The organism is Streptomyces alkaliterrae (assembly GCF_007097205.2).
GTDB classification, from domain to species: Bacteria; Actinomycetota; Actinomycetes; order Streptomycetales; family Streptomycetaceae; genus Streptomyces; species Streptomyces alkaliterrae.
The window spans coordinates 1-57,671 of record NZ_VJYK02000001.1; the positions used below are offsets into that span (position 1 = coordinate 1).

Consider the following 57,671-nt stretch of genomic DNA (forward strand, 5'->3'; position numbering starts at 1 on the left):
GTCCCCGACGTCCACCGAGCCCGCAGCGGCCACCAGAGGTCGCACGTCCCCGACAGCCGCGACGGACGCCCCGCCGCCGACCACCGGCCCCGAGCCCCCCGTGCCTTCCCTCACGCTCGGCGTCGGCCGTCGCGGGCCGGGCGGGCGGCTGCTCGGCGCCCTGGTCGCACGCGGCGGCCCCCGCCCGGCGGCCGACCTGTCGGCGTCCGTGTCGGTCTTCCTGATCGCCCTGCCGCTCTCCCTGGGCATCGCCCTGGCCACCGGCGCGCCGCTCCAGGCCGGCCTGGTCGCGGCGGCGGTGGGCGGCATCGTCGTCGGCCTGCTGGGCGGCGCGCCCCTCCAGGTGAGCGGCCCCGCCGCCGGTCTGACGGTGGTCACCGCCGAGCTGATCCAGATCTACGGGTGGCGCACGACATGCGCCATCACCGTGCTCGCCGGTCTCACCCAGCTGCTGCTGTCGCGGATCCGGGTGGCCCGTTCCGCGCTCGCCGTCAGCCCGGCGATCGTGCACGGCATGCTCGCCGGCATCGGTGTCACGATCGCCCTCGCTCAGCTGCACATCGTGCTCGGCGGGGACCCGGAGAGTTCGGCCATCGCCAACGTCGCGGCGCTGCCCGGCCAGTTGGCGAACCCGCATCCGGCCGCGCTCGCGGTCAGTGTGCTGACGGTCGCCGTACTGCTCGTGTGGCCGCGACTGCGCGGCCGCCTCGGAAGCGTCGTGCGGGCCATGCCCGGCCCGCTCGCCGCCGTGCTGCTGGCGACGGCGTTCGCGATCGTCGGCGGGCTCAGCCTGCCGCGGGTGGAGCTGCCGTCCTGGCGCAGCCACGCACTTCCCGAGATGCCGCACGGGCCGGTCCTGGGGATGATCGCCGCCGTGCTGACGATCACACTGGTGGCGAGCGTCGAGTCGCTGCTCTCCGCCGTCGCCGTGGACAAGCTGACCGCCGCCCGGGCGAAGAACCACGGCGGCCCCCGGATCCCCCGCGCCGACCTGGACAAGGAGCTGCGCGGGCAGGGCGCGGCCAACATCATCTCCGGCTCGCTCGGCGGTCTGCCGATCACCGGTGTCGCGGTCCGCAGCGCGGCCAACGTGCAGGCCGGCGCGGTGAGCGGCAACTCGGCGGTGCTGCACGGCTTCTGGATCGTGCTTGCCGCCGCGCTGCTGGTGCCCGCGTTGGAGCTCATCCCGCTGGCCACGCTCGCCGCCCTGGTGATGGTGGTGGGCATCCAGATGGTGAACATCACTCACATCCGCAGCGTCAGCCGGCACCGCGAGGCGCTGGTCTACCTGGCCACGACGCTGGGCGTGGTGCTGCTCGGCGTGCTCGAAGGGGTGGCCATCGGCATCGCCGTGGCGATCGCGGTGGCACTGCACCGCCTGGCCCGGACGCGGATCGTGCACCAGCCGGAAGACCCGGCGGCACCACCCGAGAACACGGAAGGGCGGGAGCCGGACGGCAACGGTGACGCCGCCCCGCCGTCGTCTCATCGGGTGGTGGTACGCGGACAGTTGACGTTCCTGGCGGTGCCGAGGCTGAGTCGGGCGCTCAACCAGGTGCCCGAGGGCTGCCCGGTCGTCGTGGAGCTGGACGGTTCCTTCATGGACCACGCCGCCTACGAGACGCTGCAGGACTGGCGGCACTCCCACGAGCTGCACGGCGGCCGAGTGGAGATCACCGGGCGGGCCGGAGGCCGCATCGCCGAGCCGGCGACCGCGCACCACTGCACGCCGTGGACGCCCTGGCGCAACCACCACTGCACACGCCCGGCACCGAGCGCCCCGTCCGCTCCCCGCCCGGAGCGGCGCGGACAACTGCTCGGCGGCGTACGGAACTTCCAGCGCAGGACGGCGCCACTGGTGCGCGAGGAACTGGCCCGGCTGGCACGCGACGGCCAGCGCCCCTCGCACCTCTTCCTCACCTGCGCCGACTCCCGGCTGGTCACGAGCATGATCACCTCCAGCGGCCCTGGCGACCTGTTCACCGTGCGGAACATCGGCAACCTCGTGCCACCGCCCGGCCGGGAGACGGGCGACCACTCGGTGGCGGCCGCCATCGAGTACGCGGTCGACGTACTCGGCGTGGGCGCCATCACCGTCTGCGGCCACAGCGGATGCGGGGCGATGCACGCCCTGCACGCCGGTCGCGAGGCGGGCCTCGACGGTGCCGGCTCGCTCGCCCGCTGGCTCGGTCACGGCCGTCCCAGTCTGGAGCGCGCGGCCGGTCTCGCGGGGCCGGTGCCCCGGTTGGCCGACCGCCCGACGGCGGACGAGGTGGAGACACTGTGCCTGGCGAACGTGGTGCAGCAGCTGGAGCACCTGCTGGCCCACCCACGGGTCGCCGCGCGGGTGGCCGACGGTTCGCTGGAGCTGCACGGCATGTACTTCCACGTCGGCGAGGCCCAGACGTACGTGCTTGATCTCCCGTCGGGCGCGCCGGCGCGGTCGGGCGGTTCGGAGCGGGGCGCGAAGGGGGTCCGTCCGGGGGATGGCGCCTCAACCGATCGGGTGGCGTCGTGCGCCACGGAAGAGGGCGTGCCGGAAGCCGGCGACGCACCCGTGTTCAGTCCGGTCCAGCCGGACGACGTACCCGTGTTCGGTCCGCTGCGGGCGGCCGACGGCGGCCCGCGCGGCGACGGCCGCACGGTCGGTGGGCCCGGCGAAACCGCCGGTGGGCCGTCCGCCGACCGTCGGGCCCGCCAGGAGTACCGCCCGTCGAGAAAGGTCTAAACCACTTGGCCGGGAACCCTTGTCAGAGCCCTGTGCGAGCTGCTGAGGTATGACCTGGGACACAGCGCACACCCTGGGAAAGGGAGATGTCGTGAGCAATGAGAGCCTGGCCAACCTGCTCCGTGAAGAGCGGAGGTTCGAGCCGCCGGCCCAGCTCGCCGCCGACGCCAATGTGACAGCCGAGGCGTACGAGCGGGCGAAGGCCGACCGGCTGGGCTTCTGGGCGGAGCAGGCCCGCCGACTCAGCTGGTCGACGGAACCGACCGAAACACTCGACTGGTCGAATCCGCCCTTCGCCAAGTGGTTCAAGGACGGCCGACTGAACGTCGCCTACAACTGCGTCGACCGGCACGTCGAGGCCGGCCACGGCGACCGCGTCGCGATCCACTTCGAGGGCGAGCCCGGCGACAGCCGCTCGATCACCTACGCCGAGCTGCGGCGGGAGGTGGCCAAGGCCGCCAACGCGCTGCTGGAGCTGGGCGTCCGCGCGGGCGACCGGGTCGCGGTCTACATGCCGATGATCCCCGAGACCGTCGTCGCCATGCTGGCGTGCGCCCGCATCGGCGCACCGCACTCCGTCGTCTTCGGCGGCTTCTCCGCCGACGCGCTCGCCACCCGGGTGCGGGACGCCGACGCGCGGGTGGTCATCACCTCCGACGGCGGCTACCGCAAGGGCGGCGCGAGCGCGCTCAAGCCCGCCGTCGACGAGGCCCTTTCACGCCCCGGCACCGAGAACGTCCGCAACGTGGTCGTCGTCCGCCGCACCGGGCAGGACGTCGACTGGACCGAGGGACGCGACCTGTGGTGGCACGACCTCGTCGAGCGGCAGTCCGAGGAGCACACCCCGGAGGCGTTCGAGGCCGAGCACCCGCTGTTCATCCTCTACACCTCGGGGACGACCGGTAAGCCGAAGGGCATCCTGCACACCTCGGGCGGCTACCTCACCCAGGTGTCGTACACCCACCACGCGGTGTTCGACCTCAAGCCCGACACCGACGTGTTCTGGTGCACGGCCGACGTCGGCTGGGTGACCGGGCACTCGTACATCGTCTACGGCCCACTCTCCAACGGCGCCACCCAGGTGCTCTACGAGGGCACGCCCGACTCGCCGCACAAGGGCCGCTGGTGGGAGGTGGTGGAGAAGTACAAGGTCACCATCTTCTACACCGCACCGACCGCGATCCGCGCCGCGATGAAGTGGGGCGACGACATCCCCGCGAAGTTCGACCTGTCCTCGCTGCGGCTGCTCGGATCGGTGGGTGAGCCGATCAACCCGGAGGCGTGGATCTGGTACCGGCAGCACATCGGCGCCGGCCGGACGCCGGTCGTCGACACGTGGTGGCAGACGGAGACCGGCGGCATCATGATCAGCCCGCTGCCGGGCGTCACCGCGACCAAGCCGGGCTCCGCGCAGGTGCCGCTGCCCGGCATCAGCGCCACCGTCGTCGACGACGAGGCGCGGGAAGTGCCCGACGGCGCCGGCGGGTATCTGGTGCTGACCGAGCCGTGGCCGTCCATGCTGCGCACCATCTGGGGCGACGACCAGCGCTATCTGGACACCTACTGGTCCCGGTTCGAGAACCGCTACTTCGCGGGCGACGGCGCCAAGAAGGACGACGACGGCGACATCTGGCTGCTCGGTCGCGTCGACGACGTGATGCTCGTCTCCGGCCACAACATCTCCACCACCGAGGTGGAGTCCGCGCTTGTGGCGCACCCGGCGGTCGCCGAGGCCGCCGTCGTCGGCGCGGCGGACCCGCAGACGACGCAGGCGATCTGCGCGTTCGTGATCCTGCGGGGCGCCGCCGCCGAGGAGTTGGAGGAGGGCGGACTGGTCGACGAGCTGCGGGCGCACGTCGCCAAGCAGCTCGGGCCGATCGCCAAGCCGAAGCGGATCCTGCCGGTCGCCGAGCTGCCGAAGACGCGCTCCGGCAAGATCATGCGCCGCCTGCTGCGGGACGTCGCCGAGAACCGGGAGCTGGGCGACGTGACCACGCTCACCGACTCCTCCGTCATGTCGCTGATCCAGCAGAAGCTGCCGAGCGCCGGCAGCGAGGACTGACACGGGGAACCTTCGGCGAAGGCGCCCGGGGCGGTCGGCGGACGCAGCCGACCGCCCCGGGCGTTCCGTTGGAAAGCCACGGCGCGGCGTGCCGAACCGACCACCAGCGACGCGTACCGCCGGGCGGTCCGGCATGATGTGACGGCTGGGTAGAACCATTGGCGTGCCTGAGACAGGAGTGAGCGATGAGCACAGCCGACCAGGACCGGGCGAGCCTTGGTGAGCTGGTGTCCAGGGCGACGGGCGACCTCTCGACGCTGTTCCGCGCGGAGTTCGCGTTGGCCAAGGCGGAGGTCAAGCAGTCCGCCGTGCGCGGGCTGGCCGGTGTCACCGCGCTTGTGGTCGGCGGGGTGCTGGCGCTGTTCTCGCTGCCGGTGTTCAGCTTCGCCGTGGCCTACTGGCTGCACGCCTGGTGGAAGGTGCCGTTGGCGATCGCCTTCCTGATCACCGGTGGCCTGATGCTGCTCTTCGCCGTGGTGTGCGCGTGGCTCGCCAAGCGGCTGATCCAGAAGATGCAGGCGCCGGAGCGGACGATCGCCTCCGCGAAGGAGTCCGCCGCCGTGCTGTCGAACATCAAGCCGCACCCCCGCGCGGCGTCCGACGGTGAGCCGGTCGACGGACGGTCGGCGACCGCCCGTGTCGAACAGTGACAGACTGCCCCGTATGACAGCCGTGCCCTCCGCCACCGCCCTCGACGGACCCTGGAGCCACCGAGACGTGGCGGCCAACGGGGCCCGTTTCCACATCGCCGAGATGGGTGAGGGCCCGCTGGTGATGCTCGTGCACGGCTTCCCGCAGTTCTGGTGGACGTGGCGGCACCAGCTGCCCGCACTCGCCGAGGCCGGCTACCGCGCCGTCGCCATGGACCTCCGCGGGGTCGGCGGCAGCGACCGGACCCCCCGCGGCTACGACCCGGCGAACCTGGCCCTCGACGTGACCGGCGTGATCCGCTCGCTCGGCGAACCGGACGCCGCGCTCGTCGGACACGGGCTCGGCGGCTACCTCGCCTGGACCGCCGCCGTCATGCGCCCCAAGCTCATCCGCCGCCTCGTGGTGTCCGCGATGCCGCACCCGAGGCGGTGGCGTTCGGCGATGCTGCGCGACCCGAAGCAGACTGCGGCCAGTGCCCACATCTGGGGCTTTCAGCGGCCGTGGCTGCCCGAGCGGCAGCTGACCGCCGACGAGGGCGCCCTCGTCGGCGAGCTGATCACCGACTGGTCCGGGCCGAGCCCCGACGCGTACGGCGAGCACGAGCTGGAGGTGTACCGGCGGGCCATGTGCGTGCCGTCCACCGCGCACTGCTCGGTGGAGCCGTACCGCTGGCTGGTCCGCTCGCTCGCCCGACCGGACGGCATGCAGTTCTACCGCCGGATGAAGCGCCCGGTTCGGGTGCCGACGCTGCATCTGCACGGCTCGCTCGATCCCGTGATCCGCGTCCGCAGCGCGGCGGGCTCGGCGGAGTACGTGGAAGCGCCCTACCGCTGGCGGCTCTTCGACGGATTGGGGCACTTCCCGCACGAGGAGGACCCGGACGGGTTCAACACCGAACTGATCGACTGGCTCGGGGACACCGAACCGGACCGCTGAGACACTTCGCGACCCCCACGCGCGCTTTGGGTTAATTCGCCTGTTTCCGTTACCTTTTGACCGGCCGCCAGGTAGGAACAATTGCCCGACGCATAGGCCGACAGGGTGAGCGGAACGCGATTACCGACCCGCTCCCCCGGGCAGAGTCCGAGGTATGGGCTGGACTCACGACTTCCGTGACACCTCTCGTGGCTCCCGGGACCGCACCGTCCGGGACAGCAACAGCACCGCCGACGCCGGCCAGTCCGGCAGAGGCGGCGCGCGGCCGAGGCCCGTCGCGACGCACACCGCTCACGCCACCCGCGACCCGAGGCTGGGCATCCCCCGCATCCTCCGCCGCCGGGCCCGCTGGGTGAGCGCCCGCCTACGACACACCCGGGGCTGACCCGCCGGGCCGGCTCGTCCGCCGGCGGTCGGACCGGGCCTGAGATCCAGGGCCTGTCCGGCCTAGAGGGCGCAGCCCTGGCTGTTGACGGGCTTCAGCGAGGAGCGGCCACGGGTCACGGTCTCCCGCACCTCGTCGTACGTCAGCGCGTAGCCGGTCTGCGGGTCCTCCAGCGACTTGGCGAACACGACGCCGTACACCTTGCCGTCGGGAGTCAGCAGCGGGCCACCCGAGTTGCCCTGCCGGACGGTCGTGAAGAGCGAGTAGACGTCGCGGCGCACCGAACCCCGGTGGTAGATGTCGGGCCCGTTCGCCTGCACTCGGCCGCGGACCCGGGCCGACCTGGCGTCGAAGCCGCCGTTCTCCGGGAATCCGGCGATGACGGCGTCGTCGCCGGTGGTCGCGGCCCCCTCCTCGAACTCGAGGGCCGGGGCGTCCAGACCCGGCACGTCGAGTACCGCGACGTCGCGCTCCCAGTCGTAGAGCACGACGTCCGCGTCGTACAGCCGCCCGACCCCACCCACCTGCACGGTCGGCTCGCGGACACCGCCCACGACGTGCGCGTTGGTCATGACGCGGCCCTCGGCGAAGACAAAACCCGTTCCTTCGAGTGACTTGCCGCAACTCACCGCCGTACCCGTGACCTTCACGATCGAACGCCGCGCCACGGCGACCATCTCACTCCCCGCCAGCCTCGGGTCCGGCTCCGGCACGGCGGTGATCGGCTCGTTGGCGAAGGGCGAGAAGACCTGCGGGAAGCCGTTCTGCGCGAGGACGGAGGAGAAGCCCGTGAACCAGGTGTCGGCGTTCGCCGGCAGCGCCCGCGAAACCCCCTGCAGGACCGAGGAGTTGCGCACCTCGCGGCCGACCGTCGGCAGGGAGGTGGTGGCCAGCGCCGAACCGATCAGCCAGGCCACCAGCAGCATCGCCAGCACGTTGGCCAGGGCGCCGCCCGTCGCGTCGACCGCGCGGGCCGGGGACCAGGTGACGTACACCCGCAGTCGGTTGCCCACCTGCGTGGTCAGTGCCTGCCCCACGGACGCGCAGACGATCACCAGCACCACGGCCGCCACCGCGCCCAGCGTGCCCGGGGACACGTCGCCGCCGAGCTCACGCCACAGCGGCGGCAGCAGCAGCACCGCCACCAGGCCGCCGCCGAGGAAGCCCACCACCGACAACACCCCGACGATGAACCCCTGCCGGTATCCGATCACCGCAAACCACACGGCCGCCAGCACCAGCAGGACGTCCAGCACGTTCACCGCGTCAGCCTCGCCTCTTCGCTCTCGCCCGATGGGGGCGCTCCTCGCCAGGGGAGGAGGTCGCTCACTCGGCGCGCGCCTCGCACGGTGCGCGCCGCCTGCCGGCAGTCGGTCAGGTGTGCCGCTCCAGCGGCATCGTGCGCTCCCGGTCCCACGGCCGCTCCCAGCCCACGTGGTGCAGGATGCGGTCGATCACACCGGCAGTGAAACCCCACACCAACGCGCCGTCGACGAGGAAGCACGGACCGCGGTAGCCGCTCGGGTGGACAGCCGTGCCGCGGTTCGCCGGGTCGGCCAGCTCCGCCACGGGGACGGTGAAGACGCGGGCCGTCTCTCCACTGTCCACGGCCGCCACCGGGGTGGGCTCGTGCCACCAGCCGAGCACCGGCGTGACCACAAAGCCGCTCACCGGGATGTAGAGCTTCGGCAGCACTCCGAAGACCCGCACTCCGGACGGGTCGAGGCCCGTCTCCTCCTCCGCCTCACGCAGGGCGGCGCGCAGCGGACCGTCGCCCTCCGGATCGCCGTCCTCCGGGTCGAGCGCACCGCCGGGGAAGGACGGCTGACCCGCGTGCGACCGCAGCGTCGAGGAGCGCTCCATGAGCAGCAGATACGGATCCGACCGCGTCTCGCCGACGGGAGCGCGCCCGGCCGGCTGGGCCGCCGCGTCCCCGAACAGCACCAGCACCGCAGACTGCCGCCCGCCCTGCGACGGCGGCAGGAAGCGCGTCAGCTGCTCCGGCCGAAGCCGACCGGCGGCCTCCGCGACCGGCGCCAACCAGTCCGGCAGCCCCTCGTCACTCACCGGCACGGCCCGCCGCTGCGCCGAACCGGCCGGACCGCCGCGCCCGCCGCTCACCGGCCGGCCAGGGGCGGAGCCGCCCGCCCCGGGTAGTCCGGCGGCGGCTTGAGCCGCTGGCCCGGCTGACCGCCCATCTCGTACTTGAGCAGCTTCCGCGCCTTCTCCTCGTCCGTCTCGCCGACGCCGTACGACGGGCACAGCGGCGCGATCGGGCAGGCCCCGCAGGCCGGCTTGCGGGAATGGCACACACGGCGGCCGTGGAAGATCGTCCGGTGCGAGAACATCGTCCACTCCCGCTTCGGGATGATCTCGGCGATCTCCGCCTCCACCCGCTCCGGGTCCTCCTGCTCGGTCAGCCCCCAGCGCCGGACCAGCCGACCGAAGTGGGTGTCGACCGTCAGCCCCGGCACGCCGAAGGGGGTCGACACATTAGCACCATGGTTCGGATCACCCGCCCGGCTTGCCTCACAGGCGCACGCGTTGCCAGACACTACGAACGCAGTCTTCCGGCCGACACCAGGGAGTTTCACCAGTTCAGCAAGGGTGCGTGGCACCATGCCGTCATGATCGGCGACGATGACTGCCGCGAGCCGGGTGATACTCCGAGTCTTGTTCCGGAAGAACCCCGTAGGCCGAATCAGTCCCTCAACGTCTGCCGGGTCGGCCCCTGCCAGATCAGCCGGGCGCGGGTACTTGGCGAACAGGGCAGGCGTCACCTGGTTCACACGTAGGTCTGTCGTCTGCGCACTGAGCACGGTAGCCAACAACAGTTGCCACGCGTTCACGTGGTCCAGCTCGCAGTGTGCGTATGGGTATGCCTCGGCAAGAGCACGGTTGATGCGTCGTGCTCGCCGGACGAGAGCTAGCCGGGTCTCTTCCGCCATACGGGCCAGCGTACGGGGCACAGAACGTCTCTGTACTGCCGTCTAAGCAGACAGGAGAGCCCCGCCCATGCGCCACGGGGGCAACGCACGGACGGGGCCGTCTCGGGGGCTCACACGCTGCGCATCGTGCTTTGCTCCCTCATCCTCCCGAGTGACGCGTACGGTCGCTGGGGAGGGCACTGCGCCCCGTTTCAGCCGCTCGACCTGTCCAGGGTTGCTACGGCTGAAACGGGAGTCTGCGCCCGTCGTGCGGGGCTAGGCTCAGGTGCATGGCTGAGCCCTTCGTCAACGCTGATGACCTTGACCATCCGGCTTGCGGTATCTGTCCGTCGAAACGGCTGCCCCGGTCCGGCTTTGTGGTCTATGACCGGCCGACCCGGGAGTGCCCGTTCAATCCGGCTGACGGATTCCGCTATGCCACGGATGGAATGCCCGCGTGCGTGCACCCTCACAAGTTGGGGCTTGAGCCTGATCGGATCGCGCCGCCCCCGATTCCTGTCGATACGGGGGCGGCGGACCCTGCACCGCCTAAGCGGCCGTGGTGGCGTCGCCTAGCGGGATCGAAACCTTCTTCCCGCGCTCAGTGACGCCGATTCCGGCATAGACCTTGTCCAGCACCTTGCGGCGGCGCTCCGTCTCGGCTGAGCCAATCCAGTAGCGCGGGTCGACGCTGCCGAACGCCTTTTCGTAGCACTGGTGCGTGTAGTCGCCGTGGTCCCACGTTCCGCCCCCTGCCCCTTCCTCCATGTCCGTCATGTGGACGAACCGGATCTTGAGGCGGTCTTGCATCCTGCACAGCAGGGTGAATTGAGCGGTGAGCGCGTGGCTCATCACGTCGACCGGCACGGGGAGCGGGAGTTCCGCCGCCTTCTCGTCGCCGTCCGTGAGTTCGTACACGGCGGATTTCAGCGCCATGGCTCGTGTGGTTGCCGCGAAGAGCGCGGGCGCGTCGGCAATGGCGTCGTAGTCGCTGATGATCGGGTACCCGGTGTAGTCCGTCCAGTCGGACGAATACTTCGCGCACGTTTCCCAGAGTCGGGAAAACTCCGGGTCGGCTTCCATGGCAGCGAAGATCTCGCGTGCCCGCACCGCCACCTTGTCCGGTGCGGGACGTGTGGTTGTTGTGGTCACTACCTCTCCTTTGCGGTTCGGTTGCGCCTTGCGCCCCTCGGTAGAGGGAGCGAGCCCGGGTGGAGTCGAACCACCAGCCGTCACCTTCGTGCGGCGCCGCATGCGGGCCCCGTTCGTCTTCTTACTCGGTGTGCTCACGTGGGGACGCGCATAGTGCGGCGCGGAGCTTCTTGACCGCCTGGTCTACGTCGTCGACGCGCATGTTTCCCAGCCGGATCATGGTGTCGTCACGGATGCATTCGCTACAGGGGTCGATAATGTCTAGGTCGTCAAGTTCGATACCGATCCTTTTCAGTTCGATGTAAAGGGTGTTCGCCACCCTTTCGGCGCGCTTCCTTTCGTCAGTCTGGAAACTCAGTCCGGTCATTGTGCGTCTCCTCATGCTGCCGCGTAACGGAGCGGCGTTATTTTCCAGTCGGTCACGAAGTTGATGGTGATAGGCCGCGCGGAGAGCGAGTAGGAAACGTCAACGTCGCAGAACCCGAAAATCCGGTCGGGGCCGCCTACCGTGACGCTGAGGGGGCGCCCTTCCGTCAGAGCGTCCAACTGTGCCGCCTGGCGCCGAACGTCGCCCGCCCACACACGTAGGTCTCTTCCAGGGTTCGGGTGGTCGTCGGCGCTTTCGCGGAGGCAGTGTGGCGGAATCGGCCCGGCACCGGGGATTGGGTCCAGCGCGTTGGCCAGGCGCCCGGCTTGCCCACTCAGCCACCGAACCGCGAGACGTGGCGTGGTGGCCCGGTAGCTGCTCAACCACCACTCAGCGGACGCGGAGGCACGCGCCACGACTTCGCACCAGTACCCGTCAACCAACTGTGTCACTGTCGTGCCCCTTTCGGGTTGTGGGCGGGCGGCAGTAGTCGCAGTCTTTATGGAAGGGCGACGGGGGGTGGTACGGGCCCGGCAGGAAGACGACACCGGATCGGAGGTCTTTCGCTCCCCCGTATTCCGTCCACCACCCTTCGGGGCTTCCCTCCCACGCGGTTCCCTTGTGGGGGTCCGGTCTGGCGCCGGTCACAGTAGCCGCCCCAGGGTGCCGAACCGTCGACGTGCGGCAATGTCACGTGCGATACGGGCGCGAAGGTCCGCCAGTGCGGAATCGGATCGGTCGCGCTGGACGTTCGGCGGCTGCTTGAGACTGCATGCGGGGTCGGGGCACTCACACGGGCCGAAGTCGGCGGAGGGCAACGCGTCGAACGCGACGCGTTCCGGGTCTACGTGGTGCCTTACGGGCTCAACGTCCGGCATGCTCTCACCTCCTGGCCGGAGGGCGGTTGCAGCCTCACCCAGTGCGTCTACGTGAGGCGCTAAGGGGGTATCAGCCATGGGTATGCCCTGCCGTCGTACGCGGTTGCTTACACAACAGAAAGCTTGGCTTCTGGGCACGGTCGGCAATACCGTCTGATGTCCCCAACGCCAGTAGGGGACATTGCATATTGAGGAGTCATATGCCGCAACCACCAAGGGAGTTGACCCCGGAGCGCTCGGCGCGGCACCTCTTCGGGGCGAAGCTCCGTGCCTACCGGGAGGGCGCGAAGATGAGCCTTGAAGCGCTCAAACAGGTGGTCAACCTGAGTACCAGTCATCTGTCACGCATCGAGAACGCAACGGCCATGCCCCCGCCGGATCTGCCGCGCGCGCTGGACGCGTGCTTCGGTACTGACGGGATCTTCGTAGAGCTCTACCGCCTGTGCGCCCGGGAAAGCCACCCTGACCAGTTCCAGCGGCGCATGGAGCTTGAGGCACGCGCGCGGCTAGTGCAGGAATACAGCGGCCAACTCGTTCCGGGCCTGCTCCAGACAGAGGCGTACGCGCGCGCTCAGTTCCGGGAGCATGACCCTAAGGCCGCACCCGACGAGGTAGACGAGCTGGTGACCGCACGCATGGCGCGGCAGTCCCTTGTGAATCGGGCCGATCCTGCGGACTACACCTTCGTTCTTGATGAAGCCGTCATCCGGCGACGGTTCGGCACCGCCGAGGAGTGGCGCCACCAGCTTGCCCGCCTAGAGGCTGCTGCCGACACCCCGAACGGCACCTTGCAAGTCCATCCCTTCGCCCGGGGCGGCCATGGCCTGATGGGCGGCTACCTGAGCTTGCTACACCTGCCCGATGGCACCGCCGTGGCCTACGAAGAAGCCATCACGACAGGGTGGTTGCTCGAAGAAACGCATGAGGTGATACGGCGCCAACGGGCATACGATCGCCTCACAGCCTATGCGCTGACGCCGTCTGAGTCGGCGGCGCTCATCCGGTCCGTGATTGAGGAGATAGAGCCATGACCCCAAGCCGCCCCTTGGTATGGGTGAAGTCGAGCTACAGCGGCAACGGTGGCGCCGCATGTGTCGAGTGCACCCCCGGCACCGCCCCCACCGGTGCAATCCACGTCCGTGACAGCAAGCAGGAGAACGGCCCGACGCTTCGTCTGTCGGTCGCTGCCTTCGCTTCCTTGGTGGAGTTCATCAAGCACGACGGCTGACCCGCGCCACGAACTGAGCCCCGTCACCCTGAACTCAGGAGTGACGGGGCTCTTGGCGTTCTCGGGTCAGTTGCTCCGGGCCAGGTTTCCGGCTGTCGGGCGGGCGGTGTCCGGCCAGGCAATCCACGGGTCAGAGTCGGGCGTATAGGTGTGCGTGGCGTGGGACACGTGCCATCCGTAGACGCCTACCGTGCCCAGGGAGGGCAGCAGGTGAGCCGTGATGCGGAACTGAGCAATCCGTTTGGGGTTGAGTAGGTGGGTGGCCAGGTGGCCGTATGTCCGCATGACGCGGGTCAGCTCCCGACAGCTGTAGACACACTCACGTCCGGCAGGATTCAGGCGCTCAAGGGGCCGCCAGACCCCCCGGCCGTCCTGCTGGACGTAGGCGCTCAGCCGTAGCTCGATAGTCGGTCCGCCAGTCGTAGTGACCACGGGATCTCCCCCCCTTACCGCGTACACTCGTGCGCGGTGTCCAGTAATTTGGACAGTGAGTGTCGCACACGTTGTTGAAGGTTGTCCATGAATTTGGACACCATGTGGAGGTGTGGTGGTGGAGACGTGAGTGATCGTTGTCACATAACGAGCCTGCGGCAAGAAGGAAGGAGCGGGCGCCATGGCCGATCAACCGCACTTGTTTGAGCTTGTACATCGGCGGCGCGTTGAGCTTGGCCTCAGTCTGCGCCAGGTAGAAGACCGAACCATTAACGCAGGCAGCGGCGAACCGATCGTGAGGAAAAGTTGGCTTGATCGACTAGAGAAGCGGGCCGGTGTCAAGGCCCCAAGTCCCTTGATGCTTAGGGCACTTTCGCGCGCCCTAGAGCTTCCACTAGTGAAGGTTCAAGAGGCGGCGGGTTTGGAGTTCTTCGAGCTTGAGCCCCGCCGCAGCACCGACGGGGAAGTCCGTGCACTGGTAGCGCACTGGGAGGAGATGAGCACGTCCGAACGGGCAGAGCTGACCCGTGTGCTCGATCAGTTTGCGCAGCGCCGCCGTGACCGGAAGAAGTAGGGGCCGCTCAGGAGACATGCACGCGTCTTCCCGCTGGTTTACCCTGACTGTCCAGTAAGACGTGTTTGTGGGGGTGCCTGCCCGTGGTTGCGAGTTTTGATCACCGCGTAGAGATCGTGGATGACTTGCCGGTTTTGATACAGCCGTTTGAGTCCTACGGGGAACTTGTGTGGCTTGTGCGGCGCGACGAGATGACCGATCGGCTTTGTGAGCAAGTCAACCACTACCTAACGTTCTGGGCGCACTCCGGTCTGTCCGCACAGGGTTGGTACGACACGGGATCAGTGACTCAGCTCACAGATGCGGCGGGGTCTGCTATCGAGTGGATTCGCATTGAATTCGTGGGCGCGGACAAGCTACCGGCAGGGACTCTCGCTGAGCCCCGCAGAGAAGGCGACGGCTTTGTCTGGCGCATTCTCCGGGGCGAGATGACCGAAGACCTTCGGAAGATAGTAGAAACTCTTCTCGCCCGGTATCTCCAAACCGGTGCACTGCATCAGGAATGGGGAGAGCCCGACGCTCCGTAGATCCGGGAAACACGAAAGGGCCGTCTAGATACCTAGACGGCCCTCTTGTGTGCTGCGAGTCACTATTCTACGGATGCCCACAGTTCCGCGAAACGGTCCTTTGCCTTGCTGCGCACGACGCGCACCTGATTGAGCGGTATTCCGTAGTCGCGCGACAGTTCTTCGTCTCTCTCGGTGCCGTAGTAGTCAACCGGGATGATTCCGGTCAGCGCCATGAGCACTACGCGTTGCTGCTCCCCCATGCGCTTGAGGGTGCGACGAACCTTGACCCCCGTCTCCTTACGTCGTGCTTTCTCGTAGTCACTAGGCTCCAACAGTTCGACCGGTACGCCACTGTCGGCGGCAAGCGTGTCTACGAGCGTGACCGTCTCGCCGCTCTCGCTCTCCCCCAGGGGTGCGTCAAGATACTCAAGACCCTGGTAGCTCAGTCGGGCCGCATAGGCGGTTTCGGCACTGAGTCGCCGGTCCCCCATGGCTTCCGTCGTGGTGGCCAACCATTCAGCTTCGTATACGTCGCCATTGGCCAGGGAGAGCGCCCGCTCAAATGCGGCGGCGACGGAACGTGAGACCCCCCGCCGGGTCTCACGCTTACGCGCGTCGCTCATTGCCCCTTTGAGCGTCCGGTCCATGAAGGTGAAGAATTCAGCCACGCTGACGCCGTTGAAGCGGCGCAACCCTTCCCAGACGGCTATCCGGCCTATCTGCGCCAGGTCGTCGGTCAGCGCGTGGTCGGTGCGTCCCGCGCCGGTCGCGTACCGCCATGCCAGTTGGTTGACGCGCTCTTCGGTGGCTTCCACCACGGCTGCTACGGCGGAAAGGTCGTTTGCCTGAGCTGCGACTATCTGCTCTTCGGTGAGATCTATCAAGGGGTGCTCCGCGTATTCCTGGGCTGTTCGCACTCCCGGGGGGAGCGCGGGTGTTGCCCGGAACGGGGCGGAGCGCGCTAGACCGTTTGGTGACCTGATTCACCGATGCGTCTGGACATGCAGGGGCACGACAAAGCCCCGTCCGGGACGCTCCGAACGGGGCTTGCGCATTGCCTTCGTCGTTGCGTGGCGCTGAACCTAGGTAGGCAGACAGGCGCCAGCAACGGCCTTGATGACAGGTGTGACCGCTTGTCTTTTGATTGGGTTGTAGAGAGCCGCGAAGGCGAGACGATCACTCACACTCGGGAAGGAGCGACGCGGCCTCCTCTCCCCCTTAGGGAGTACGCGGGTCACACGTAGGTAACGGGGCACCGACTCACGTGAGTCGGTGCCTCCTAGTAGGTGGCGCCGTAGAGGGACCCCCATGACCGCTTTCCGATTTCGGCTTCCGCGACGATGGGAACGCCGAACAGGTCGAACGTCATCGCGCGCTCGAACTCCCGCGCGTAGTCCTTCGCTTCACGTTCCGGAACTGACGCGAGGATTTCGTCATGAATCGGCAGGCGCATGGCATCGAGCAGACCGGCGCTCTCGGCGTTGATAAGGGCTTGCCCAAGCAAGTCCCTTGCCGCTGACTGGCATTGGTAGTTCACAACGGCATAAGCCCGGTCACGGTCCAGTGGCATTCGCCTGCCGGTGGCCGACACGGTGACCATGCCGGTTGCCCGTGCTTCGCGTTGCCAACGTGCGGATGCTCGCCGGATCTCTGGGAACGCGTGGTCGTAGGCGGTTACCGCCCGGCGGATCTCGTCTTCACTCGCACCGGTCTGCCGGGCCAGCGTGGAAATGCCCCCCCCGTACACTTTGCCGAAACCGGCTCCCTTGTAGAGTTTGCGGTCTTTCTCGGTGGCCTCTTCACCCTTGATGAGTTGAGCCGTGAACATGTGAATGTCGAAATCTCGCCCGCCCGACTGAAAGCCTTCTTTCATCCGGCGCACGTCGGCCAGCGCTGCCAGCACCCGCATTTCTACGGCCTGAAAATCAGTGCTCACCATGACGTGACCTTCGTCAGCAAGAAGGCACCGACGGATCATCTGATCCGATGACGGCAGCGTTTGAAGTGCCGGACGCGTAACACTCATCCGACCCGTGCGCGCGGCCATGGAGTTGATGAACGGATGGACCCTGCCGGATGAGTCCACGGTCTCTAGGAACGTCTCCGCATACGTTGAGCGCCATTTACCCGCACGCTTGCTTTTCAGGATTGCCTCAGCCAGCGGATTAGGAGTGCGAACCCCAAGGCGTTTCCATTGCAGGTCCATGTCTGCAAGCGCAAGTAGCACGGCCTTGTCTATCTTGACGGCCCCGCCTGCCGTCCGCTCCGTCAGCGTCTCCCCCATGCCGGTGAGCGCTTCCGTTATCTGCTTGTTGGAGTTGACCGACTCGACCCCGTACCGCGCGGCGATACCCGCATACTCCTGCGCATCCTCCCTGAGTGCGGCGTTAAGTTCATGGGTGAACGGCACATCAAGGATGAGCCCCCGCCGCTGCATATGGGCACAGATACGGGATATCTCATGCTCGTAGTCCACCAGCCTTTCCCGAACGCCGAGTCGGTCGAGGGCAGCGGAGAGAATCGGAGCAAGTCGCGCCGTGAAGATTACGTCTAGCCCCGCGTAGAGATTCAACAGGGGGTGATCTAGCGGGATGCGGGCAAAGCCGTTCGCCTTCGTGAGTCCCAGGGACCGGAAGACGCTTGTGAGGTCCCCTTGAGCGTCTGGGGCCGTGCGGTCCACGTAGTACGCAGACAGGGGCTTGAGCGCTGTCCCAATGCCCCCTTCCTGGGGTTGGCGTGGGTCCACAAGAGCGGCCATTACGCGCGTGTCCCGCGTTCGTGGCGCTAGGTCTTCCAACGCAATGCCCGCGTGCCGGTCCAACACCAGCCAGTCAAAGGCAGCGTTGTGGATCAGGAACCGGCGAGCCTTGCGGAGAACCTGAGCGGCAGCACGCCGGAAATGCCCCCCGCGCTCCCAATGGATTACCCACGCTTCGGAGGCGTCGCCAAACTGAATGGTGCGCAGACAGAACCCATCACTGAATACGTCAAGTCCACTCGTTTCAGTGTCGAGCGCGATTGCACCCCGCACGGTTGCCCGCTGAGCCCATGCCGTGAACTGGTCTAGTTCCTCCGTGGTTTGAGGTACGCGGATGGCCACCGAGTCACCGGCGACCCTGTGTCGATAGACGCGCATTCACTACCCTCCCGAGACAGGACAGGCACCGACTCACGTGAGTCGGTGCCTGTTTTGGATGTGGGTTACTTGCCGAAGACTCCGGGCCCGCCGGGGGTTGGCTCCGCCGGTCGTATGCCGTTCAGGGAGACGCCCGTCCGCTTGACCGTGCGAATCACCCCCCGCTCTTCGAGGGCCGAATAGAAGGTGCGGCGCGTCCACCGCTCACGCTGCGGCAGGTTCTCCGATTCACACCAGTCGAGATAGGTAATGAATGCCTCATTGCCGTGCATGATGCCGCTTTCGTCGAACTCAAGGACGCCGGGCAGGAATCCCGCCAGTGCGTCACTGGTTCTCCGGTATTCGGCGCTCGCTTCCGTAATCCCCTCAGGGTCACGAAGACCACCCCGGTACCATTCGACTGCCCCGCGCACTGCCCACGCTGCAATGCCTTCGGCTTCTCGTAGCAGCTTCATGTCTAGCCCGTGGTCTCTTTCATGCGGCGCGAACCACCGCGTAAAAGGCAGCAACTTGACGCGCCGCCAGAGACCTTCATCTTGGCCCCGAAACTTTGGTCGGTGGTTAGTGGCGAGAAGTAGCAGGAACGTAGGCTTGAAGGTGAAGAATTCTTGCCTCAGAAATCGCGCGGCGATTTCGTCCTTTCCGGTCACTCTCTTTAGCACGCTTTCAGACATTGGCTTGCCCGATTCACCTTCGGACGCCATGACCAGCCGTGCCCCGCGAAGTGCCGCGAGGTCGTTGGGGATACCCCCGGATGGCTTCTCTTCGAATGTGGCGAAGGGAGTTGTGCGGCTGACCGCACGAAAGACCGAAGTAAGGGTTTCCGTTGCTACGCTCTTTCCGTTGGCGCCCTTTCCCCAGAAGACACAGAAACACTGTTCGCTGGTGGCGCCAGTGATGCCGTATCCGATGAGACGCTGAAAATACGCGGGCAACTCCGGGTCACTGGGGAAGATTTCCTGAACGAACTGTTCCCAGCGTGGACATTCGGCGTCCGCGCGATAGTCGAGGTCTAGCTGATAGGTGAGCATGTCACGCGGGTCGTGCGGCTGGAGTTCGCCGGTCCTGAGATTCACTGTGCCGTTCTTGAAGCTCAGCAGATCCGGGCGGCTATCAAACTCGGATGCGTCCACGTGGACCAGGGGGACGCTCCGCAGTTCCCGTAGCAGGGCCTCAATGCGGGAAGTCATGGTGAAGCCCCGCGCGGCTTGTGTTTCGCCGACCAGGACGAGAGCCGCCCCCATGCGGTGAATCTCCTGCCGGACGCGGACTTCTGACCGCTCCCATCTCTGGCCGGTCCACACGTAGAAGCCCAAACCGGGCGCATAGCGAATACCACCGTTCGACCACGCTACGAGCGCGTGTGCGTTCATGGCGTCGGATTCGCCGTACCTGGCGATGACCCCCGCAAGGATGCGCGCGGCTTCCGTGCCCTCAGAGCGGGTGACCACGTCCGTACCGGTGCGGTCGGTCACCTCTACCGCCACTGCTTGCGCCTTCGCTTCCTCTGCACCGATAACCGCTTGCGCCGACTTGACGGCATGGTGAAGGGCTGGTGGAAAGGCTTTATGGTCCCGCCCCCGCCAATCGGTCATGTCGTCGCCCTCATGCGGAATAGGTAGCCCGTAGACCTCAATCCCGTACGGCTTGAGACCTTCGGCAAGGGAAAGGTTGAAGGTCCGTCCTGCTTGGTCGTTGTCCCCAGCGGCGATTACCTGAGTGCCCCGGAGTCCTTCAGCCAGCTCCGCCAGTAGCTCAGGGCTTCCGGCGAGAGCAGCACCCCGGATGACCACCGCGTCATATCCCACCGCAACGGCTGTAAGGCCGTCTCCGGGCCCCTCAGAGACGATGGTGACCCCATAGCCGCCCTGCCCCCTCAGAACGCCGTACGGGGCCCACCGCGCCCCTTCGGGATTACTCAGGGATACCCACCGCCCAGGGCACTTCCCGCTGAGGTCCCGCCCCTGGAGACCACGGGCTACGCCGTTGAAGTCACAGAGCGGCACGGTGAGCCGGGGGAATCGAGTGAACGCCCGTGCCCGGTAGGGGAAGTTCAGCATCGGAGCGCCGTTGTCCGCACCGAGCCGAAGGTCTGCGGCCGTGTCGGCATCAATACCGAACCGCTCGTGCACGTACGCCATGGCGCGCGTGCCGACTGGTGAACCGTCGTGGAACAGGTCCCCGGTGCGGGCAACGTATGTGGCGAGTGCGGCTGTCGGTCCGGGGCCTACGAGAGTCGGGCGCTTACTGGGGATCGTCGCACCGGGGCCCGTGGCGTCGAACAGGTCTTTCCACGCCAGGCGAACGGCGTTGATGACATCCACGGTTGGGCACCCTGCCCGACACGTAAGGCGAACCTTGCCATCGTCGCCGCGCCAGATACGCAATGACGGGCGAGAGTCCTTGTGTGCGGGGCAGAGTGCGAGATATCCCCCGTCTCCATATTCGGTCACATCAGCGAACCGGGCGAGAATGTGAGTGAACTCCATGGCGTAATGCCTCCTTCGGTTACTCGCCCTTGAGCGCGACGGTTGCCTAGACACGACCGTCACCCTGTGTCGATTCCGCGGGGCCCGGCATGTCCGTTTTCACCAGACCTGATCCCATGCCGGCGGCCCCGCGGTTCTTACGGAGCGTGACGACGGTCGCGCACGTCCTTGAGTAGACGCGCGAAGGCTTCTAGATCCGTCGTCATGTACCAACGCCCGGTGTCGAGCCCCCGAAGCGACGGCAAGAACAGGTACCGATCCGCAAACTCCCGCGTCCCCATCTCCAGCGAACGCCGCACCCGGGTCCACGTCCGCACTCCGAAATGCACACTGCCCCGCCGAACGTTCTTCCGGGGAATCTTGACTACAGCGACACCGAAGGGGAAACCCGCGTGAACGGCCTCAATCTCCCCCTGTCGCACGAAAGTTGGGACACTGGGGCGCTTGACGTTCTTGCACTCCAGAACGAAGGGCACCGCATGCACGTCACCAACGTCGGCGGCGCCTTCTTGCGCGGGTCTCCGGACGTTGTGAGCGTCGAACGGGTCGCGGAGCTTCCCGCTTTCGTCTACCTGCCCTAGAGCGCTATTCAGGTAGTCGCGCACGTCGCTCTCCCAGGCAGTTCCTTTGACTTTGTTCGGATTAGCCATGGCGGCACCACCGAGCATCGGCCCCCCGGGCAATGGCGCCCGCTATGGCGTCTACGTATCGACCCCAGTCGGAGCGCTCTTGCACTCCGGGGCTCATCCACACCGTGTCCCCCTCCCCCATGCGCCGCACGTCCCCCAGCGCCGGGGCCACATGCGTCGTGATGCTGCGTTCCATTCCTCCCCCTCCCACCGACTCACGTGAGTCGGTGCCCGGTACGCGAAAGGGCCGGACAGTGCCCGCGTGGGGTGCTGTCCGGCCCTTGTTGGTTGTCAGTCGTGTCCGCCGTTCGCCATGATCAGACGCGCGTGTTCGGCGCTTATCCATTCGCTCCGCATGGTGCGTCTCTTCGCGAAACCGCTTTCCGTGCCGGTCGGCTGCACCTTGAGCATCGGGCGCAGCCTGCCGTCTACGAGAACCGCTGTGACGCGCTGAATGATCGCATCCGACACCCGTACCCGGTTTCCCTGACGTGTCGCGTAGTTGATGAGGTCACCGGGGTACAGTTCTTCCCCCGCGTAGTCGGTTACCACGCCTCGCTTACCCAAATTCGGGCCCTTCGTCATCGTCCACGCCGAAGCGTCGACGCCGCTCATGTATCAGTGCTTTGCGCGCCTCGGGAGGGAACTCCCACATAGGGGACCGCACAGTTTCGTCAGCAGCACCCTTGAATGCTGCTGCCCAGTCGTACGCGGGCGCTTCATCGAGTTTTGGCATGGCCTACCGCTCGTCTGCACTGGGGACGTTGTAGCTCTTTAGCACCCTGAGTACCGGCTTGTAGTAGCTCACGTTCCGGCCCTTGTTCTTGCCCTTCTTGACCGTGTACTCCACTAGTTCAAGGGCCAGGTCGGCCAGCGCGGGGCCATCGATCTCGGCTAGGTCGTTCTCGTATTCATGTAGAACGCTGGCCATTACCCAACTGCCGGACTGAAACCGGAACTTCCCAAGGTCGGGGTCATCCGCGAGCCTGAAAGTGAGGCTGATCGATGGTGTGGGCCCCATGAAGTCCCGCGCCGCCGCCTTGCGCTCAGCGAACAGCTCGGGACAATGGCACGGCTTTCCCTTACGGTCGTCCGGAGACAGGTAAACGGAACCGTCGCAATGATGGACCAGCTTGCTCCGATTCCAGAGCTTCATATCGGCGTAGATCGCCTCTGGTCCCTCCAGGATGATCGGCACCGATTCACGGTCGGTAAGTACATCGATGCAGTGTTCGCCCGTCGCATCCGTCTCGACTGGCTCGCCCCCGAAGAGTCGCGCGACAGCCGCAGCTACCTCGGGGTCGCCCGTCGAGATGCGCCATTCGGAGAGCGCTTCGGGAGCGCCGCCCACCTGGCGCCCGGAGTGGAAACGCCCAACCGTGTCATCGGTGAATACCTGGCGCGGCTTCGGCTTGGCGTCCGGATCGGTTTCGAAGATCGTAAGTAGTGACATGCATGCCCTTCGTCGCCATGGATTGGAAAGGGGCGAACACAAGGGACTGGCACCGACTCACGTGAGTCGGTGGTCTACCTTGCATCCGCCCCTAAGTGCCCTAGAGCGCGCGGGTTGCCGCTACTTGCTTCGGCGCTGAGTGCCGGTCACAAGATCACCTGTCCTTGCGGCGATCGGTGCACCGACGACCTTCTTTGACAGCTCTCGATCCCAGTCGAAAACGCGCCTCAGCGCGAGGAACACCGAGAACACTTCCGCACCAATGCACACTGGCTTGAACGCCCATCGGTCCGGGGTGATGTGCAGCACGGCCGCGCCGTCAAAGGTCGGCATGGGCTCACTCGTACCGTCCGGCGCAATGATCCTGTCGGCGTTGGCGTAGGCGCTCATCTGTAGTGCCACGTCCGCATAGGTGTCTTTGCTCGTCTTCCAGTCGACCATCAGCAGATGCGGAGTGCCGGACCGGTCCGGTGTCGGCTTTCCCTCATCGTCCAGCCACACACGCACTACCGCGTCGAAAGACCCGGCATAGTTGTGCTCGTCGCTCCATGCCACATCTTCGGCCCGCACTAGCTGAGGGTTCACCGCATCGAGAAACGCCGCGAAGTGCACCCGATACGGCTCAAGGTCCGGGTGCACCTTTCCAACGTAGGCGCCACGAATCATCCGCTCGAAAAGGTCGTGCGCGTCGGAGCCCACATCGGCCCGGAGCTTGGTGTACCTGCGGGCCGCACCCTTGAGATAGTCGATTGCCCCCTGTCGGTCACGTTCGGCCATTTGCGCGACGAACGGCAGCGAGTCAACCGCGAGTTCAGCGGTCATGCGCGCGTACCAGAAGTTCAGGAACGGCTTAGGGAGCATAGACACCACGGACGTGACGCCAGGGGCCTTGATCTCTGGCCGCTCCGGGTGAATGTAGAAGCGGCTGCCGCCGCGCTGAATTGTGCGTACGCGTCCCACGCGTGCCCCCTTCGGGTAGGTGTGCTGTCACCTACCGGGGAGCGTGAGTGTTGCCGTGTCCCCGAGAGCCGCTGTATGGCTGCCTGCGGGCATGAGAGAGCCCCGTCCGACCACTAGGGCCAGACGGGGCTAGAAGGCTCCCTGGGGGCGCTCAGGGTTCCATAGGTCCTCTTGTGCGCGCATCCCGCGCAGCTTGTGCCGCCTTCTCCGCCTTCTCCGCTTCCTCAAGAAGGGCTGCCGCCACCTCCCGTGCCCCCTTACTGGTCAACTCAATAACGATCTTCCGGTCGTAGTCTTCACGATCGTTGATGTAGGCAGTGAGGGTGACAGTGTCGAGAAAACCATGAACTTCACTCCGCTGCGCACGAACCGTAGCCATGCGAGCCCTACGCGCCTTCTTCTTTCTCACCGGGCGCCCCCCAAAGCAGTCTTCACTCGAACTCCTCTCCTAGGCACCGACTCACGTGAGTCGGTGGTCCGCAAACGGGAAACCCTGCGACTCAGGTTGGAGAGTGCGGCGCACGTGGCGCGCAATGGCGCTCATACATGCCCCTTCTTGTGTCGTTCGGCAGCGAGAGTGGTCACGGCGCCGATATGGGCACCTTCCGGGCTACCGCTGTAAAGTGCCTCATTGCGCTGCATCACGCATGTGTCGCACACCGGTTGAGGCGCGGAGCGCTTGACGGCTTCCGGGTCGGGGTTCGGGTTATGCCTTGCCTTGCCATCGACAAGCACCGCGTCGGGCGGGTACCCGGTTTCAGGGTCGATCCGAATCGTATTCACGCACTCAGGGCATGCAGTGAACCCCCGCTTACAGTTGACGCACGCCATAAGCGCAAGATAGTCGCCGGTCATCGTTCGCCCTCTTCTTCGTCGTCGCGCTCTTCGAAGGTCACATGCGTTTCCATGTCATCGCTGAACACATGGACAGTGCCCACACCAGTAACGCCGTGCAGCGTGATGCCCTGAGACTCCGCGCGTTCCTCAAGAGGCTGCCCCAGGTCCCACGCGGCCCGTAGCCTGTCGATGTGCTCTTGCGTCCAGCGTGCGCACAGTTCAGCCGCGAAACGCGTACCGGAGTGCTTCGCCTTTGCTGCGAACCGTTCGTCAGCTTCCTTACTCAGCGTCAGCGTCGCGAGAAGTCCGTTCAGTTGCTCGTACGAGATATCCAGCGTGATGCGCCTCATGTGCCGCTGGTCGCTGTTGTCTGCGACTCCCACAACTCCACCTCCTCACCAGTGACTCACGTGAGTCACTGCCACCCTTATGGGGAAGCCTCCGGGCCTTTGCTGTGAAGAGCCGGAGGCTTCCCGTGTGATCAGCCGTTCCTTACGCCTTGAGTTCCTTGCGGAGCGTGGACAGCAGTGCCGTCAGTTCGTCCAATGCTTCTTCTTGTTCTTCGGCGTTCTCGATGGCCTTAATCTCCTTAACGTGCTTCTTCCATGAGTTCTTCATCCTCTGGAGGTATGCCGCACGCTTCTCCTTGGGGCTCTTCTCTTCCGTGGTGCCGCCGCCCAGCGTTTCGGCAGCTTCTTCCTCGGAGAGTTCGCCCGCCTTTACGGCGTCCTCAACCTTCTTGCGCTCAAGTGCCTTCTTCTCGCGGGTGGCCTTCGCGATCTCGGCGCGAGTCTGCTTCGGCAGGGCCTTGCCTGCCTCTTCGTAGTGCTTGAAAACTGCCTCGGACGGCTTGAGGTCCGGGTAAGCGTCAAGGGCCTTCGCGAACCGCTTACGCTCCTCAAGCGTTTCGGGGGTTTCCTGGTCAAGTGCTCGAACGTAGCCGACCACCACGTCCGTCATCGCGTTACGGACATCCTTCTTGATATCCCCGATCGCCTCACGGATGATGTCAGCCGTTTCGTCCGTACCCTCTTCCGGAAGCCCCTTGAGAACCGCGTCATAGACCGCCGAAGCGGCCTTCTTGGCTTGGTCGCTGCGGGCGGTAAGGTCCGGGTCGTCATCCTTGTCAAGAATGTGAGTCCGAATGTCGAAGATCGCTTCGGCCACCTCCTTACCACGCGCGAACTTCTGCGCAGCAACTTCCTTTACCTTCTCGGCAGCCGCAACGATCCGATCGGGCACACCCTCAGCCTTCATGAAGTCCTGAGTACCCTTGACAACGATCTCCGGGTCCTTCTTGGAGCCCTTTGCATCAGTCGGCTTCTTCGCGTCCGCCTTCGCCTTCTTGGCGTCCTTCTCCGCCTTCTCCGCCTCAGCGCGAAGCTTCGCCTTGATGGCGGCAGCACCGGTTCCGGTGATCTTGGGGATTGCGGCGTTAATACCCTCCGCCAGTTCCTTGGCGGAATCGTCCTTACCCTCAGCGATGAGCGACCGCAGACGCTCAATGTCTGCCCGGATTTCCTCGGCGGCCTTCTCTTGTTCAGCCTTCTTCATCGGTGCGTTCTTCGCGGCCATGGCGTCCGTCTCCGTCTTCTCTTCGGCGGTGCCGGTAACAGGCTTTGCTACTCGGCGAGTCACGGTGCGGTTCAACCCCGGAATCGAGACCTGTTCCTCGGCGATCTCAACCGGGCCGGTAGGGACCAGCTTGCTGCACTTGATGCAGAGTTCAAGGTGGGGCTTCTGCTCATGCGCCTGCCCCCACGAGCGAAGGGGAGTCTTCGTGCGCGTCGGACAGTAGGGGACGTTGCGACCATCGGCGTCAACGTCCTTGATGGCGTGGATAGCCCCGGTGCCGGTACCCGCACTGCCGACGCGGACGTCTCCGCGAACCTCACTCAGCTTGAGCTTTCCAGCCATCGTCATACTCCCCGCATCCTTCTCGACTCCGCTCCGTGCGGCGCCGTGCGGGGCCAACCATGGCACACGCGCGCGCGTGCGCGCAAGGCACCGACTCACGTGAGTCGGTGCCCCGAAACCAAGAAGGCCCCCTACCTGCACGGATGCAGATAGGGGGCTCTTGTGTTCGAGTGCCATCGAGTCAAATCAGTTGGTCTGCAAGGGAGTTGAGGTCTGCGACGGTTCCCATGTTGGCAATCGTCACGTCGACCGGGTATCCGTCTAGCTCCGTCTCGCTCACGTGGCCGGGGCCCCTATCCCGCACTCCGGGACGGGTGACTCTGACCATGCGGAACCCAGCGGCGCGCAGCGCACGCGCTTCGTTCTCATAGCGGCAATCGGTGACTACGACAGGGAGACTCCACATGTCCGCTACGGCGATCTTGTCGAGTGCGATGCTGAGCCAGTATCCGGGCTCTTGATCCCGTACGGCATGGCCGACCCGCTGTAGCGTTCGGCGGACCTCGGGGAAACGATTCTTTGCTTCTTCCCAACCGTGCCGCTTGATGATCGCGCCGAGACGGACGGGAAGGGGGCCGTATCCGGTCGGTTCGTAGGTCACGATGGGGTCAGCACGCAAGACCAGCTCCTTGAGTGGGTCTGCGAGAGCCACGCGCGTGTAAGCGTGTCGGCCGACCAGTCGAGCGGCAATCGTGTCCTTTCCGGCCCGTGCGCGTCCGATAAGGGCAATGTGCGGATATCCCATGGCGTTAGCTCCCGTGGCGTGCGACTACTCCTGTCGTAGGCCACGGGAGCGCCCGCGTTGCCTACTGTCGGTACCGGGAAGCGAGACCGGCAGTCTCAAGCGCGTCCACGGTCTTGCCGTTCTCTACTCGCTGCACCGCCTCACCAGTACCGAGAACCGCCGCAGCGACACCCAGAATGAGCGCGGACGGCAGTGACGGCACGTAGTGCGCAACCAGCGCGAGAACGGCCACTAGAACGGCGTACAGCCGCGTTGCGTGCTCCTTGGCAAAAGTCATGCGCCAACTCCTTTTCATGTATACACAGGGTGAGATTCGCCCGGTGGCCGGCATCCGGCTAACCGGGTCAGAAACGGACATAGGTGGTTCCGCGGTACTGACGCAGCGTGATTACACATGAGGCACCTTGAGCGCGTCCCACTGCCTCTTTCCGGGCCATCCGTCGCAGTAGGCGGGCGCGTCTCCTAGTTTGCGCTGCCACTTCCGGAAGCTCTCCCGATCGGCGTTAGTCCACTGAGGTCCGGGGCCGGACCGGTAGGCGGAACACCCCTCCGCTACGAGACGCTTACCCATTGCCGTAACAACAGGACTCTTAGGGTTCCTCTTAAACCAGGCAGCACCCGGGAACGGCTGATATACGGGGGTTCGCTTCGGCTGAGGTCCGGGAATTTTGAGACGCTGACCGGGACGGATGAGATACGGGGCCCGAATACCGTTGAGGCTCGCAAGGTCCTGCCAGCGCACGCCAAGCTTGGCCCCGATCCGGGTAAGAGTGTCGCCAGACCGGACGGTATAGGCGCCTGCCGAATCTCCCTTCTCGTCGGTCGCACCGGGCTCCAACGTGCCCGACCGAACGAGCGTGTAGAGCGCCGCACCGGGGCACTCGGTTGCGTAACCGTCCCGGTGGCCCCGAATTTCACTACCGGCCCCGCCGTGCCTTCGTAGGTAGGCAATCGCGTCGCGAATACCGTCTACCTGCGCCTTCGTAGGCACTGTGTGCCCCGCACTGCCGACGAGCGCCAGGACCGCGTAATGATCCCTGTTCAGACCCGCGTTTCCGTTCGCTGCACACTGCACCCCGGCTCCGCGCCCCTCGAAGACGTAGCCATGTTCACAGACGGCAACCGAATAGGCGATATCCGCCCAGCCCTGCCCATCCATGTGACTGTTCTGAATGCGGCGCACATAGGCGGCGCAAGTCGAGTGCTCACCGACTTCGTACCGGGTGCCGAGATAGTGAACCTTGACGCCCCGGGTCTTCGTTATCGGCGGATGAATGTTGGTGGGCTTACGCGCTCCCCATGCGGCGCGACTGACGAATTCCACGCGTGTACCTCCGTGAGAAATAGGAAGCCCCGCCGGGCGTATCCCGACGGGGCGGACCACCGACTCACGTGAGTCGGTGCTTGGTGGTCTAGGTGGCTCTACTGGCGTATTAGCGGCTCAGCAGCTCCGCAATCTGTGCGCGTAGTTCTGCGTTCTCTCGCCGCAGTGCGCGAACCTCAGCGTGAAGGTCGGCAAGCTCCTGTGACTGCCGCTCGACCTTGCTCCTGTACGCTTCCGCCTCTTCCTTCCATGACGCTTCCATTCCGGCGCGAAAGCGCCGCAGTGAGATTGCCAGGAATACAGCGAGCGGGATCACAACTTCGGCCACTCGATACAGGCGGTCTATGTCCATGCCTCACCCCTCAACCGGGGTCAGCGCCCCATCGATGCGCGGGTTGCCGTCGTCTGATTCCTCTCGGTAGGTTCCCAGTGGAATACCTACCGAGATCGTGGGGAGGCCCATTCCGACCGTCAGGGATTGGCCGTTGAATGTCGCGCGTTTGTTGACTCGATAGAAAATCGCGATGTGCTTGTATACGGCCTCATCGTCGAATCCGACAGGCTGAGGGTGAATCCATGAATACGCAACGTTGCGAGTCCATCCGTTTCCGGCGGAAGTGCGATCTAGAGTGATCTCCTTTGTTCGACCACCGGTAATGCCGCACTCCAACCAAAGCGTCACCGACACATCAAGCGGGCCGCTCGTCCCCCAAGGGATGTGAAAAGGGATCGCGCAAATGACCACCGGCATATTGAGTCCGGTGGTATTGATGACTCCTAGCGCGTGGGTGGTCGATCCGGCTGGACCTTCAAGGGAGGGGCTTTGCATCATTCCACTTGGCAGCCTTTCATTCACGCTCCCAAGTTGCGGCTTCCGCTCAAGCGCGTTCAGGCGTCTTTTCAGATCGTTGATTTCAGCGACCAGCGAAGGCGGCAAAGTGTTAGCTTGGATTGGCAATGAAGGCCTCCCGACTGGCCAGACTGAGCGACACGGTTTCCCCGCCTGTGGTATCGACGTCCACGCGCCGTTCCGTGATGACGAACTCATCGAGCAGCGCGACATAGCCCCCGGAGTCGACTACTACCGTCCCTACGGCGCCAGGAATGAACTGACTGGGAGAGAAGCCGGGGTAGAGGGTCAGTGTCGGCACACCGATTGGCTTCCTGCCCAATGTGGCGATTGCCGCCGCCTTCGGAATCAGCGAAGCTGTCGTCTTCGTGTCTGAGTACGTCGCTACCGACACCATGCGCGGGGTGTCGAGCGCGGGATTACTTGAGGAAGCGTAGGGCTTGGCGCCGCTTCCTAGGTCTGCTCCGAACGCGTAAGCGTGGGTGGTCAGTTGGGTACCGTCGTAGCTCACATTCGTGGCGTTGCAGTTCGCGCGGTGCTCAAGCTGAGGAAACGACAGGGAACCTCGCTGCGAGATGCGGAAGTGATGCCCGACGCGGCTCCCCTGTGTGTGCCAGAAGGACTCGTACCGGAAATCGAATCCGGTAATGTCGTCTGCCATTTCGTCAATTGCTTCGGCTATGCACTTGAATTCATAGAACGACCACGACCGTGTGCGGACGCGCCCGGTGTTCGTGATAGTGGAAGTGTCCGTCCCGATGCCGCCGTTGGCGTTGGCGTAACCAATCCATTCCCTGAGCAAAACGGCTTGATCCGTGCTCTTCCGCTTGTATCCCGCCTTCGCATCTAGGTACCGGCGCCCGTAGTAGGAGTGGTAGCCGGACGCGTTGAGCGTCAACACACCTTCTCCAAGGTCCGCCGACGCGCCCCAGAGAACGCCACCCCACACCGGTTCTCCGTCACGTAGGACGACCAGGCCACTTCCACCAGGGGTGAGCGACCCCGCGTCCGCCTCGGGAGCGAACAACGGCATACCTACCGTGGCGTCACCCGCAGCGTTAAGAGTTTCAACGTACGAGAGTCCCGTCACGGGCAGCGTGGTGACCACGGCGCCTGTCCGTAGGTTCGTCTGCACGACTGCATACTCGGCGTTCGGCACTACACCCACCTGTTCCGCCACGTGAACGTAGCCACGGTGGCTCGGCTTGTCGCTTCGCTATACAGCGCTAGCCTGTGCTCTCCGAAACGGTATTCAGGCCACGTGGAACCCGGAGTGATGCGGTGCTCAAAGGAGTTACCCGCGTCGCTCCGGACCGTGCGTGCCGCCGAGTCAATAGTGATGTTCCCGCCGTACGTGAGCCCAAAGAACTCCCCCGTTATCTCGTTGGTCAGTCTGCAATTCGACGCATTGTCGAGACGAATGACAGGCAGGGCAGGAATCGAACCCAACTGCGTGAAACTGAGCTTCGGATCATTCCCTCCCCACGGACTAGAGAGCGTGCGTGTTTCCAGCGCATCGCCATAGATGTGCGGGTCGGTGGCGAAGAACTCCACCACGACATTGCATACCCGGTGAGCGAAGTTCAGATCGAGCGGCGCGCTTCGCTTGCGCACCCGCGCGTTGACGAACGCCGTCCGGTCCGCCCCAATACCGGGAAACCGGAAACGCAATGGTCGCTCAGGCTGAGCGGGGCGGAACGCCGCATACACGGCACTCAGCGCGTTGGTGAATTCGGCGCGGGTTGCCCCATAGACCTCCAATGTCAGCGTGACGGCGCGGCCGTCCATGTAGTCGTCACCGGGATAGAGGCCATGCCGCTGCACAAGCGTCAGGTCAGACGTGCGCATGTCCGGCAGGGACAGGAGACCATCAACCGCAACGAGCGAGATTGCGGAATCGGGCACCCCCATGACAAGCCCCCGGTATTCGCACGTCCAGTCGCTCAGCTCCACAACGCCCCCCTTTCTCTCATTTGGGGCACCGACTCACGTGAGTCGGTGCCCCGTTGCTCACGTGAGTCGGTGATCCGTCAGCGCGGCGCGACTCGAAGAGCCCACGCGACTTCCCGCCCAATCGCGCGGGGGTCAGCCGTGCTCGTGACGTTCACGGTGACGTTCCCCCCGGGTCCCGCCGCATGGTTCGGGATCACGGTGGATTCACGGGGCAGGGACACCCATTCCGGACCACGTTCACCTACGCGCGTCCAGCCGCCCGTAGGGCCACCCATGGCGCGAATTCGGGGAATCGGATTCTTCGGCAGGTTGATGCCGACAGGGCCGATACCGATTCGATCCGGAATCGCGCGGTTCAACAGGTCGATCACGCCATTAACGGAGTACTTGACTCCGCGCCCAACAGCCTTGCCGATATCCCTTCCGAAACTCGCCACCTTGGAGAGCCCTTCTCCCAAAGTGGAAATGATGCGCCTTCCGATATCCTTGCCCGCTCCGCCGATCTTCCCGAGATGCGCGAGCATTCGCCCGGGTAGGCCACGGATGAAACCGACAACGGCGTCAATGCCTTCCCGCGCCTTGTCTTTCACCCATCGGAATGCGGCTGCCGTCTTCTCCTTGATCGTGTCCCAATGCTTGATGAGCAGACCGGGGCCGGTGAAGTTCAGGAACAGGTCCTTGAGCCAGCGGAATACCGCCTTGATCTTCTCCCAAACCCATTCCCACGCTGCGGCAGTCCATTTCTTGATGGTGTCCCAGTTGGCCAGAATGAGCGCAGCGAGAGCGACTACGGCGGCAATGATCCACGCGACCGGGCCCATGGCGGCAATCCACGCTGCCGCCATCTGCGCACCGGTAGCCAGTGCGGCAAGGCCGGATGCGACAAGCGGCGGGATGAGCGTGATCAGGAGAAGTGCGGCAATACCCGCGATCAGCGGGCTCAAGGGGCGCCAGTTCTGCATAATCCAAACTGCCGCGTCAATGACGCCCTTCGCGGCAGCGACCGCAACGTCAAACGCCGACGCGATGCCCCGAAATGCTGCTTCAATCTGCGGCTTATGGTTCTGCACCCAATCCCCGAACCGGGCCGCTAGGGTCCCTAGTTTCTCAGCTAGTTTCGTCGCGAAGTCGAGTAGCCCCGCTTCCGCAATGGCGATCATCAGCCCTTCGAAAGCGCTTTGAAGCCGCTTGACTGCCCCGTTGAAACCTTCCATCTGCGTCTCAGCGACGCGCTTTGCCGTGCCCCCGGAGTTATCTAGTTCATTCGTTAGTTTCCCCAGAGCCTTAGAGCCCTGGGAAACCAGCGCTTGCATGGCAGGGCCAGCCTCAAGGCCAAAGATCGCCATCATGTCGGCGGTGTCGGCACCGGATTCCTCAAGCTGCCGCACAATGTCGACCAGGGGCAGCAGCTTGCCGTTAGAGTCGGTCACCGACACACCAAGCTTGTTCAGCGTGTCGGAAACCTCACCAGTCGGTTTCAGAAGCCGTGCGATAGAACCGCGAAGCGCCGTGCCCGCCTCCGAACCCTGGATGCCCGCGTTACCGAGAAGACCGATAGCGGCAGACGTTTCGGAGAATTTGAGACCCGCACTCGATGCAACCGGACCCACATATTTAAAGGACTCGCCCAACATGGCGAGGTCTACATTGGCGCTCGTGAACGTCTTCGCGAGAATGTCATTTACGCGGCCAATGTCCTTCGCTTTGAAGCCATAGCCGGAAAGAATGTTGGAAGCGGTGTCCGCAGCTTCGGCGAGGTCAAGACTTCCCGCCGCTGCAAGGTCCAGAACGCCCGGGAGGGCGTCCATGGTTTCCGTGGCATCGAAACCTGCCATGGAAAGGAACCCCATGGCTTGCGCGGCCTCATTCGCGCTGTACTGCGTGGTGCTGCCCAGTTTCTTGGCAAGCGCCGACATCTCGTCAAACTGCTTGCCCGTCGCCCCTGAAACCGCCTTGACCTTGTTCATGGACGATTGAAAGTCGCCGCCCATCTTGAGGGCAGCACCGGCCGTTGCGACGATCCCGCCCCCGGCCAGTGCCATTCCCCGTTTGACAACCGCGCCGACCTTGTCCCCCACCGTCCCGAAACGGTTGGTCGCGTTCGCCGCCCGGGTGAGATTTCGCTGTAGGTCTTCTATATCGGCCAGCAGCCGAATGCGAATAGGTCGAGCCATGGCACCCCCCAATGCCTAGCAGGGCGCCACGCCCTTATGTCATAACTGGCGTCCGTCGCTCACCTGGCGCGGCTCTTCCTCGTTGGGCGGCGCGTCGCTCAGAGCGCTTCTGTTCCTCAAGGTCACGCGACATGGCGTCGCACAGTGCGGTGAAGTCCCGCAACTTCATTGCCTTGAGATCAGACATGGTGACGCCGCGAAAGTGCCCGACAAGCCGCGCCATCGTCACTACGCGACGGCTGCGGTAGGGTCCGGCTTCTCGTCCTGACTCAGCGAAATGATGAGGTCCCCTGCATCCTCAACGGAGAAATCGGGGTCGGTACGCCGCTTCACGACCACGGCGATTGCCCGCAGAAACCTGCCCTTCTTCATGTCCGGGCGAGACATGGTGTCCAGCGGCGCGTCAATGACCTCTTCAATGGTTTCGATCTCGGCGATGGTTAGATCATCAATGTCAACGGAAATCCGCTCACGCTCAGCCATGTATTTAGCTCTCCAATCGGTCGCGCATGACTTCCGCCATGCCTTCTGTGTAGGTCTCGTGTGCCTCGTCGTACTTCCGTCCGGCAGCCCAGCGAAGGAAGGGGCGCGGACGAATATTGCGTCTACGCCAACCCCAGTGCAGGGGCCCGGCATACGGGACCCGCGCGGCAGACCCGGCCTTGACAGACGCATCACTGCGGGACGCGAGAGCACCAATGGAACGCCGCAGCTTGCCGCTCTTCGTCGGCACGGCCCGCAGCGACTTTGCTTCGGCGGCAACGAGCTTGGCCACGTCCTTGTTAACGTCCTTGACGCGCCGATCAAGCTCGCTGTCCCGCAGCCGCCGCATGGCCTGTTGCAGCTCCCGTAGCCCCTCAACGCGAATCGTGAAGCGGGAACGGCTCACACGGTCACCCTTCGTTCGGCGGGACCCATCCCGGGACGGGCTCCGTATAGGTCACCTTGATAGCCGCGCCTCCTGCCCCGGGGTCGAGAATCCGGAACGGGAGATTCATGGTCGTCACGTCGTCTACAGACGCTTCCGGGCTCTCCCCCGTGAACTGAATGGCAGGGCATTCAACGCTGAGCGACGTGTGCGGCGTCAGCCCCTCAAGGTCGACGCGGAGACCCAGCACCGCGCCACTCAGGAAGTCCTCATACAGCGGAACGGATGCATCCGTGAACTCCCCCTCCATCGTCCCTTCGTACGTGGGTACAGCCGCCCGCACGGGCCGCTTCTTCAACGCCGTACCCCGCAAGAAGCGGCGGTCCGTCTTCAAACCCCGATCGCCGGTCAGCTCGAACTTTCCGGCATCCACGCCGACGGATACGCCGCCCCGGTTGAGGGTGATAGCCGTACGCGACCAGTCGTAGGGGCGCCCACCCTCCGGGTACTGCGGAGCTATCTGCTCCCCGGGCACCCTGGTGTGCGCTACGTCCTGGAAATCGAACCCAACCGTGACCGTTACGGGGTTCTCTACTTCAGCGGAGAGCGTGAATTCCTTCGCCATGCAGCCCACATGCCGGTAGGCGACAGGCGTGCCCTCAGCGGTCGGCCGGACCATCTGCGCAGTGAATGACGGGGAATCCATAGTGGCGGCTGTCTCGAAGACGTGCGTACGCACTCCGTCAACGGAATCCGAGAACGTGTAACGGTCGAACGCCGCCCGGAGAAGGTCTGCCGCTCCCACGTCAAGTATGTCAACTTCTAGTTCGCCTTCGCCGCCCATGTTGATGATGTTCCGGCGGTCGGCACGTGCCGTCTGCATGCCTGCCCGGAAACCGACAGACTCGATGAACTCACGTGCGACTTTCCATGAATCGGCCTTGCCTTCGTAGCCGGTTATGGCCGTAGCGGCACTTCCGTATTCGGCCTCTTCGCCAATCCCGATAGACGCGTCTAGCGCCATGATGCCCCCTGTCTATGTGACGCGCCCGCGCACCCGCACGCGGACACTCAGCGCGCTGTAGGCGCCGTCGGTCGTCTCGGCTGTCTCGACACTCACCGACTCCGGGCGCACGTCGATAAGCCCCGGAACGGACCGGCGGTCAAGTGCCAGACATGCGACCGTTACGCAGTCTCGGAGACGGTAGGCGGCACGTTCCGCATCCAGCGGCCCGCCGGGTGAGATCACAACCCCCTGCACGTCCATGGCACCGGTCACCGATAGCGGCTTCGCTGCGCCCGCACGCATACCCACGGGTTCACTCTCGTCGGTGGTCGTCTCCCCGAACCACATTTGAGAACGCCGATCAGCCGCCCCAGTCTGCGCAAAGGTGCATTGCACCCCGGCAGGAGTGGACCGTTTCAACTCCTCGTAAAGTGCGAGCTTTACGTCAAACATCAGCGCCATGCGACCACCTCACAGGACAATGAATGGAAGTCGCACGCGATACCGGTTCAGATGCGCGTTAACCTCGGGAAGCGAGGTAGGGCGCCACGGTCCGCCCGCTTGCGCAAGCTGGATCGTTCCGAATTCGCTTTGCATCTGTAGCGCCCGATCCGGCACGCGAGAGACGAGATCGAGACAGAACTGTCGGGCGAGTGTACGAACGCACCATCGGATCGTTTCCGGCGGCACGTCACCCCCCTCCCACTTGCGACCGCAGTAGCTCTCGACAGTTTCAATCGCATATGCGAGTGCGGCTGTCAGCGTCTCGTCTGAAAAGAGCGACGCGTCATCCATACCGTCCAACGCACGAACCTCTTCCACGGTCGCGTAGGACATGCGCACCCCCTCACTGGAGGGGCACCGACTCACGTGAGTCGGTGCCCCGTTAGCTGTCGCCTTACGGGGTTACGGTCAAAACCTTCGCCGCCCGCTCGTCGACAAGCAGACCGTCAGCACGCTGAATGAAGCGGTAAACGATCTGATCCGACGTGAAGCGGGCATCCACGCTGCGCTCAACGCGGAGCGGGCCAGCAAGGCGAACCTTGTACTTGGAAAGGTCGCCGAACAGAACCTTGTCGTCCGGCACTGCAACGTCAGTTGCCACCGGCTTGCCGTTGAAGGTGTCCGGGGCACCGGCCGTTAGTGCGCTCTGCCACAGGTATTGACCGTTGCCATCCTTCAGCTTGCGCATGGCCGCTGCGGTCCTATCGGAAACGATGAAAACCGCGTTGCCCCGATAGGACGAAGGGAGTTCATAGAACAGGTCAATGAGTGCGTCGGAAACGGTGTTGTCCTTCGCTCCCTCAGTCCACGTGGCGTCAGCATCCGGGGCGGAAGTCAGAATGCCGGTTGGCTGGCCGTTTCCAGTGCCAATGAGGAAGTGCTCACCCATGCCGTGTCCCAGTGCCGGGCCAGCGTCACCCACGAGGAAGCCGACAAGGTCCAGCGCCTGATCCTGTACGAACTCAGTGCTGACCACGGATGCATAGGCGTACTTGAACGCACCTACCGACCGCTGAACGGTCGCCGGGGTGCTTTCCGGAATGTTGGCGTTCTCCGCCACGATGCCCGCAGACGCGCGCCCCGTAACGACCGTGAAGTCAATGGACTCACCGCCGGACGTGGTGAGAATGGACGCGCCACTACGCATCACTGTCGAACGCTCGACAGCCTCAGCGAGAAGCTGACCGAACAGGGTACGCGGGATGACGTTGGAGCCCGTAGCGGTGTCCAGTACGCGCGTCTCCGGGGCGAAGGTCAGCCCCTCATTCAGCCCCAGTGAGCGCAGCTTGGAAGCCGCCTCAGCTAGCTTGTCCTGAGTGCGCTTCTTGCTTCCGGTGCCCCTGAGTCCCGCCATGAGGGCGCTGACAGACTCGGATGCCCGGATTGCCTCAACGCCTCGCTTGACACGGCCGTCGTAGTCCGCAATGGCGTCGAGCAGACGAGTCTCCGTCTCTCGCGCCTCGGCGGTCATCTCCTTGCCCGCGAACTCATCGACCAGGGCCCGAAGTTCGGCGTGCGCCTTCTCTCGCGCCTCATAATTAGCATGAAGAGTCTGTGCGTCCACTACTGGACACCCCCCTTGTGTAGCAGCGCGCGGGAAAGAATGCGCGCCGGATGATCGGCCACCGACTCACGTGAGTCGGTGGGCACGTCGGGAATGCCGAGAGTCAGCGCGATAGAGCGACTGAGCGCGGCATCGGTGGTCGGATAGGCGGGAGTGAGAACCGGGCCAAGCTCGATCACGTCCATGTGCGTGATCTCCCGAATGGGAAGCCCGGTTTCGGGGTCTAGTTCGTCATGGACGCGCTGCCCGCCGTCGCGCACTCGGAATGTGAAGCTGCTGCCGCGCACATCTCCACGCGCGAGCAGTTCGGCTAGATCACGACCTAGAGTCGTGTCGGGTAGATCGATCTCGTACCATCCGCCGTCGGCATCCTCGCCGGTGCGAAGAGTGCCCGACGATGTGCGGCCAAGGACGTTGTTTACGTCGTGGTTGAACGTCGCAAGTACGTCGTTCACCTTGAGTGAGTCGGCACCCGCGCCAGGCATAATCCGTTCACGGAAGCCGCCTAGGTTCTGGCTCAGTTCGTTGAACCGGTAGGCGTACCCACGCACTGTCAGTGCGGCGTCTGCGGATCGGATCTCAGCCGGTAGCGCTAGGCTCCTGTGTTCCGTCGTCATCAGTAGAGTCCCCCTTAGGGCCCCCGCGCGTCGGGGGTTGATCTGTTGATGGGGGCTCGATGGCAGCGAGGTTCAAGGGCACGCGGTGCGCCGCCCCTTGACCATCCGGCAAGGGCTCCAGGTCCTCCCACGCGCGCACTTCGTCAATGCTGTAAATGCCTTGCTGCAAGCCGATTGAGTACATGCCCATGCGCTCACTCGGGGCCCCACGCTGGATGCCGTCCAGACTGAACTTCACGAACTGCCGCCGGTCGGCAGTCTCCGCGTACAGAAGACGCGTGAAACCCGCTTCAATCCGCTCAAGCCACGGACGCAAAGAGAACATGGAGAAAGCTTGATTCTGCTCAGCAAGCCCCGAGCCCCAGCTAGTTGAGTTCGTGGCGTCCGCTATAAGGTGAGGCGGAACACCGAAGATCCTGGCGATTTCCGGGACCTGAAATTGGCGCGTCTGCAAGAACTGTGCTTCGTCCGGCGAGAGCGCCACTTTGGAGAACTTCGCGCCTTCGGTCAGCAGCGCAACGCGGTGCGCGTTCTCTGCCCCGGAGTTGGCCAGTCGCCACGCCTCACGCGCACGCGCCAGACCTTCCTCGGACATGGCGCCCGGCACTTCAATGAGCGCGCCCGGCATGGCGCCATTTGCGAAGAACTTCGCGCCGTAGGTCTGCGCCGCCATGGCAAGCCCAATCGACTCACGAGCGTGCGCGATTGGCGAGACCCCGGTGAATTCCCCGGGAAGCATCATTCCGGGAATGTGCAGGATCTCCCGGGTAGTGAACCACCCAAGGGCTACCTCATTACCCGTTTCGTCGTAATCCGCGACATGGAAGACCTTGCGACGCTTCCCCTCAACGACAACCGTATGGGTTTGAATGCGATTGGGGTCAAGAACCTCAAGCCCGGCAATGCGGGGACCGTCCCATAGGACAGCGAGATAGGCATTGCCGTCCAAGAGCAGCGAAAGGACAACCTGCGACAGCAAGTCGATGCGCCCAAGTCCACCCGGTTCCGCATTCGGGTAGTCCAGCCACGGCGGAGACTCGATACGCCTACGAGCGGAGTCCCGACGCGCATAGGTGGCCACCGGCAGCGTGCATATCGTCTCGCTCAACAGACGGACGCACGCGAAGACAGCCGAGACAGTCAAGGCACTATTCGCGTCAACCCGTTGACCAGCAGCCGAAACGGCACCAGGGAGGGGAAACAGGTCTGACGCAGGGTCCCACCGTGCCCGATGCTGTACCGAATCCGCCGATGAGCGCCGAAAGAGCGCACGCCAAAAGCCCATCATGAGCCACCCCCCGCGTGACTCACCGAGTCACCGACTCACGTGAGTCGGTGCCTGAGTCCCACTAGTCGTCTAGGTACTGGTCAAAGTCCCGTGCACCCACGTTGAACACGCGACCGCCTTCCTCCCATGTGGCGATCACCGCCGTTTCGATCAACTCCGGGTTGTCCTCCCGGAACATCACCGCACCATGAACCGCCAGGATCATGGCAACGGCGAGATCGATCTTTCGGCGGGAATTCGCGTGCTCCTTGGTGACGCGCGCCCCGTACTTATCCTCGCGAAGAACGGCGTTTCCAACGTGCCGTGCTAGCGCGGGATTGCCGTCATGTGACAACCTCCCGTCCCGACACGCGTCGTATACCGCTTGAGTCGCCGGAACCATGCGTTTGAGACTGTTGGTCGGGAAAGCCTCAACAGGCCACCCCTCCGCCTCAAGGTTGTCTAGCGTCTCTTCCCAGCGGTACGGGTCAGCGACAAGGTTCCGCACCGTGTACGTGTCCAGTGCTGAACGAAGAACGTCCCGCACGTCCGCCATAGGCACCCGCCAGTGCGCGTCATCCTGGGGAGCCTCCCAGTGGCCCAACACGAAGACTCGTAGGTCTGCCACCCGGCAGGCGACGAGCGCCGTGCTGTCGCCCTTCCATGAGCCGTCAAAACCCAACACAACGGCCTCTCCGGGGTTCAGGGTGTCATCGGCCGCAAGAGAGCCCCAGAGGCCGTGAGGCAGCCACGTAGAGGCTCCACGGACGAACTGCGACAGTCGGTAGATTCGGAAGCTCGCTTCCGTGCTCCGCTGAGCGGCAGCCTTGAAGTCTTCCTCGTTCAGGATCTCGTACGACGGGTTGCACGCGCGCCACACTTCGGGGTCTAGGTGGTCCACCTGTTCCCCGATGCGCGGACCCCACGACCGATAGCACAGCGTAGGGTCTACTGCCTCACCCGAATTAACGCGCTCCCCCTGTTCGCAGAGTTGCGCGAAGGGCCCGTCCGGATCGGGACCGGCAGTCGAAACCACCCACGTAATCGGCTGATATCGAGCGGCACTGCCCAGCGTCAACGCGTCGAACAGATCAGCGCTCTTACTGAACGCGTACTCGTCCAGACTTACCGCACTCGGATTAAGGCCCTGCTGCCGCCCAGCATCCGCACTCACCACTCGATAGGTGCAGTCCTTGAACCGGATTACGTCCCGCTGAACATCGCAGACAGCCGAAAGCTTGGGAGACGCGGTCACCATGCTCTTGGCCGCGTCGAAAACCATCCGAGCTTGATTCCGGTCATTGGCAGCGGCGATGATCTGACGCTGAGCGTCCGCACGGTCGGCAATCAGGTGGTACAGCATGATTGCGGCGGCAAGCGTCGACTTGCCGTTCTTCCGCGCAATGCAGACAACAACCATTCGATGCTTACGAATCCATCGACCGCGCGCATCCTGCCGAAGTTCATACGCGTCGACGAGTAGTCGCCGCTGCCATTCGAGCAGCCGAAAAGGCTGACCAGCAAAACTCCCCGTAAGGCGGCAAAACGTTTCGATCCAATTCGCCACCCGATACCCCTCACTCGGGAACGGCGCATCAGCGGGAATGTGGCGAGAGATTACGCGGTCAATACCTGCCACGCGCACCCCCAATACGACACCGACTCACGCACGTCGGTCGATACTCAGAAATCCTCAGGTCCGGCAGCGATACGGCGTGCCTCAGCCGCCACGATTCCTAGCCGCATGCGCGCTTCGGGAGTGAAACCAATGACTGTCTCGATCGCCCGTAGCTCTTTCTCCGTGGATTCCACATAGCGCATAGCAGGATGAACAACGGGCTGACCGGTTGAGCCAACGGCCATGAGACCATCCTCAGCGACAGCCGAAAGGAGTTCAGCGCGCCGGTCGTGCAGCTCCGCGTAGCGAAGGATGATGTTCCGGTCAGTCTCCGGGGAGTACGCCCCGTTCCCCGCCGTCCAGACGTTGCGCCAGACCTCGCGCCCGACGCGCTTGAGTCCAGCAGGGGCCCGGGGTGCTCGCCCTTCGTAGACCACGGGGGCGGCACTCTCGGCGGCGCCGTTAGCGTGGCCGGTGCGCATGTCGGGGCTCTTACTCCGAGACACTGACACCCCCTTAACGGGCCTTAAAGGCCCCTTAACTTCGCCCTTCTCGCGGGGTCGGAATGGCGTTTCCCCAGTAGCCGCACGGGTCAGTCGACCAAAAAAGGCGTCACACCTAGCGCGCGTTTCGGAAGCGGGGGGCGGGATCGCCAGAGGCCACGTCCGGCGAACTTCGGAAGCGCCCTACCCTTACCACGGAGTCAGAACGGACGCTTACCGAAGTCCATTGCGGTCTTGATCTTGTGGCAACGCTTGCAGAGAACCTGAACGTTGCTCGCCACGTCTTCCCCGCCAAGCGCAAGGGGCTTGATGTGGTCAATGTCCACCTGACTAGGCAGGTAGGTCACGCCACACATGGCGCACGTTCCGGCTACAGCCTTGCGTACAGCCTTGCGCAGAAGTGCCGCCGCATTGTGGCCACGGGCGATAGCCTCGCGCCGCTTGCGGTGCGCCTGACATGAACGGCCGTTCTCATAAGCCTTGTGGTGCGCGTGGCACCGCCCCCGGTGAGTTGCCCACTCTCGGCACTCAAGACACCGAATACGAATGACACACCCCCTATCGGGGAATGCCCCCATAAACATACGCCGCGAATAGCCAGGCGGTACCATTTCCACGTGACGCCAGATCAAAGCGTGAAGCAGTGCCGAGAATGCGACGTGAGCCTGCCTCCCAACAGAAAGGCACCACTATGCAGAACATGCCTCCGCTCTCAATACGCTGCCACATGGGAGAAGCGCGCACAGACAGGTGAGATCAAATGCAAACAATGCGACACACTAAAACCGGTCACATCCTTCAATCGCAATACGTATGTCTGCAAGCCATGCCATGCCGACTATGAGCGCGCCCGCCGAGCAGAGGAGGCGGAGAACAAGCGGCGCACCGGGGCTAAGCCGTACGCCGACCAACGCATGAAGCGCACCGCCCAAAACCTGGGAATCTCACCGTCTGATTTTGCCGTTGTCCGCATGAAGCCATGCGGGGCATGCGGCCACGAAGCAACCGACGAAAGACCCAACACGGGACTAGCCGACGCATCCGGAAGGTTCGCCGGAACCGTCTGCCTGTCATGCGCCCGGGGCTATGCCTTCCTGAGGAAGGACCCGGAGGTAGTACGGAGGCTTTCTGAGATGCTGGAATAGGCACCGACTCACGTGAGTCGGTGGTCGGTGGTCGCCCCGGGATTCGAACCCGGATCATCACGGTTCTAAGCCGTGCACCTCTACCGATTGGGCCAGGCGACCAAGCCCCCGGAGGGACAGAGGGCGGGGCACTCAGTCCGCCGTGCCTACAGGAAGGGTGCGCGGTATCCCCTTGCCCTCTACCTCTACTAGAGCGCAAGGGTTTACCTGAGTAGGGAAGTTGCCTCACGTGCAGCGAGACGCTTGGGTAACCCCGGTCACGGTGCGGTGGAAGCGGTGAATGAGGCGTGATTTCGGTTTGCTTATAGAGATTCTTAAGGGATACCTGAAACAAGGTAAGAACCACCGCTTCACCGCACACTTCTCGCTGTAGGTAGCCAGCCACATACACTCCGTGCTGACATCTCGACTTGCTCAACACATGCCATGCACATGTCACGACTGGTCACAACAGGACGCCGAGTCCCGCCGAGTGGTCCATACGCCCGCTCAGCGGCCGCCCTGGAGCATGGCACGGCCCCGGCAGGGGTGAGGCCCGCCGGGGCCGTGTCGCGCACTCTCAGGGGCCGCTACGCCTCCGTCTGAGTCACGACTGTCTCGTCCCCCTCCTTCCAAGGGCGCACAAACTCAAGGTCGATTCGCGCTGCAACGTCGTAGCCACCCCGGACGCGCCCTTTATGCACACCGCCCACGGACCGCACGGTGATCTTTCGGATGAACAGTTCAACGAACTTGCGTCGTTCGCTCAGATCGGCGGTTGCCCACCATGAACCTTTGCCCATGGGGTCCCCGTCCTCCGCGCCGTCCAGCCATGCGGCAAACGGCAGGGCGACGGTTTCCGGGTCGGCCAACTCCTCAAGTCGACTATCCGCCGCCGCGATTCGTCTTTCAATACGCGCCTTCGTCTTCTTGAACCGTTCCCGCCCAACTGGGCCGTCGTAGAGCCCCCCCTCTAGGTCGTCGTACAAGTCCGTTAGCGCGTTGGTGGCGTCGGCGCGCTCCGTCACTACTTGAGTCCGTTCGGCTGCCGTCTCCGGGCTCTCAATGGAACGAGAGAAAACGCGGGTCGCTTCGGACACGATTTCCAGCGTGTCAGCGTCCACGTCTTTCGCGGTAGCGCTGTGGATAAGTGCGAAGATCCGTCGGGCAATGAAGTCATCAAGGTGGCTTTGCATGACCCGGTTCAGTCCCTGGTGTTCGCCCGGCTTGCTCGGAACCGTGCTGCTGCGTGTACACAGGTAAACCGGCTTTGGCCCAGAGTTTTGGGCCTTTCCGGGTCGCCCACACTCACACGTCAGTACGGGCTTTGGCTTACGGTCCTTCTCGTCCACGCGGCGAAGACCGCTGAGAAGGCTTGTTCCACGCGCCACCCCTTCGCCCTGCCCCCGACCCAAAAGCCAGTCACGAAGCAGGAACCACTTTGCCGGGGGAATGATCGGCTCACAGATCATCTCCGGTCGACCGTCCTCATCCCGGATGATCCGGTACCCGGTCAGCGTGTTGGTTCGCGTGCCGTTCTCTCGAATCTTGTAGATTGGTTCTGCCCGCATACCAGCAATTGCCGGATTGAGAAGAATCCATTTCAGCGTTTTAACTCCCCACGTCGAGTTCTTACGCTCCTTCCCCTTTCTCTGGCCCCGTGTGGGAATGCCGCGCTTCGTCATGTCGTCGCACAACGCAGAAAGCGTTCCCATGTTGCGCTGACCACGCTTCCGGTTAACCGGTTCGTGCATGTGCCTGAAGATCAGCTCAACGATTCGGCGGATGTTCCCTGACTCATCCTTGTTGTGGACGAGACGCATAAGCGTGAGCTTGCCGTCAATGTACGGTTCAGCGTCCAAGCCATAGGGAGTCTGACCGCCAAGCCATGAACCCTTTTCCCGCTGTGCCGCCTTTACATCCCGCACCTTCTTAGACTTGACGGCCGATTCCTTGTTCACAGCGTCTAGGCGCATAATCAGATATAGCAGTGCCATTGTGTCTCGCGGCGCGAATACGCCCTCAGTGACGCTCACAATTGTGATCCCGAGCCGGTGAAGCTCAAGAACGATTGGCGCGGCGTCCTCAACTTCACGGCGAGAGAAGCGGCTCACGTCGTACACAACCAGCATATTGAAGGCGCCCGCGCGGGCGGATTTGAGCATGTCCTCAAATCCGGGGCGCTCAGCGTCCGGGTTCCACCCGGAAATGCCAATGTCTTCGTAGTGCCGCAAGAACTGGGCGTTGAGTTCGGCCGCGCGGCCCTCATTGGCTGCCCGCTGAGTGAGCGGGGAAGCCTCAGTTCTGTTGGATTTGGCGGACGACTGGCGTACATAGCTGACGGCTACGGCTTCCAGCGCCTGGGCGGACGCGAAGGTGCCAGGTACGTCGGTAAGCGGGGTGGTGACCACGCCTGCACTCCTAGGGGTCGTAGTGGACCCCTCGGGGTCACGTCCCTAGGTGGGGAGCGCAGATGTTGTCTGAACGGCGGTGCCTATGTGGCGAACCCGTAGGCGCTCCCCAGTTGGGCACCCCCGCCGCTCCCCGACCGTGAGGCCGTAGTGGAAAACCCGAACGCGTTGCCGAGGACGACAAAAGCCGTCTTCCGGCCCACGCCGGGCAGGCTGACCAGATCCTCCAGCCGGCCGGGGACCTCGCCGTCGAACCGGTCCCGCAGCGCGGTGGACAGCCCTATCAGGGACTTCGTCTTGTTGCGGAAGAAGCCGGTAGGCCGGATCAGCTCCTCCAGCTCCTCCGGTGGCGCGGCGGCCATGTCCTCGGGCGTGGGGTAGGCGGCGAAGAGGGCGGGGGTCGTCTGGTTGACCCGCAGGTCCGTCGTCTGCGCCGACAGCACGGTGGCCACGAGCAGCTGGAACGGGTTCTCGAAGTCCAGCTCGGGGTGGGCGTAGTAGTAGACGTCGGCCAGCTCCCGATTGATGCGGCGGGCGCGGCGCACCATGGCCAGCCGCGACTCCGGCTTGCCCTTCGGCTTACGGGCGGCGGGTTTGCCCTCCGACTTGGGGGCGGCGGGTTTGCCCTCCGACGGACGCGCCGCCCGCGCGGACACCTGTTCGCCCAGAGCGGAACCCTGTGATGACACCACCCGTCCGGCCCCCTTTCGATGCGCTCTCACCGGGGAACACCGGCGAGTTCGGCCACCCGGCCAGCCTAAGGGGACACGCCGACATTCGCCCGGCTCCTCGCTGATTGGCAGCCCAATCGGCCCCCTGCCGTACGCTCCCCGCGCCGCGTAGGTCAAACTTGTGACTGATCGCACTGTTTCGACGTCCGGCATCATGGGGCGGAACCTTCCATCCCCTCCATGGGCAGGTCGACAAGGAGAGAACTCGTGGACGACGTTCTGCGGCGCGCCCCCCTGTTCGCGGCGCTCGATGAAGAGCAGGCGGCTGAGCTGCGTGCCTCCATGTCCGAGACGACGCTGGCCCGTGGCGAGGCCCTGTTCCACGAAGGCGACCCCGGCGACCGCCTCTACGTGGTCACCGAAGGCAAGGTGAAGCTCCACCGCACCTCCCCCGACGGCCGCGAGAACATGCTCGCCGTGCTGGGGCCCGGTGAGCTGATCGGCGAGCTGTCCCTGTTCGACCCGGGCCCGCGCACCGCCACCGCCAGCGCCCTCACCGAGGTCAAGCTGCTCGGTCTCGGCCACGGCGACCTCCAGCCCTGGCTCAACGCGCGCCCCGAGGTCGCCATGGCGCTGCTGCGCGCCATCGCCCGACGGCTGCGCCGCACCAACGACTCGATGTCCGACCTCGTCTTCTCCGACGTGCCGGGCCGGGTCGCCAAGGCGCTGCTGGACCTCTCGCGGCGCTTCGGGGTGCAGTCCGAGGAGGGCATCCACGTGGTGCACGACCTCACGCAGGAGGAGCTGGCCCAGCTCGTCGGCGCCTCCCGCGAGACGGTCAACAAGGCCCTCGCCGACTTCGCCGGCCGAGGCTGGCTGCGGCTGGAGGCGCGCGCGGTGATCCTGCTCGACGTGGAGCGGCTGGCCAAGCGCAGCCGCTGACCGCCGCCCCTCCCCGATTCCGCCGCCTTTCCCCGGCCGGCGCCGGCCGGGGAAGGCGACGACCCCCGCTCCGCCCGCGCCTGCCCCGGGGCGGGGCCGGACGGGTCAGATAAGGCCGTGTTCCTCGAGGTAGTCCAGCTGGGCGCGGACGGACATCTCCGCGGCCGGCCACAGCGACCGGTCGACCTCCGCGTACACATGTGACACGACCTCGGCCGGCGACCGGTGACCGTTCTCCACGGCCGTCTCCACCTGCGCCAACCGGTTCGCGCGGTGCACCAGGTAGTAGTCGATCGCGCCCAGCGCGTCGTCCAGCACCGGGCCGTGCCCCGGCAGCACCGTTCTCACGCCGCGGTCGACGGTGAGGGAGCGCAGCGCCCGCAGCGAGTCCAGGTAGTCGCCGAGCCGCCCGTCCGGGTGGGCGACGACCGTGGTGCCGCGGCCCAGCACGGTGTCCCCCGAGAAGAGCGCCCGGTCGGCCGGCAGGTGCAGGCACACCGAGTCGTGGGTGTGGCCCGGAGTGGCCAGCACCCGCAGCTCCAGGCCACCGGTGGTGATCACGTCACCGGCCTCGAGCCCCTCGCCGCCCACCCGGTACGCCGGATCGGCGGCCCGTACCGGCGCCCCCGTCAGCTCGGCGAAGCGCGCCAATCCGTCGGAGTGGTCGCCGTGGCCGTGGGTGAGGAGGGTCAGGGCGACCCGGCGTCCGGCGTCCTCCACCGTCCGCACGACCGCGCGCAGGTGCTCCTCGTCCAGCGGGCCCGGGTCGATCACCACGGCCGCGTCCGAGCCGGGCTCGGCGACGATCCAGGTGTTCGTACCGTCGAGCGTCATCGGGGACGGGTTCGCGGCCCGCACGCAGACCGCCCGCTCGGTGGCCGGTCCGTCGGGAAGCGGGGCACGAGGCCGGCCGGGCGCTGCTGCGGTGCTCATACGGTGCTGATCCTCTTCTCGAACTCGTGGTGACCGGGCCAGCTGAGGACGATCTCGTCGCCTTCCATGCGGGCGGAGGCGACGATCGGCGTCAGGTCGCGGCTGCCGGCCGCCGCCAGGACATCGGCGGCGGCACGCCCCGCCGTGAGCTCCGTCAGCTCCCGGAGAGTGGCGATGGTCGGCGGCATCATCAGGAACTCGCCCCGGTCGTAGCCGGCCGCCGCGTCGGCGGGCGTCGCCCACACCGTGCGGTCGGACTCCGTGGAGACGTCGCGGGTGCGCTGCCCCGCCGGCAGCGCGGCGACGAAGAACCACGTGTCGTAGCGGCGGTCCTCGAACTCCGGGGTGATCCAGCGCGCCCAGGCGCTCAGCAGGTCGCTGCGCAGCACCAGTTTCCGCCGGGCGAGGAAGTCGGCGAAGGAGACCTCCCTGGCCACCAGGGCGCGGCGGTCGTCCTCCCAGTCGGACCCGGTCGTGTCCGCGACGACCGAGACGGCGTCCGGGCCGGCGAGCAGCACCCCGGCCTCCTCGAACGTCTCCCGGACGGCGGCGCACACGACGGCCTGCGCCTCCACGGCCGGCACACCAAGACGGTCGGCCCACTCCTCCGTCGACGGGCCCGCCCAGGCGACCTCCCCCTCGTCCCGCGGGTCGACGCCGCCTCCGGGGTAGGCGTAGGCGCCGCCTGCGAAGGCCATCGAGGTGCGCCGCCGCAGCAGGTAGACGGCCGGGCCGGTGGCGGTGGCCGCGGGCCCGGCGTCGCCGGTGGGCGGCTCGGGCGGCGGGGTGTCTCGGAGCAGCATCACGGTGGCGGCCCGGCGTGGCGTCACCGGCGTGAGTTCGCCACGCGCGTGCGCCCTGATGCGGTCCGGCCACTCGGGCGGGTACCACTGACCGTTTCTCGACATGGCCGGATCGTACGGCGCCGCAGTCGGATGTTCGAGTGTTCCCCAGGCGCCCGGCGGGCGCTCCGGCCGTCCGGGCGCCCCCGCCCTCGACCGCCCGGCGCTTTCACTCGATCAGGTGATCACTCTCTCGGGATGCCGGACGGCCTCCGACGCGGGAGAGTGGGGGAACGCCGTATTCGGGTCGCGGGTCCGAGGAGGAGACGTGTCCAAGCACCACCGGGAACACAGCAGGTTCGCCGAGCAGCAACAGCAGAAGAACACCGCCACCGAGCAGCGCGCCGCGCAGACGATGCGCGACATGCACGCGGCCGCCGCCAAGGTGCGCGGCAAGACCCAGAAGGCCACCGCCAAGCGCCAGGGCCGGTAGCCCCGGGCGGACGGCGCCGCCGGGCGCACTGGCACGCCCGGCCGGGGTTACCGGCCGGGGTTACCGGCCGGGCGTCCCTCCCCGGTCCGCCCCACCCCGCCGGATGCTCATCCACGGACAAAGGCTGAGCATCCGGCGCACTCCCGCGCGTACCCGTTCGCAAGGGCGACACGGCACGGCTGAGGAGTGGGTGCTGATGGATGACCTCTGCGACGGCTACGGCGCGAACGGTTCCCGCACTGACGCCGCGGCACCCGAACCGCTGGGCACCATGACGCTGCGGCCCGTGCCGGAGTCGGTGCCCACCGCCCGGCGGTGGTTCCGCAAACTGCTCGAGCCACACGCGCCGCACGGCTCGCCACGCTGGTCACGGGCGTTGGAGGACAGCCTGCTGATGATGTCCGAGCTCGTCACCAACGCCGTGCTCCACCCACGGGCGCAGAACTCGCGGTGGCGGGTGCGAGTGGAGTGGTGGCGGGAGGGCACCCGCTTACGGGTGACGGTCCACAGCCCCGGGCCGCCGGAGGCGGTGCGGATGCGGGCCGCCACCGAGGACGCCACCGGCGGGCGCGGCCTCCTGCTGGTGGACGCCCTCGCGTCCCGGTGGCAGGTGGCGACCGGCCGGTACGGCGGGACGGCGGTGACCTTCGAGGTGGACGACGCCTGGCCCGCCACCGAGGACGGCTGACCGCACCGGACGCGCGCGACAGACCCGAACACCACCACAACAGCACCGAACGGACCGGACAGCAGCGAGGAGGATGCGGCATGCCCATCGCCACGGTGAACCCCGCTACCGGCGAAACCCTCAGGACGTTCGAGGAGATGGACCGGGAACAGATCGAACGCCGGCTGACGGCCGCCCGCGCCGCCTTCAGGCAGCACCGGACGACCGGTTTCGGCGAGCGCGCGCGGATGCTCCTGCACGCCGCCGAGCTACTGGAGGCGGACAACGCGGACATCGCCGAGATCATCACCACCGAGATGGGCAAACCGATCGGGGCGGCCCGCGCGGAGGCGGCCAAGTGCGTCAAGGCGATGCGCTGGTACGCGCACAACGCCGCCGACCTGCTGGCCGACGAGCACCCTGCGCCCGACGACGTGGCCGACTCCGGCGCCGAACATGCCAGGGTGGTGTACCGGCCGCTGGGCGTGGTGCTGGCCGTGATGCCGTGGAACTTCCCGCTCTGGCAGGTGGTGCGCTTCGCCGCCCCCGCCCTCATGGCCGGGAACGTGGGACTGCTCAAGCACGCCTCCAACGTGCCGCAGACCGCGCTGTACCTGGAGGAGTTGTTCCGACGGGCCGGCTACCCGAAGGGCTGTTTCCAGACGCTGCTCGTCGGTTCGGACGCCGTCGAGTCCCTGCTGCGCGACGAGCGGGTGGACGCGGCCACCCTCACCGGTAGCGAGCCCGCCGGTCGGGCGGTGGCGTCGGTCGCCGGCGACGAGGTGAAGAAGACGGTGCTCGAGCTGGGCGGCAGCGACCCGTACGTCGTCATGCCCTCGGCCGACGTCGCGCGCGCTGCGGCCACCGCCGTGACGGCCCGCACCCAGAACACCGGCCAGTCGTGCATCGCGGCCAAGCGCTTCATCGTGCACTCGGACGTCTACGACGACTTCACCCGACGCTTCGTCGAAGGCATGACCGCCCTACGGGTCGGCGACCCGAAGGACGAGGACACCGAGGTCGGCCCGTTGGCGAGCGAGCGGGGCCGGTCCGATCTCGAGGAACTCGTCGACGACGCACTCGGCCTGGGCGCGACGGCGCTGTGCGGCGGCCGGCGGCCCGACGGCCTGGACCGCGGCTGGTACTACGCGCCGACCGTACTGACCGGCATCACCGACCGGATGCGCATCCACCGCGAAGAGGCGTTCGGCCCGGTGGCCTCCCTCTACCGCGCCGACAGCCTGGACGAGGCACTGGAGTTGGCCAACGACACCTCCTTCGGGCTGAGTTCGAACCTTTGGACACGGAACGAGGAGGACAGCCGGCGGTTCGTACGGGACATCAACGCCGGTGGCGTCTACGTCAACGGCATGACCGCCTCACACCCCGCGCTGCCGTTCGGCGGCGTCAAACGCTCCGGGTACGGCAGGGAGCTGGCAGGCCACGGCATCCGCGAGTTCTGCAACACCACAACCGTCTGGTTCGGCGCGCAGGCGGAAGCCGGCTGAGAGCCGGCAGCACCGGCGGGAACCGGCACCCCGCCGACGACCGGACGTCGACTCACACGCCGACCGGAAGGACGGAGAACGCCCATGGGCGACACCGCCAACCACCTCGACGTCGCCTCCCTCGACGCGCATTGGCGGGCGGCCAACTACCTCTCCTGCGGCCAGATCTACCTGATGGGCAATCCGCTGCTGAGCGAACCGCTGAGCCCGGAGCACATCAAGCCGCGGCTGCTCGGCCACTGGGGTACCACCCCCGGTCTCAATCTCGTCTACACGCATCTGAACCGGCTGATCCGCGAACGTGACCAGGACACGTTGTGCGTATGGGGACCCGGGCACGGCGGGCCGGCGATCCTCGCCGGCAGCTGGCTTGAAGGCAGCTACACCGAGTTCTACCCCGACGTGACCCGCGACCGCTCCGGCATGGAACGCTTCTTCCGACAGTTCTCCTTTCCTGGTGGGGTACCCAGCCACGCCGCACCGGACGTGCCCGGTTCGATCCACGAAGGCGGTGAGCTCGGCTACTCCCTGGCACACGCCTACGGCGCCGCGCTGGACAACCCGCAGCTACTGGTGGCCTGCGTCATCGGCGACGGAGAGGCCGAGACCGGTCCGCTGGCCGCCTCCTGGCACGGAAACAAGTTCCTCGACCCGGTACACGACGGCGCCGTCCTCCCGATCCTGCACCTGAACGGCTACAAGATCGCCAACCCGACCGTGCTCGCCCGGCTACCCGAGGCCGAACTGGACCAGTTGCTCCGCGGATACGGTCACGAGCCCCTTTACGTCACCGGTGACGTCGACGATCCGCACGCGGTGCACCACAAGCTCGCCACCGCGCTCGACTCCGCCGCCGATCGCGTCCGGGAGATCCAGCACCGGGCGCGGGTCGGCCGCGTAGCCGGTCGCCCGCGCTGGCCGATGATCGTGCTCCGCACACCCAAGGGCTGGACGGGCCCCGCCGAGGCCGACGGGAAGCCGGTGGAGGACACCTGGCGCTCGCACCAGGTCCCACTCGCAGAGGTCCGGGAGAACCACGACCACCTGCTGCGCCTGGAAGCCTGGCTGCGCTCCTATCGGCCCGGGGAACTGTTCGACGAAGCCGGCCGGCCACGTCCGCAGGTGCTGCGGTACGTACCGGACGGCGCACGACGACTCGGCGCCACCCCGCACGCCAACGGTGGGATACGGCTGCGCGAGCTCCCCGTACCGTCCCTGGAGAGGTACGGCGTACAGGTGGACAAGCCGGGCGCGAGCAGTCACGCGCCGACCCGGGTCCTCGGGTCCCTGCTCGCCGACCTGATGGCCGCCACCGCCGATCGCCGTGACTTCCGCCTGGTCGGCCCGGACGAGACGGCCTCCAACCGGCTGGACGCCGTGTACGAGACAACGGGCAAGGCATGGCAGGAACAGACACTCGCCACCGACGAGCATCTGAACCGCGACGGGCGGGTCATGGAGGTGCTGTCCGAGCACCTCTGCCAGGGCTGGCTGGAGGGCTACCTGCTCACCGGCCGCCACGGGCTCTTCTCCTCCTACGAGGCCTTCGCCCACATCGTCGCGTCCATGGCCAGTCAGCACATCAAGTGGCTCAAGAGCGCCGACGAACTCCGCTGGCGACGGCCCGTCGCCTCACTCAACTACCTCCTCACCTCCCATGTCTGGCGGCAGGACCACAACGGCTTCTCCCACCAGGACCCGGGTTTCGTGGACCACGTGTTCAACAAGAGCCCGGACTACGTACGGGTGTATCTGCCGCCGGACGCGAACACGCTGCTGGCCGTCACCGAGCACGTCCTGGGCACCCGCAACCTCGTCAACGTCGTCGTGGCCGGCAAGCAGCCCTGCTTCGACTGGATGCCGTTGGAGGACGCCAGGCGCCACTGCGCCCGAGGCGTGGGCGTGTGGCCCTGGGCCGGTACCGACGACGGCCACCGGGTTCCCGACGCCGTTCTCGCCTGCGCCGGGGACGTGCCGACCCAGGAGACGCTCGCGGCGGCCGCGCTCCTCCGCAGGCACCTTCCCGACCTCGCGGTACGGGTCGTGAACGTCGTCGATCTGGCCCGACTGCTGCCTGCCGACCAGCATCCGCACGGCATGACGGACACCGACTACGACGCGCTCTTCACCCGGGACCGCCCGGTGATCTTCGCCTACCACGGCTACCCGTGGCTCGTCCACCGCCTGACCTACCGCCGCACAGGTCACGACAACCTGCACGTACGCGGCTATCAGGAGGAGGGCAGTACCACCACCCCCTTCGACATGGTCGTGCGCAACAACCTGGACCGCTACCGGCTCGCCATGGACGTCGTCGACCGCGTTCCGGGCCTCGCCGTACACGCCGCCGATCTCCGCCAGCACCTGGCGGACGTACGCGGTCGTCACCACGAGTGGATCCGACAGCACGGCACCGATCTGCCGGAAGTCGCCGAGTGGGCCTGGCCCGGCTGACGGGCACCTCCTTCCTGTCTCATCGTTCCGGCGCCCCTCGCCCGTCCGGGTTCTTCGAACTAGGCTTCAGGGGACGCGGCGTTCCGGTGGCACCGCGTGGAAGGGACGGTCATGGCTCGGTTCGGCAAGCTCCTCAGCAGACCTGTGGTCATCAGCGGTGCCGTGGTGCTCACGCTGCTGGTGGGATTCGGGCTGTACTGGTTCCAGCCCTGGAAGCTTGTCGTCGACGAGACCGTCAACGAGTCGCTCCCGTCGGCCGCACCGACCGCCGAGCCCTCTCCCGGCACGGGCACTGACCAGGACAGCGGCGATCAGGACGCGTCCGCGACGCCGGCGCCGCCGGCCGAGCCGCGTACGCTCGTGTCAGGCGAGCTGATCAGCCACGAGCACACCACCACCGGAAGCGTGCGCGTCGTCGAGACCGCCGACGGCAACCGGATCCTTCGGCTGGAGAACCTGGACACCAGCAACGGACCCGACCTCCACGTGTGGATCACTGACGCACCTGTCATCGAGGGCCGTGGCGGCTGGCACGTCTTCGACGACGGCGAGTACGTCAACCTCGGCAAGCTGAAGGGCAACAAGGGAAGCCAGAACTACGAACTTCCCGACACCGTCGACCTGGAGCAGCTCACCAGCGTCAGCATCTGGTGCAAGCGCTTCGCCGTCAGCTTCGGAGCTGCCGAGCTGAAGCAAGCGTAGGGTCCGCGCGACGGCCGTCACGTCGGCCATGCGGTTGAACGTCGATCCACCTTCTGGCGGATAGAGGCATCATCCCTCTGGAGAACCGGAGCAAGGCCTCTGGCCTCCACCGCCCACTCATACTTTTGGCCGGTAGCCAAAGCAACCATTCGGCCGAGGCGGGAAGGCGCCTCGGCAGTGGACCGTGGACGGGACGAACAGTTCCCGCACTCGGAGAAGCCCGTGAAACGCTCCACTCTCGCCGTCCTGAGCCTCGTGGGAGGCCTCGCCTTCGTGGCTGCCGTACTGGCGGTCCTCACCGTGCCCCGGCTGCTTTCCAGCGAGTCCACGAGCCAGCGTGACACCGCGACCGGTCACGTGCCCCGCGCCGAGGTCGAACGCCAGATACGGGCCAACTACGGCCTCCCGGTCATCGAGAAGAAGCCGCGGGAGGTGCGCTGCGAGGACGAACTGCGGCCGCGTGCGGAGCAGCCCCTCATGTGCGAGGTCACCCTCGAGGACGGCACGACCCAGAACATCGCGGTCTCGGTCACCGGGACCGACGGTGAGCGGGTCTCCTACGACTACGTGCTGCTGGAGGGCTGAACAGCATGAACGCCGTGAACGCCGTCTCGCACACCCCAGCGCACACCCCAGCGCACACCCCAGCACCCGAGACCACGTCCGGCGCTGGCGCCGGACGCCCACGCATCCACTCCCTGGACGCCCTTCGGGGATTCGCACTCTGCGGCATCCTGCTGGTCAACATCCCGCAGATCGTCTCGCTCGCCGCCGGGCCCCGCCCCGGTGAACTCCACCCGATCCGTGAGGCTCTGGACCTGCTGGTCCAGCACCGGTTCTTCCCGATCTTCTCCTTCCTCTTCGGCCTGAGCTTCGTGCTCTTCTACGAGAGCGCGGCAGCCCGCGGCGCCAACGCTCGTCTCCTCCTGCTCCGCCGGCTGCTCGCGCTCGGCGTCCTCGGCGGGCTGCACCAGCTGCTGCATCCGGGCGAGGCGCTGCTCCCCTACGCCCTCGCCGGTCTGGTGGTGCTGCTGCCCTCAACATGGCTGCCGCGCTGGGCGGTCCTGCTCGCGGGCCTCGCGGCGACCGTGGCGGGGCTGATACTCGCCAGTGGCGGCATGGCCCTGATACCCGGGCTCTTCCTGCTGGGTGCCGCAACCGCCAGGTACGGCATACCGGACACACTGCAGGACCGGGGTCGGCAGCTCACCCTTCTCCTCGCGATCACCGCGCCGACCGCCGTCGCCGCCACCATCTGGCAGCACAGGACGTGGCTGGAGCCGATCGCCATGAAGTCCGCCGCCGTCGCGGGGCTGCTGGCCGCGATCGCCTACGTCTGCGGATTTCTGCTGCTGTTGCAGAGCCCGCTGGGGCGCCCGCTCAAGGCCGTGTTCAGCCCGCTCGGTCGGATGGCGCTCACCAACTACGTAGGCGGAACCCTTGTTGTCGTGGCTGCGGCGCCGCTTCTCGGCCTCTCGGACTCCATGCGTTGGGCCGGCGCCCTCGCTCTCGCCGCCGGCACGCTGACCGCGCAGGCCGTGTTCAGCCACTGGTGGCTGGCTCGCCACCGGTACGGGCCGCTCGAGTGGGCATGGCGACGAGTGACCTGGTGGCACTGGAGCAAAGAAAGCCGAGCCCGCGGAAGCCGAGCCCACAGGAGCTGAGCACCCGGAAGCGGCGGCGCGCCGGGCAGCGGCACCGCCGCTCTCGCCCTCAGCCGTCCCGCATCCGGCCAGTCCGCCAGGCCCACGCCGCGATCTCCACCCGGTTACGGGCGTCCAACTTCAACTGAACACTCGTGAGGTGGGTTTTCACCGTGGACAGGGAGATGTGCAGCTCCGCTGCGATCTCCTGGTTCGTCCGGCCATGAGCCACCAGCCGCACCACCTCCGCCTCCCGCTCCGAGAGCGGAACAGGAGGCGTGTCGGCGGTGGAGCCGTGATCGAGATTCCTGAGCAGGCGGAGTGTGACGGCCGGGGAGACCAGCCCGTCGCCCCGGGCCGCCGCCCGCACTGCCTCGACCAACAGCGCCGGACCCGCGTCCTTGAGGAGGAAGCCGACAGCACCTCCCCGTAGCGCCCCGTACAGATAGTCGTCCTGATCAAAGGTGGTGACCACAACAACCCGAAGCGGCTCGGCGACGTCCGGCCCGGCCAGCCGTCTGGTGACCTCCAGCCCGTCCAGCCTGGGCATCCGGACGTCGACCAGGCAGACATCCGGACGCAACCGACGGGCCAGCTCCACACACCGCGCGCCGTCGGCGGCCTCGCCGACGACCTCGATCCCGGGCTGAGCCTCCAGAATCAGCCGGAAGCCCGTTCGGACCATCTCCTGGTCGTCCGCGATCAGAACCCGCGTCACGGCATCGCTCATCCGACTGACCCTCCCGACTCCAGCACCGGAAACCTTCCGACCACCCGCCAGCCCCCGCTCTCCGTCGGCCCCACGTCCAGTCCACCGCCCACCGCCTCGACCCGCTCCCGTAGACCCACCAGACCGAAGCCACCGCGTCCGCCGGGCGGCGGAGTACGGTCAGCCGGCCCGTTCACGACACGCACCACCAGCCACGCGCCCTCCCGGTGGCCCTCCGACAGTCCCATCGTCACCCGGACGCCGGGGGCGCCCGGAGCGTGGCGAGCGACGTTGGTCAGCGCCTCCTGTACCAGGCGATGCACTGACGTCTCCACCTCCGGAGCGAGGCGCACCGACCTCGCGTCGGCCGCGACCTCAAGCGTGGCCGTGCCGCCGCCCTCCCGTTCCCCGAACACCGACACCAGCACACCGAGTTCGGTCAGCAAGTTCTCCGGCCGCACCGTGCCGCCGTCCTCCTCCCGCAGCACCCGCACCAGCCGGCGCATCGACTCCAGCGTCTCCGCACCAGCCCGTTCGATGCCCTCGAGCAGCGGATCCAGCCGTTCGGGTGCCGTCTCCCGGATGGTCCGCGCCGCCTGTGCCTGCACCACGATGCCGGTGACGTGGTGCGCGACGAAGTCATGCAGGTCGCGCGCCAGTTCCAGCCGCTCACGCTCCCGGACTCGGTGGACGGCCTGGGCCCGCCGGTTGTCCAGCCCTCGCAGGTAGCCGCCCAGTCCCACGGCCCCACCGGCCGCCAACGTCAGCAGGAAGGCGAACGTGATCTCGTCACCACCCCCGGAGATCCGCAGCGGCGCGGCGATCACAGCCGCGCCCACCAGCAGGCACAGCCCCACGGCTTCCGGCATCGGAGCCGACCGCGCGGCCCCGACCAGCAACGTCAGCAGGGCCGCACTCTCCATCAACCCCCAACTACCGGCCTCACCCGAACGGAGCAGCAGCAACGTGACCCCGGCCGACACCGCGAAGGCGGCCAGGACCCGCCAGCGGATCACCGTGCTCTCGGCGACGCGACCCGGCCACCACCGCCCGGGTGCCAGCACCAGCAACGCCACCAGCGGGCCGCCGAGCAGCGGCGGCCAGACCCACACGTGCCGACTGGTCAACACGTCCAGCAGCCACAGCAGCGTGAAACCGGCGACCAGCAACACGGTCGTTGATCTTCGCCGCCCGGCCTCCTCCACGTTCTCCACGTCGCGACCCTACGCCGGGCGTCGGCAGCGCCCGGGCCGGCCGGGCGGAGCGCCGCACGCGACCCGGGCGGAACGTCTCCTGCCAGGTTTTCCTCCTAGGGAGCAGAAAACCTGGCAGGAGCGGGCCGGGCGGGTGGACGATGGGGGCACAGGCACCGCGCCGGGACGGTGCCGG

The 57,671-nt window shown here is 65.9% G+C and carries 57 protein-coding genes, 1 tRNA gene and 2 pseudogenes; 17 read left to right on the plus strand and 43 right to left on the minus strand.

What is annotated here, in order from left to right; genetic code table 11:
- The 5 genes from FNX44_RS00005 to FNX44_RS00025 all read left to right on the plus strand — a co-directional run.
- Positions 1-2,728, plus strand: a 2,728-nt coding sequence (locus tag FNX44_RS00005; RefSeq protein ID WP_438948023.1) for a bifunctional SulP family inorganic anion transporter/carbonic anhydrase, incomplete at its 5' end; no start/stop codon positions are given.
- A gap of 91 nt (positions 2,729-2,819) precedes the next feature.
- Positions 2,820-4,790 carry an acetate--CoA ligase gene (acs, locus tag FNX44_RS00010; RefSeq protein ID WP_143645639.1) on the plus strand — a complete coding sequence of 657 codons (1,971 nt, stop codon included), beginning with the start codon at positions 2,820-2,822 and terminating at the stop codon, positions 4,788-4,790.
- A gap of 185 nt (positions 4,791-4,975) precedes the next feature.
- Positions 4,976-5,440 carry a phage holin family protein gene (locus tag FNX44_RS00015; RefSeq protein ID WP_143645641.1) on the plus strand — a complete coding sequence of 155 codons (465 nt, stop codon included), beginning with the start codon at positions 4,976-4,978 and terminating at the stop codon, positions 5,438-5,440.
- 13 nt (positions 5,441-5,453) lie between these two features.
- The gene (locus FNX44_RS00020; RefSeq protein ID WP_143645643.1) at positions 5,454-6,377 is read left to right on the plus strand and encodes an alpha/beta fold hydrolase; all 924 of its coding nucleotides are present in this window, start codon (positions 5,454-5,456) and stop codon (positions 6,375-6,377) included.
- Positions 6,378-6,531: 154 nt separating this feature from the next.
- Positions 6,532-6,762 (plus strand): hypothetical protein, encoded by a 231-nt coding sequence (locus FNX44_RS00025; RefSeq protein ID WP_143645645.1) that lies wholly within the window; start codon positions 6,532-6,534, stop codon positions 6,760-6,762.
- Between the two features lie 62 nt (positions 6,763-6,824).
- Here FNX44_RS00025 and FNX44_RS00030 read toward each other — a convergent pair whose 3' ends face one another.
- The 5 genes from FNX44_RS00030 to FNX44_RS00050 all read right to left on the minus strand — a co-directional run bounded on the left by FNX44_RS00030 (position 6,825) and on the right by FNX44_RS00050 (position 11,208).
- Positions 6,825-8,024, minus strand: a complete 1,200-nt coding sequence (locus tag FNX44_RS00030) for a MarP family serine protease (protein WP_143645647.1) — start codon at positions 8,022-8,024, stop codon at positions 6,825-6,827.
- Positions 8,025-8,136: 112 nt separating this feature from the next.
- Complete coding sequence (locus FNX44_RS00035; protein ID WP_143645649.1) at positions 8,137-8,883, minus strand: NUDIX hydrolase; 747 nt, start codon at positions 8,881-8,883, stop codon at positions 8,137-8,139.
- Entirely contained in the window at positions 8,880-9,731 is an 852-nt protein-coding gene (locus tag FNX44_RS00040; protein WP_323368970.1) for an endonuclease III domain-containing protein, read from the minus strand. Before FNX44_RS00040 ends, FNX44_RS00035 begins: the two co-directional genes overlap by 4 nt.
- Positions 9,732-10,238: 507 nt before the next feature.
- Positions 10,239-10,841 (minus strand): hypothetical protein, encoded by a 603-nt coding sequence (locus tag FNX44_RS00045; RefSeq protein ID WP_323368971.1) that lies wholly within the window; start codon positions 10,839-10,841, stop codon positions 10,239-10,241.
- A gap of 121 nt (positions 10,842-10,962) precedes the next feature.
- Positions 10,963-11,208 (minus strand): hypothetical protein, encoded by a 246-nt coding sequence (locus tag FNX44_RS00050; protein WP_143645654.1) that lies wholly within the window; start codon positions 11,206-11,208, stop codon positions 10,963-10,965.
- Between the two features lie 1,078 nt (positions 11,209-12,286).
- Here FNX44_RS00050 and FNX44_RS00055 point away from each other — a divergent pair.
- The 4 genes from FNX44_RS00055 (at position 12,287) to FNX44_RS00070 (ending at position 14,847) form a co-directional block, all read left to right on the plus strand.
- A complete protein-coding gene (locus FNX44_RS00055) occupies positions 12,287-13,117 on the plus strand; it encodes a helix-turn-helix domain-containing protein (RefSeq protein ID WP_143645658.1) in 831 nt (276 codons plus the stop codon).
- A complete protein-coding gene (locus tag FNX44_RS00060; RefSeq protein WP_143645659.1) occupies positions 13,114-13,314 on the plus strand; it encodes a DUF397 domain-containing protein in 201 nt (66 codons plus the stop codon). The genes FNX44_RS00055 and FNX44_RS00060 overlap by 4 nt, the downstream gene beginning before the upstream one ends.
- Before the next feature lie 613 nt (positions 13,315-13,927).
- A complete protein-coding gene (locus FNX44_RS00065) occupies positions 13,928-14,320 on the plus strand; it encodes an XRE family transcriptional regulator (RefSeq protein WP_143645661.1) in 393 nt (130 codons plus the stop codon).
- 83 nt (positions 14,321-14,403) lie between these two features.
- On the plus strand, positions 14,404-14,847 hold the full coding sequence (locus tag FNX44_RS00070; RefSeq protein WP_143645663.1) for a hypothetical protein: 444 nt from the start codon (positions 14,404-14,406) through the stop codon (positions 14,845-14,847).
- Positions 14,848-14,909: 62 nt separating this feature from the next.
- Here the strand turns inward: FNX44_RS00070 and FNX44_RS00075 are convergent, their stop codons facing one another.
- The 34 genes and pseudogenes from FNX44_RS00075 to FNX44_RS00235 form a co-directional block, all read right to left on the minus strand.
- Positions 14,910-15,713, minus strand: a complete 804-nt coding sequence (locus FNX44_RS00075) for a sigma factor (RefSeq protein ID WP_153506648.1) — start codon at positions 15,711-15,713, stop codon at positions 14,910-14,912.
- A gap of 395 nt (positions 15,714-16,108) precedes the next feature.
- Positions 16,109-17,305, minus strand: coding sequence for a DNA polymerase (locus FNX44_RS28670; RefSeq protein WP_323368973.1), 1,197 nt, complete (start codon positions 17,303-17,305; stop codon positions 16,109-16,111).
- Positions 17,306-17,344: 39 nt separating this feature from the next.
- Positions 17,345-17,965: pseudogene (locus tag FNX44_RS29810) on the minus strand (3'-5' exonuclease family protein); the annotation flags it as partial.
- Positions 17,966-18,030: 65 nt separating this feature from the next.
- Positions 18,031-20,289 carry a phage/plasmid primase, P4 family gene (locus FNX44_RS00085; protein WP_323368974.1) on the minus strand — a complete coding sequence of 753 codons (2,259 nt, stop codon included), beginning with the start codon at positions 20,287-20,289 and terminating at the stop codon, positions 18,031-18,033.
- A gap of 302 nt (positions 20,290-20,591) precedes the next feature.
- A complete protein-coding gene (locus FNX44_RS00090) occupies positions 20,592-21,059 on the minus strand; it encodes a hypothetical protein (RefSeq protein WP_143645671.1) in 468 nt (155 codons plus the stop codon).
- Between the two features lie 315 nt (positions 21,060-21,374).
- On the minus strand, positions 21,375-21,698 hold the full coding sequence (locus tag FNX44_RS00095; protein WP_228449484.1) for a hypothetical protein: 324 nt from the start codon (positions 21,696-21,698) through the stop codon (positions 21,375-21,377).
- Between the two features lie 124 nt (positions 21,699-21,822).
- On the minus strand, positions 21,823-22,536 hold the full coding sequence (locus FNX44_RS00100) for a recombination directionality factor (RefSeq protein ID WP_143645676.1): 714 nt from the start codon (positions 22,534-22,536) through the stop codon (positions 21,823-21,825).
- A 120-nt stretch (positions 22,537-22,656) separates the two neighbouring features.
- A complete protein-coding gene (locus FNX44_RS00105; protein WP_143645677.1) occupies positions 22,657-23,496 on the minus strand; it encodes a hypothetical protein in 840 nt (279 codons plus the stop codon).
- Between the two features lie 151 nt (positions 23,497-23,647).
- Entirely contained in the window at positions 23,648-23,905 is a 258-nt protein-coding gene (locus tag FNX44_RS00110) for a hypothetical protein (protein WP_143645679.1), read from the minus strand.
- Positions 23,906-24,036: 131 nt separating this feature from the next.
- Positions 24,037-24,351 carry a hypothetical protein gene (locus tag FNX44_RS00115; protein WP_143645681.1) on the minus strand — a complete coding sequence of 105 codons (315 nt, stop codon included), beginning with the start codon at positions 24,349-24,351 and terminating at the stop codon, positions 24,037-24,039.
- Complete coding sequence (locus tag FNX44_RS00120) at positions 24,348-24,716, minus strand: hypothetical protein (RefSeq protein ID WP_143645683.1); 369 nt, start codon at positions 24,714-24,716, stop codon at positions 24,348-24,350. Before FNX44_RS00120 ends, FNX44_RS00115 begins: the two co-directional genes overlap by 4 nt.
- Before the next feature lie 109 nt (positions 24,717-24,825).
- The gene (locus FNX44_RS00125; RefSeq protein WP_143645685.1) at positions 24,826-26,250 is read right to left on the minus strand and encodes a hypothetical protein; all 1,425 of its coding nucleotides are present in this window, start codon (positions 26,248-26,250) and stop codon (positions 24,826-24,828) included.
- Positions 26,251-26,431: 181 nt separating this feature from the next.
- Positions 26,432-26,995: a deoxynucleotide monophosphate kinase family protein gene (locus FNX44_RS00130; protein ID WP_143645687.1), complete on the minus strand. Its 564-nt coding sequence runs from the start codon at positions 26,993-26,995 to the stop codon at positions 26,432-26,434.
- 61 nt (positions 26,996-27,056) lie between these two features.
- Positions 27,057-27,272: a hypothetical protein gene (locus FNX44_RS00135; protein ID WP_143645689.1), complete on the minus strand. Its 216-nt coding sequence runs from the start codon at positions 27,270-27,272 to the stop codon at positions 27,057-27,059.
- Between the two features lie 111 nt (positions 27,273-27,383).
- On the minus strand, positions 27,384-28,154 hold the full coding sequence (locus FNX44_RS00140) for a peptidoglycan-binding protein (protein ID WP_228449490.1): 771 nt from the start codon (positions 28,152-28,154) through the stop codon (positions 27,384-27,386).
- 274 nt (positions 28,155-28,428) lie between these two features.
- Entirely contained in the window at positions 28,429-28,671 is a 243-nt protein-coding gene (locus tag FNX44_RS00145; protein WP_143645693.1) for a hypothetical protein, read from the minus strand.
- Positions 28,672-28,674: 3 nt separating this feature from the next.
- A complete protein-coding gene (locus FNX44_RS00150) occupies positions 28,675-29,256 on the minus strand; it encodes a hypothetical protein (RefSeq protein WP_228449485.1) in 582 nt (193 codons plus the stop codon).
- A 4-nt stretch (positions 29,257-29,260) separates the two neighbouring features.
- Entirely contained in the window at positions 29,261-30,349 is a 1,089-nt protein-coding gene (locus tag FNX44_RS00155) for a hypothetical protein (RefSeq protein ID WP_194362466.1), read from the minus strand.
- Entirely contained in the window at positions 30,328-31,122 is a 795-nt protein-coding gene (locus FNX44_RS00160) for a phage tail family protein (RefSeq protein WP_323368975.1), read from the minus strand. Before FNX44_RS00160 ends, FNX44_RS00155 begins: the two co-directional genes overlap by 22 nt.
- A 77-nt stretch (positions 31,123-31,199) precedes the next feature.
- Positions 31,200-33,296 (minus strand): phage tail tape measure protein, encoded by a 2,097-nt coding sequence (locus tag FNX44_RS00165; protein ID WP_143645698.1) that lies wholly within the window; start codon positions 33,294-33,296, stop codon positions 31,200-31,202.
- Between the two features lie 228 nt (positions 33,297-33,524).
- Positions 33,525-33,779 carry a hypothetical protein gene (locus tag FNX44_RS00170; RefSeq protein ID WP_143645700.1) on the minus strand — a complete coding sequence of 85 codons (255 nt, stop codon included), beginning with the start codon at positions 33,777-33,779 and terminating at the stop codon, positions 33,525-33,527.
- Positions 33,780-33,783: 4 nt separating this feature from the next.
- Positions 33,784-34,185 (minus strand): HK97-gp10 family putative phage morphogenesis protein, encoded by a 402-nt coding sequence (locus tag FNX44_RS00175; RefSeq protein WP_143645702.1) that lies wholly within the window; start codon positions 34,183-34,185, stop codon positions 33,784-33,786.
- A 4-nt stretch (positions 34,186-34,189) separates the two neighbouring features.
- The gene (locus FNX44_RS00180; RefSeq protein WP_143645704.1) at positions 34,190-35,188 is read right to left on the minus strand and encodes a phage tail tube protein; all 999 of its coding nucleotides are present in this window, start codon (positions 35,186-35,188) and stop codon (positions 34,190-34,192) included.
- A gap of 12 nt (positions 35,189-35,200) precedes the next feature.
- Positions 35,201-35,632, minus strand: a complete 432-nt coding sequence (locus FNX44_RS00185; protein WP_143645706.1) for a hypothetical protein — start codon at positions 35,630-35,632, stop codon at positions 35,201-35,203.
- 9 nt (positions 35,633-35,641) lie between these two features.
- A complete protein-coding gene (locus tag FNX44_RS00190; protein WP_143645707.1) occupies positions 35,642-36,007 on the minus strand; it encodes a phage gp6-like head-tail connector protein in 366 nt (121 codons plus the stop codon).
- A 61-nt stretch (positions 36,008-36,068) separates the two neighbouring features.
- A complete protein-coding gene (locus tag FNX44_RS00195; protein WP_143645709.1) occupies positions 36,069-37,238 on the minus strand; it encodes a phage major capsid protein in 1,170 nt (389 codons plus the stop codon).
- On the minus strand, positions 37,238-37,855 hold the full coding sequence (locus tag FNX44_RS00200) for an HK97 family phage prohead protease (RefSeq protein WP_143645711.1): 618 nt from the start codon (positions 37,853-37,855) through the stop codon (positions 37,238-37,240). Before FNX44_RS00200 ends, FNX44_RS00195 begins: the two co-directional genes overlap by 1 nt.
- The gene (locus tag FNX44_RS00205) at positions 37,818-39,143 is read right to left on the minus strand and encodes a phage portal protein (protein ID WP_323368976.1); all 1,326 of its coding nucleotides are present in this window, start codon (positions 39,141-39,143) and stop codon (positions 37,818-37,820) included. Before FNX44_RS00205 ends, FNX44_RS00200 begins: the two co-directional genes overlap by 38 nt.
- Positions 39,144-39,204: 61 nt before the next feature.
- Entirely contained in the window at positions 39,205-40,689 is a 1,485-nt protein-coding gene (locus FNX44_RS00210) for a terminase large subunit domain-containing protein (RefSeq protein ID WP_323368977.1), read from the minus strand.
- Between the two features lie 116 nt (positions 40,690-40,805).
- Positions 40,806-41,177 (minus strand): phage terminase small subunit P27 family, encoded by a 372-nt coding sequence (locus FNX44_RS29815; RefSeq protein WP_407699152.1) that lies wholly within the window; start codon positions 41,175-41,177, stop codon positions 40,806-40,808.
- A gap of 266 nt (positions 41,178-41,443) precedes the next feature.
- On the minus strand, positions 41,444-41,854 hold the full coding sequence (locus FNX44_RS29595; protein WP_323368978.1) for an HNH endonuclease: 411 nt from the start codon (positions 41,852-41,854) through the stop codon (positions 41,444-41,446).
- 562 nt (positions 41,855-42,416) lie between these two features.
- A tRNA-Leu gene (locus tag FNX44_RS00225) sits at positions 42,417-42,490 on the minus strand.
- A gap of 467 nt (positions 42,491-42,957) precedes the next feature.
- A complete protein-coding gene (locus FNX44_RS00230) occupies positions 42,958-44,778 on the minus strand; it encodes a recombinase family protein (RefSeq protein ID WP_143645717.1) in 1,821 nt (606 codons plus the stop codon).
- A 158-nt stretch (positions 44,779-44,936) separates the two neighbouring features.
- A pseudogene (locus FNX44_RS00235) lies at positions 44,937-45,446 on the minus strand (endonuclease III domain-containing protein); the annotation flags it as partial.
- Between the two features lie 270 nt (positions 45,447-45,716).
- Here FNX44_RS00235 and FNX44_RS00240 point away from each other — a divergent pair.
- On the plus strand, positions 45,717-46,391 hold the full coding sequence (locus FNX44_RS00240) for a Crp/Fnr family transcriptional regulator (RefSeq protein WP_143645719.1): 675 nt from the start codon (positions 45,717-45,719) through the stop codon (positions 46,389-46,391).
- A gap of 105 nt (positions 46,392-46,496) precedes the next feature.
- Here FNX44_RS00240 and FNX44_RS00245 read toward each other — a convergent pair whose 3' ends face one another.
- Positions 46,497-47,324 carry an MBL fold metallo-hydrolase gene (locus FNX44_RS00245; RefSeq protein ID WP_143645720.1) on the minus strand — a complete coding sequence of 276 codons (828 nt, stop codon included), beginning with the start codon at positions 47,322-47,324 and terminating at the stop codon, positions 46,497-46,499.
- Positions 47,321-48,232, minus strand: coding sequence for an NUDIX hydrolase (locus tag FNX44_RS00250; RefSeq protein WP_143645722.1), 912 nt, complete (start codon positions 48,230-48,232; stop codon positions 47,321-47,323). The genes FNX44_RS00245 and FNX44_RS00250 overlap by 4 nt, the downstream gene beginning before the upstream one ends.
- A gap of 202 nt (positions 48,233-48,434) precedes the next feature.
- On the opposite strand from FNX44_RS00250, the gene FNX44_RS00255 reads away from it, so the two are divergent.
- From FNX44_RS00255 to FNX44_RS00285, 7 genes are all read left to right on the plus strand, one after another.
- Positions 48,435-48,599, plus strand: a complete 165-nt coding sequence (locus FNX44_RS00255) for a hypothetical protein (RefSeq protein WP_153506654.1) — start codon at positions 48,435-48,437, stop codon at positions 48,597-48,599.
- Between the two features lie 196 nt (positions 48,600-48,795).
- Entirely contained in the window at positions 48,796-49,287 is a 492-nt protein-coding gene (locus FNX44_RS00260) for an ATP-binding protein (RefSeq protein ID WP_143645724.1), read from the plus strand.
- A gap of 80 nt (positions 49,288-49,367) precedes the next feature.
- A complete protein-coding gene (locus FNX44_RS00265) occupies positions 49,368-50,774 on the plus strand; it encodes an NADP-dependent succinic semialdehyde dehydrogenase (protein WP_143645726.1) in 1,407 nt (468 codons plus the stop codon).
- An 84-nt stretch (positions 50,775-50,858) separates the two neighbouring features.
- A complete protein-coding gene (locus tag FNX44_RS00270) occupies positions 50,859-53,228 on the plus strand; it encodes a phosphoketolase family protein (protein WP_143645728.1) in 2,370 nt (789 codons plus the stop codon).
- Between the two features lie 111 nt (positions 53,229-53,339).
- Entirely contained in the window at positions 53,340-53,930 is a 591-nt protein-coding gene (locus tag FNX44_RS00275; protein ID WP_143645730.1) for a DM13 domain-containing protein, read from the plus strand.
- A 222-nt stretch (positions 53,931-54,152) separates the two neighbouring features.
- The gene (locus FNX44_RS00280; protein ID WP_173019077.1) at positions 54,153-54,515 is read left to right on the plus strand and encodes a DUF4333 domain-containing protein; all 363 of its coding nucleotides are present in this window, start codon (positions 54,153-54,155) and stop codon (positions 54,513-54,515) included.
- Between the two features lie 5 nt (positions 54,516-54,520).
- Complete coding sequence (locus tag FNX44_RS00285; RefSeq protein WP_143645733.1) at positions 54,521-55,594, plus strand: DUF418 domain-containing protein; 1,074 nt, start codon at positions 54,521-54,523, stop codon at positions 55,592-55,594.
- 49 nt (positions 55,595-55,643) lie between these two features.
- On the opposite strand, the gene FNX44_RS00290 is transcribed toward FNX44_RS00285, so the two are convergent.
- Both FNX44_RS00290 and FNX44_RS00295 read right to left on the minus strand, forming a co-directional pair.
- Entirely contained in the window at positions 55,644-56,303 is a 660-nt protein-coding gene (locus FNX44_RS00290; protein WP_143645735.1) for a response regulator, read from the minus strand.
- Positions 56,300-57,496: a sensor histidine kinase gene (locus FNX44_RS00295; protein WP_143645736.1), complete on the minus strand. Its 1,197-nt coding sequence runs from the start codon at positions 57,494-57,496 to the stop codon at positions 56,300-56,302. Before FNX44_RS00295 ends, FNX44_RS00290 begins: the two co-directional genes overlap by 4 nt.
- Positions 57,497-57,671: the final 175 nt, after the last annotated feature.

What these genes read in the sequence shown, in the direction of transcription:
- FNX44_RS00015 (WP_143645641.1), top strand. Translation starts at nt 4,976, where the DNA reads ATGAGCACAGCCGACCAGGACCGGGCGAGCCTTGGTGAGCTGGTGTCC.
- FNX44_RS00020 (WP_143645643.1), top strand. Translation starts at nt 5,454, where the DNA reads ATGACAGCCGTGCCCTCCGCCACCGCCCTCGACGGACCCTGGAGCCAC.
- FNX44_RS00025 (WP_143645645.1), top strand. Translation starts at nt 6,532, where the DNA reads ATGGGCTGGACTCACGACTTCCGTGACACCTCTCGTGGCTCCCGGGAC.
- FNX44_RS00050 (WP_143645654.1), bottom strand. Translation starts at nt 11,208, where the DNA reads ATGACCGGACTGAGTTTCCAGACTGACGAAAGGAAGCGCGCCGAAAGG.
- FNX44_RS00055 (WP_143645658.1), top strand. Translation starts at nt 12,287, where the DNA reads ATGCCGCAACCACCAAGGGAGTTGACCCCGGAGCGCTCGGCGCGGCAC.
- FNX44_RS00060 (WP_143645659.1), top strand. Translation starts at nt 13,114, where the DNA reads ATGACCCCAAGCCGCCCCTTGGTATGGGTGAAGTCGAGCTACAGCGGC.
- FNX44_RS00065 (WP_143645661.1), top strand. Translation starts at nt 13,928, where the DNA reads ATGGCCGATCAACCGCACTTGTTTGAGCTTGTACATCGGCGGCGCGTT.
- FNX44_RS00095 (WP_228449484.1), bottom strand. Translation starts at nt 21,698, where the DNA reads ATGAGCGGCGTCGACGCTTCGGCGTGGACGATGACGAAGGGCCCGAAT.
- FNX44_RS00100 (WP_143645676.1), bottom strand. Translation starts at nt 22,536, where the DNA reads ATGTCACTACTTACGATCTTCGAAACCGATCCGGACGCCAAGCCGAAG.
- FNX44_RS00115 (WP_143645681.1), bottom strand. Translation starts at nt 24,351, where the DNA reads ATGACCGGCGACTATCTTGCGCTTATGGCGTGCGTCAACTGTAAGCGG.
- FNX44_RS00125 (WP_143645685.1), bottom strand. Translation starts at nt 26,250, where the DNA reads ATGGCTGGAAAGCTCAAGCTGAGTGAGGTTCGCGGAGACGTCCGCGTC.
- FNX44_RS00130 (WP_143645687.1), bottom strand. Translation starts at nt 26,995, where the DNA reads ATGGGATATCCGCACATTGCCCTTATCGGACGCGCACGGGCCGGAAAG.
- FNX44_RS00135 (WP_143645689.1), bottom strand. Translation starts at nt 27,272, where the DNA reads ATGACTTTTGCCAAGGAGCACGCAACGCGGCTGTACGCCGTTCTAGTG.
- FNX44_RS00140 (WP_228449490.1), bottom strand. Translation starts at nt 28,154, where the DNA reads ATGGATGGGCAGGGCTGGGCGGATATCGCCTATTCGGTTGCCGTCTGT.
- FNX44_RS00145 (WP_143645693.1), bottom strand. Translation starts at nt 28,671, where the DNA reads ATGGACATAGACCGCCTGTATCGAGTGGCCGAAGTTGTGATCCCGCTC.
- FNX44_RS00165 (WP_143645698.1), bottom strand. Translation starts at nt 33,296, where the DNA reads ATGGCTCGACCTATTCGCATTCGGCTGCTGGCCGATATAGAAGACCTA.
- FNX44_RS00170 (WP_143645700.1), bottom strand. Translation starts at nt 33,779, where the DNA reads ATGGCTGAGCGTGAGCGGATTTCCGTTGACATTGATGATCTAACCATC.
- FNX44_RS00180 (WP_143645704.1), bottom strand. Translation starts at nt 35,188, where the DNA reads ATGGCGCTAGACGCGTCTATCGGGATTGGCGAAGAGGCCGAATACGGA.
- FNX44_RS00185 (WP_143645706.1), bottom strand. Translation starts at nt 35,632, where the DNA reads ATGGCGCTGATGTTTGACGTAAAGCTCGCACTTTACGAGGAGTTGAAA.
- FNX44_RS00190 (WP_143645707.1), bottom strand. Translation starts at nt 36,007, where the DNA reads ATGTCCTACGCGACCGTGGAAGAGGTTCGTGCGTTGGACGGTATGGAT.
- FNX44_RS00200 (WP_143645711.1), bottom strand. Translation starts at nt 37,855, where the DNA reads ATGACGACGGAACACAGGAGCCTAGCGCTACCGGCTGAGATCCGATCC.
- FNX44_RS00205 (WP_323368976.1), bottom strand. Translation starts at nt 39,143, where the DNA reads ATGATGGGCTTTTGGCGTGCGCTCTTTCGGCGCTCATCGGCGGATTCG.
- FNX44_RS29595 (WP_323368978.1), bottom strand. Translation starts at nt 41,854, where the DNA reads ATGGTACCGCCTGGCTATTCGCGGCGTATGTTTATGGGGGCATTCCCC.
- FNX44_RS00245 (WP_143645720.1), bottom strand. Translation starts at nt 47,324, where the DNA reads ATGAGCACCGCAGCAGCGCCCGGCCGGCCTCGTGCCCCGCTTCCCGAC.
- FNX44_RS00250 (WP_143645722.1), bottom strand. Translation starts at nt 48,232, where the DNA reads ATGTCGAGAAACGGTCAGTGGTACCCGCCCGAGTGGCCGGACCGCATC.
- FNX44_RS00260 (WP_143645724.1), top strand. Translation starts at nt 48,796, where the DNA reads ATGGATGACCTCTGCGACGGCTACGGCGCGAACGGTTCCCGCACTGAC.
- FNX44_RS00265 (WP_143645726.1), top strand. Translation starts at nt 49,368, where the DNA reads ATGCCCATCGCCACGGTGAACCCCGCTACCGGCGAAACCCTCAGGACG.
- FNX44_RS00270 (WP_143645728.1), top strand. Translation starts at nt 50,859, where the DNA reads ATGGGCGACACCGCCAACCACCTCGACGTCGCCTCCCTCGACGCGCAT.
- FNX44_RS00275 (WP_143645730.1), top strand. Translation starts at nt 53,340, where the DNA reads ATGGCTCGGTTCGGCAAGCTCCTCAGCAGACCTGTGGTCATCAGCGGT.
- FNX44_RS00285 (WP_143645733.1), top strand. Translation starts at nt 54,521, where the DNA reads ATGAACGCCGTGAACGCCGTCTCGCACACCCCAGCGCACACCCCAGCG.
- FNX44_RS00290 (WP_143645735.1), bottom strand. Translation starts at nt 56,303, where the DNA reads ATGAGCGATGCCGTGACGCGGGTTCTGATCGCGGACGACCAGGAGATG.